Origin of the sequence: Listeria valentina, assembly GCF_011800755.1 — a bacterium.
GTDB classification, from domain to species: Bacteria; Bacillota; Bacilli; order Lactobacillales; family Listeriaceae; genus Listeria; species Listeria valentina.
The window spans coordinates 1-55,780 of the sequence record NZ_JAATJW010000011.1 but is presented as its reverse complement, the minus strand read 5'-3'; the positions used below and the strand labels follow the sequence as shown (position 1 = coordinate 55,780).

The following is a 55,780-nucleotide window of genomic DNA, read 5'->3' as shown; positions in this document are numbered from 1 at the left end:
ACCGCAAGAAAATTTACGCGTCTGGTGGATACGCTACTACGTAATCACCAACTCTACACGCCCCCAAGGAGCGTGATAGATTCATAACAGACCGTTATGAACGCAATCCTTGAGTTTAACCCGAAAAAATTCGATTTTGGTCGGGTTTAGTTCAGTGCGCTCAAAAATTAGTTTTTCCTTGAAAATAATTTAAAAGTTCAGCTTGACTTATTACCACTAGACTTTTTTTGATAGATTATAAGTAGAAATTAATTTTTTGATGCTCTTTCTCGAGGCGGCTACCTCTGTAGAAGGAGCTTTTTTCATATTCAATAGTGCGAGAAGAGCTAAATAAACCCCGAAAATTAATGTGATAATCATTGAACCATCCATCGTCATACTCCTTTGTATTTATTATTTGATTTCCAGATTAGAAAAGCCTGATAAATTTCTTCAATAATCCAAACCTCTGAATTTGTCGGAGAGACGTAACCTTTTTTAAATTCAGGATTAGATCGAAACTCTGAAATTCTACGTTGATAAGTAGATTCAGAATAATCATACTTTTCCATAAACATTTCTTTACTCAGAAAACTATAAAGTGTCATCTACTTATCTCCTTTCATTGACATCAATAGATCAAAGAGTGCGCTTAACATTTCATCTGTGAGTTCGAATTTGATATCACCCTGTTGTAATATAATTTTTTCTGTGTGCTTTTCGATTTTCTGTTCTATTTTATGCTTTTTCATTCCTCCGCCTCCTTTCCTAAAATTTATTCAGAATTCGTATATGTTGTGCCGATGCTTCCAAACGATGTACAGCGTCAAGATCAGAGAACATGATCTCTTCTAAAAAGTCCAGTTGTCTTTCATAGCGTTCCCGCTTTTCGATGTCTACTTTCTGTTTTGGAATTTTTAAAACTTCAATTTTTCGATTGCTCCCTTGTCCCTCGACCCTAATGCGATTCGATGCTTTTAATTTTGAAATAATAGTTTTTACATAAGATTCTTTAATTTCAAATTCTTCTGCAAGTGCTTCATTTGTTGCTTTTGGATTTTCAAGTAAATAAAGAAGCATTTTATCTTTTAATGACAAATTTTACTCCTCCTTTCTTTTAGTCTATGGTATACTTTTCAGTGATTGGAGGTGAAACTACATATGAAACTCAATAGTGAATGCGTAAGAGATATACTTTTGGAAATTGAAATAAAACAGAGTGTTCTATTTGAGAAACTTTACTATGAAGACTTGAAAAAATTTGACTCTTATGCCAAACATGGACATGATCAATTTTTTTATTGTTTATATCGTTTGAAAGAAGCGGGTTATGTTGATTTCTCATATAAAATTATAGAAGAAAAAATTCATTTCTTTTGTTTCTCTAAAATCACTTGGGAAGGGCATCAATTTCTTGATAACATACGGGATAGCGCCGTGTGGAAAAATACCAAAAAATCAGTTTCCAAATTCTCAAGCGTATCAATTTCCTTCTTATCAAAGGTCGCAAGTAATGTTCTTTCACAAATGATTAAAAATAACCTTAGCGTCTAATCTGTAAATAATACCTTGATAGCTCATATATAAGTTATCTTTAGTTATCGGTACATTATGATTAATCTGCTTTAACTCTTCTTGAGAAAAAGGTAAATCAGAAATTCCTTCCCCGTACATAAAGGGGATATTATTACCCGCTTGATCTTTGTAAAAATAGAGGATAAGGTCGTTTCTCATTTCGTCAGTTCCTCCTTTCTTTATATGCTATAATCACCTTGAAAGTGAGGTGATATCATATGAAAAATCTAATTATCAATGTTATTAATGAGGGAAAATATATCTCTGTTCATTGGGAGCATAAAGTTTCGTCTACTTACAAAAAACTTTCTACTAGCCAAGTCGAAGATTCAAACATTATCGCTCTCGTTAATTCTCTTGGGCACGATGAATACATAAACCTAGACTTGGTACGGCGGATTGAAATTAAACTAGATCATAATTTCCATTAATTTCGTGACTGCTTCTACCATAGATCATGTTGGGTACTTGGAGCTTTTAAAATTTCAATTACAAAGTTAAGAGATTCTTCACGGGCTTCGAGTTCTAAATCGCGAAGCTCTTGAAGTTTTCTTTCGGTTTTCATAGTATCAACCCTCCTCTCTATCTATCTTATAAGCTAATTATTTAGCAGATCTTGACAAAAATTATCTTTTAAGATAAAATCAAATCATAGCTAAATAAGCCCATGAAAATGCCGATGTACGTTGGGGAACGTGAATATTTAGGCTCTTCTTTATTGTGCTTGTGTAGCTAAATAATTAGCTTATGAACATAGTATATTATCTCAAGAGATAATTGTCAACCTTTTTTTATCTTCTGAGATAAAAAGTTTATAGCTTTTAGGAGAATGATTGAAATGACCACCTTTGACAGAGTCAAAAAACTAGCAGATCAAAGAAAATTATCTCTAAAAGAGCTAGCTTTGAAGCTTAACATGGGATCAAACATAATTTACAAATGGAAGACCCAAATTCCTACAACTGAAAATTTACAAAAAGTGGCTGATTACTTTAACGTTTCAACCGATTATTTATTAGGTCGTACTGATGACCCTATCCCTGAAAAAAAAGATTCAAAATCACAGATGTATTTTAGAATGAACGGCGAAGGTCTGACAAAAGAAGAAATCCTCGAACTAGAGCAAGACCTAGAGGATTTTATGGAAATTCGTAGACAAAGATTTTTAGATAGGAAAAACAAGGGGTGACTATATGGAACCTAGAGAAGTCGCAAGAAGTGTATCAAGTAAATTTTTAATCAAAAATAAAATAGCACCCCACGGCTATTTAGTAGAAAATGTTTTTCGAGAAATTTTTTATACGTATAACATTGATTACATTTATAGAAAATTTAATAAAAAACGTCTTGGAGTCATTGTAAAAGATGAATTAGGGGTTTCAATAGGAATCAATAATTTATTTCCATTCAAAAAAGTATTCTCTACAGGTCACGAAGTAGGTCATTTTTTCATGGACTTACCAAATTGTCAAATAGGCACTTTTTCAGATGACAATAAAACAACAAATATAGATACAAAAAATCTACAGGTTGAAACTAGAGCGAATATTTTTGCTTCCCATCTTATTTGTCCTGAAGATGTTCTTGAGTATTACCTTAATGAGGGTACAAACTTTTTCGAAATAGCAAACTGCTTAAGGATGAGTTACGAGTCGCTAAAATGGCGTATAGTCGATTACATAAAAACGCATTATTCTCTTTATTATAATCAAATACTGAAACTTGTAGAAGACTTCATTGCATGTAGTAAAAAACAAAGACATAAAGATTCAATGCTCTATACTAAATTATTAGAGCTTGACTATAGTATTCATGGATACAATAAGAAACTATTAGAGCAATGGACATAATATAAACGCATCAGCGATTATATAGATAAATTTTACATAAAAAAGGAGATTTAAGAATGAAAAAAACATTAATTGTTTGCGCAAGTGCATTACTTGTTCTTTCCCTTTCAGCTTGCGGAGGTGTGGATAACACAGGAAAAGAAAATAAAGCTGATAATTCCGCAAAAGAATCGAAGCAAGAGAAAAAGAAAAAAGAAGATACTACAATAACTTCGTTAAACAAATTTGGTACAATAAAAGATCAAGATGGAAAAGCTAAATATCAAATTTCAATAAATTCAGTTAAAGATGTCACGAAAAAGAATAGTGTCCCTGAGTTTGATGGAGAAAACGGAGAAGAAAGTAATTTAGAACACTATACCAACAACTTAGGTGTACAGGCTGTTCAAATTACAGTGACGATGAAAAATAATAGCGGTGAAGAGCTCAGTGCTCCTTATTTGGAAAACGCTACTGTCCTTGACGAAAAAGATACAAATTTCGTAGGAGGGTGGAAATTAATAGGTTCGAGTTCTGTGGAATTTGGTTATTCAAACGGAACTGATCCAATTGTAAAAGATGAATCGTCTGGTGTTGCGGCAAGTGTTGTAGGGTTACAAAATAAAAGTAAAGAAATTACTATAATTTTCAATTCAGAAAAATTCCATGACAATATTAAATTCAAATTACCAGTTACTGAATAAACTATTGTAATAGCCTAAAGTAAACTACATTACCTTAGTTCACTATATATCTTGAAAGTAAGCATAAAATTTATTAATAATATAAACGCATCAGCGATTATATAAATAAAACAAAAAAGGAGAATGCAACATGGAAAGAACAAAACTAAAAATTAACACGGGAGCTGCTATATTCGATATTATTAATGCAATTGTATTCACATCTTCTTGGTTTGTGATACTGTTCTCTGCCATCGGAGAGACAGCAGCGGGTGGAGATGGATCAACAACTTCTGGTGTAGGAATGTTTTTCTATATAATGGCAGGTATAGGACTGATCTTACATATTATTGGTCTCGTACAATCTAAGAAAGCCGGAATATCTATAGTAGGGCATATTTTAGGAATTATCGGTTGTGCCTGTTTCGTTATTACTGCTGTTTTAGCTTTTCCAGCTATTGTATTAGTAATCATTGCAAGTGTCTTTTGTTTTATGCAAAAACCCGCCCGATAAAATTATTGACTGTGTATAGCAAACTAAATTTCCTTAGTTTGCTATACCCTAAAAAAGAACATACGTTCCGTAAAGGAGGAATGAAAATGTGGATCGAAGAACTCTCGAACGGAAAATATAAATTCATAGAACGCTATAGAGACCCTCTGACAGAAAAATTAAAGCGTGTATCAATAAGCCTCAACTCGAATTCAAATCGCGCTAAAAAAGAAGCACAGAGAATGTTAAATGATAAGATAGACAAAGCTCTAAATAAGCGCGAACTCGTTCAAAAGAATTTGACTTTTTTTGAGGTATACGAACAATTAAAACCAATTTATGAAAAACAAGTCAAATGGAGTACTTACTTTTCCACAATGCAAGTTTTAGACAGTTTTATCAAACTCGTAGGAAAAGACGTTTTAATTCAAAAAATGACTTCTCACTACTTAACGGAGAAGTTAGAAAATTTAATTTACGGAGAACGTCAACTTTCTAATCGCTCTGTTTCATTGATAAAGTCGAAATTAAACGTTGTATTTCAATTTGCGAAACGGAGAGGTTATATAATAGATAACCCTATTGAAAAAGTTGAGATTAGATATAGCAGAAATCAAGATAGTAAAACTAAGACTAAATTTCTTGAAGATGATGAATACAAGAAGCTCATTGACTACACGAAACAAATAAATATCCGCTATGCACTACTTTTCGAATTTCTTTATTACACAGGTCTTCGAGCTGGAGAAGCGATTTCATTGACTGAAAATGACGTATTAGTAGATGAAAACGGGGTTTATATAGTTGTCTCTGGTACGCTTGAATATAAGGGAAAGAAAATAACAGAACAAGTAAAATCAAGTAGTACAAAAACATCTGCGGGAATGAGAGAAGTAGATCTCCCTCAAAACGCAATAAAGTTGTTAGAAAAAATGGCGCATTTGAACGCTGAGACGAGTCCTGAGTACATCTTTTCAACGAATAAAGGTACTCCTATTCAGATAACCGCTATTAACACCTTCTTGAGAAAAGCAAAAGAGGCGCTTAAGATTGACAAACAAGTAAGTAGTCATATTTTTAGACACACTCATGTTTCAAAATTAGCGGAGTTAGGCACTCCTCTTTTTGCTATTCAAGATAGGGTCGGACATGAGAATAGTAAAATCACTGAACAAATCTATCTACATGTCACAAAAGGCGTGAGAGAAAAAATGAGAAGAGATATTGAACGTTTGTAAAAGTTTTGCCCCTTTTCTGCCCCTTTTCGCTTTCTGTAGAAACTTAACCAAAATCCAAGGTAAGCAAAAACCCTTGATTTCTCAAGGGTTCAGGCTTAACGAATTTCTTTAATACGAGCCGCTTTACCGCGTAGGTTACGCAAGTAGTAAAGTTTCGCACGACGAACTTTACCGCGACGAATAACTTCTAGTTTAGCGATACGAGGAGTGTGTACAGGGTATGTACGTTCCACGCCTACACCGTAAGAAATTTTGCGAACTGTGAATGTTTCGCTGATTCCAGATCCGCGGCGTTTGATTACAACACCTTCGAAAATTTGGATACGTTCACGCGTACCTTCGACAACTTTCGCATGGACACGAACTGTGTCACCAGGACGGAATGCCGGAATATCAGTTTTTAGCTGATCTTTAGTGATTTCTTCGATAAGTTTATTCATCTTATTCTCTCCTCCAACCAAATATTCTTACGTTTATCATCAACGAAGCGGAATATCGTTTTCATTCTGGATTACTCCAGACACTCATATAGGTTACCACAATCTCGTTTGTCTGTAAAGGCTTTTTTCTTGCAAGAAACTAGGATTCTTCCTTTTCTGTTTCGTTTTTCAGTTCTTCGAGCCACGCTCCCTCTTCTTTGCTAAGCGGGTAAGCTTCAAGTAAATCCGGACGTCGCATCCAAGTGCGTCTTAGTGATTCTTTTTGGCGCCACTTCTCAATTTCTGCATGATTGCCGCTAAGAAGCACATCCGGCACTTTCATGCCGCGAAATTCAGCTGGCCGCGTATAATGAGGATGCTCAAGTAGGCCACTTGAAAACGAATCATGAACTGCCGAACTAGCATTGCCAAGCGTTCCCGGAAGTAACCGAATGATGCTATCAGTCATCGCCATCGCTCCAATTTCACCGCCAGTTAAAATATAATCGCCAAGGGAAACTTCATCCGTTACGAGATGCTCACGAATTCGTTCATCATAACCTTCATAGTGCCCGCAAATAAAAATCAATTGTTCTTCTTCCGCGAATTCTTCCGCAAGCTTTTGATTAAAAGGCTTTCCAGCCGGATCCATCAAAATCACACGCGGTGATTTTTCCGGCAATTTAACAGCTTCGACCGCATCAAAAAGTGGCTGAGCTTTTAAAAGCATCCCTGCCCCGCCACCATACGGATAGTCGTCCACCACTTGGTGCTTTCCTTCCGCGAATTGCCTGAAATCTGTGACCTCAATATCGACAATTTGTTTTTCGATCGCTTTTTTTAAAATTGATTCTGATAAAATCCCTCTGAACATCTCCGGAAAGATCGATAAAATATCAATTTTCATCAGTCAAGTAGCCCCTCCATCGGTTCAATCACAATTTCTTTTTTTTGAATATCAATCTTTTTCACAACATCTGCAATATACGGAATGAGTTGGTCTTTTCCTTTCGCTGGTTTCACAACCCAAACATCATTTGCACCTGGCGTCAATATTTCAGTGATTTTTCCAAGCTCCGTGCCATCTGTTTGATAAACCGTACAGCCGATGATTTCATGAAAATAAAACGCATTCTCTTCAAGCGCATCTAAATCTTTCTCCGCTACTTTCAAGACGCCTTCTTTCATGTTTTCCACTTGATTGATGCCGGTATAACCTTCAAACGTCAACAAATCAAAGTTTTTATGCGTCCGGTGCGATTTAACGACAAGCGCAACCGGTTCTTTTTCATCTTTACGAAATAAAAATAATTGGCTTCCCGGTTTATAACGAGATTCCTTAAAATCCGTCCGTGAGATAACTCGTACCTCTCCCATCAAGCCATGTGTGTTCACAATTTTCCCTACATTGTACATCTTTTCCATAGTTCACCTCTACCGTATCTCTGTCACGATGCCGTCTGTCACAACAATCGTTTTATCGAAAAGGGACTCATCCCATTTATCACCAACTGAAATTTCAATGAGCGCTTCCATTTCACGTTCGCGAATCTCGCTACCAAGTGGAAGAATACCAAGTTGTTCCATTTGAAAATCAACCAACTTCATTTTTTCTTTGCGCACCTGCATTTCTTGCTCAAAGTAATCGCTCACTTGCTCTTTTTGATATCTGTTTTTGTGTTCAACTTTCTTTTGCTCAAACAAAAGCTGTTCGCGTTCCTTTTCAAGCAGTTTGCGCTGTTCACTATAATAAGTGAGTAACTCAGCACGACTCTTTTCAGTTAACACTTGCTTCACCGTAATTTTCTGAACGATTTGCATAGCCTTCCTCCCACGAACACGAGTTTATATCTTTATTCTATCAGTTCCAAGCGGGATTATAAACCTTTTTTATCGGTCACAGAAAAAGCAGTAGCTGATCGCGAACATTTCTTTTACATAATTCTTATAGCGTTTCCGCGATTTCGATTTGGCAGCACTCCCAGAAGCGCGGATATTCAGCCGTTTGGCAAGTAGCAAAGCCCGAAACATATGGTAATCACTCGTAATAATCACAAGATCACGAGAAGGAAAACTTTTTTGTGAAAACAGCAGATTTTCCCTTGTTCGACTTGACTTAGGCTCGACGCGGATGCGTGCCTCTGGAATGCCTTGCGAAATGAGATAGCGCTTCATGACGACCGCTTCCGGTTCGCTTTCATTTGCCCCTTGGCCGCCGCTTACGACGACTTTGCTTTCTGGAGGGGCATTGTAAACGCGAACGGCTTGATCCAGACGCTCCTTGAGCATGGCACTCGGATAAGCAGGGCTTCCTTCCACTTTGGCTCCGAGGACAAGAAGGGTATCCGGATGGCGACTTGGCCGCACCCGCGAACCATGATACATCAGCACTACAAGGAAAAATAAATAGACAGCAGGCATCAGGAGAAGTGCTAATAAAAATTTTTTCATTTTTAAGTCTTCCTCCCCGTTTTCACAGAAAAAGACAAGCTCTTAGTGCGCTTATCTTTTCGCTTGATTCTTCTTCGTTTCTTCGACAAAAAGGGCAAATAGGGCTTCGCTTTCCGGGTCTTTGCCATACATCAATTCCGGGTGCCACTGCACGCCAAGAAGCCAGTTCCCTGTATTTTTTCCTTCGACGGATTCAATCATACCATCTTTGCTTCGACTTGTAACTTCCAGTTTTTTAGCCACTTGTTTTATATATTGGTGGTGCAAGCTATTAACACGTTTTTCAACCGAATGCACGGTCGCAAGCAAGCTCCCTGAGTCAATATCGATCGTATGCGAACCGAGTTGTTCATCTACGTTTTGTAAATGTTGCAATAAGCCTGGTTCTTTGACTTGCGAACCATCTTGATAAAGCGAGCCACCAAGCGCAACATTAACGAGCTGCATGCCGCGGCAAATGGCTAAAATGGGTTTCCCAAGGTGCATGGCTTCGTCAACGAGTGCGATTTCCGATTGATCTCGCGGCGGGAAATAGTTGCCAATTTCTGGAAGCGGCTCTTCTCCGTAAAGTTGTGGTGTAATGTCTTGTCCGCCTGTCATCAAAAGTCCGTCAACCATGCCCATCGCTTGCTTTGCACTTTCGGGATCGCTAATTGGGATAACAAGTGGTAAGCCGCCTACTTTTTGGATGGCTTCCACATATCTTTGCTGTGTATAGGTTACGCGATGTCCATAAAAAATATCGGCTCCTTTGAAAAGTGCATTTCCAGTGATTCCTATAACAGGTTTCATTTCATTACCCCCTATTCATTCACTTATTGTAACTTATTTCCCTTAAAAAGGCTCTCAAATTGCCTGCTAGAACGAAGCGGTGCCTTTTAACTCCTTTTTCTTTCAATTTCTGTCACTAATTCATTCATATTGTGTAACTTAGTTTCATGCGCATTCAAAATGGAAGTTCTATACTAAACTTGTAAATTAACAACAATGGAGGGGATAACTTTGACAGCAAAGAATTGGCTAAAATTGCTTCCAATCTTGTTGATCTTTGGCATAGGACTATTTTTTATTCCGCATTTATTTGCAGAAAATGGGCAGATAGATGACTTGAGCTTGAACCCAACTGAAATACATACAACGCTAGATGATCTTTTCGTCCTCACTGTGAATGACAAAAATCAAAATGACGAAAAAGTTTTCATCCCGCTGCCTGAATCGATCGACTATGTATCAAATAAAGGAGCAGATGCAGCTGTGACCTATGACGAGCAAAAGCGACAACTGGTCATTGACAGAGCACGTTCCAATCAAAAAGCGATCCAACTTTACTTTAAACCGGTAAAAAAAGGAAAATCACTTTTAAAAGCTTATGCTATTCGCAGCATGAAACGAATCGAGTCTAAGCCCGTTCAAGTTTCTATTACGAATGAAAAAAAGAATAGTCAAAAAGCAGATGATGCCTTTTCTAAGCGTAGCACCCCTTTTATCGACTTTACAAAACCTTACCTTTATTCAATTCGAACAGGTGTATTACAAGCTTTCAGCGAACCCGACTTGCTAAAAGGAAAAATCACACTCTCGAGTCAAGTTCCTATCCTGTCGATAAGTAACCAAATCGGTTTCTACAACAATAAGCTTTACGCGTTTCAAATATTAAATGTCGCTTTTTATCTTTATGAAATTAATGGTGATGGTTCTTGGAAAAGAACGCCTTATCCCGTTATGGCATCCGTTGGCGGAGACATTTCCCAGCGCGGAATTTACACTGCTATTTCCAGAGGCACACAACCCAATACGTACAAATTGCTTCTTATCGATGTTAATGCTCAAAAAATCGTGGGGACAAAAGATATTATTTTTCCAACAAAAGAAGACGCCGACACGTTTAAAATGAATGGTGATCTAGCTTATGACGGTGAAGGTGCATTGTGGAAAGTTTCTTACGAAGATAGCAATGGTATTATAGGAAAGCAATATTTACAAAAAATTGATCCTCAAACGGGCAAACTTATTAAAAATTTACAAATCAAAAATGCTCCGGGCTCTCCTGTTCCTCGTTCTGGCTATTCTGGCATGGCTTTTCTTTCTAATGGAGAACTTGTTCTCGGAAATAATCAAGCCTTCTACAAGGTAGATATGGGAACTGCTATTGTTTCTTTAATTGGCTCTGGCGTGAACACGTATGATTTAGCCTCGCCATTTCGACCATATTTAAAGACACACTTAAATATAAGTGCTAGCGCTAATCCAGCTTCCGGTGCATCTGTCTATCAACGCGGAGAAATCACGTATACGTATACGGTTGGAAATAATGGAAACCTAGCATCAAGCCGTTCGATTCTTACAACGGTCCTCCCCAAAGGAACAACGTATGTTCCAAATAGTACGACTTTGAATAATGAAAAAGTAGCAGACAAAGCAGGAACAAGTCCCGTATTTTCTGGCATGGAAGTGGCATCAAAAGGATCCCTACCAGGTATTATTAGTAAAGATCAGCCGGGAAAAGTCAGTTTTAAAGTCAAGGTAAAAGCAGATGCGCCTCCTAAATCGACTGTGACAAGTCAAGCAAAGTTATCTGCAGAGAACGCGGCGACTGTTCAATCTAATCCGTTAACACACACAGTGCTACTCAATCAAAGTAACTTGAAAGTGAAAAACTCGACTATCAAAATTGGACAAATTTGGAAGGCATCAGATAACTTTGTTTCTGCGAAGGACTTAGATGGTTCTGCAATTCCCTTTGGTCCTAAAAAAATCCAAGTCAGCGGCACTGTGAATACACATAAGCTTGGAAAATATACAGTGACGTACCAAAACCAAGATCTCAAGCAAAAAGCGATTATTACGGTAGTTCGACGCCCTGCTCCAACTGCGAAATTTTTGCTTTCTGTAAGCGATAAAATGGCGACAAAAGAAGATCAACGGATTCTGCTTGGAGATTCGCTAACGCTTAAGTATCAACTTCAAAATCCAACTGTCGATTCTGGTTTCCGTCCCGGCGAAGCCAAATGGACCATTCCCCTTCCGATTGGTGTTGAACCAATTAAATTGAGTGATCTGCTTACTTTGACTGGACCAAACGGTGCTATAAGACAAGTTCCTTGGAATTCTCTTTACGTGTCTAAATCTCGAACAATAACTATAGATAGCCAAAATTTCGATCCCAATTGGTTGAAGCTCGCTCCAAATAGTACTCTTACTTTAAGCCTCAATGTAAAAATTAATCCGACTGATGCAGCTCACATTGTAGGCACGAAATTAAGTAGTACACCTGTTGTTACAGGAACAGATTATAACGGTGACAAGGTCACTCTAAAAAGCCCAGCTCCGCTTGCTTTTGGCCCTATTTACTCGGGAGCTCTACAATTCCATGATGTGCCAAGTACGCTCGCTTTTCAAAATGGCTGGATCAAAAATTTCACAAGTGAAGTGTCTCGTGAAGATCCTAATTGGAAAATAATAGTTGAAGATACGAGACGTCGTAGCAAGAACTGGAATAACAATTGGCAAATTACAGCTAAACAAGTTTCGCCTTTTGAAACCAAACAAAAAGATATTTTAACCAATGTTCTTGTTTTTAAGAGAAACACTTCCTCTGAGCAAGTCATTAGTGATAAAAGCTCTACCATCGTGTTCAGCGGTAAAAGCAATGCGGCGAATTTTTACGATGTTCTCTGGGCTAAAAATCAAGGTCTCTTTCTCAAAATTCCACCGGGCAAAGCGAAAGCAAACCAAGCTTATCAAAATGTGATTGAATGGAATTTGAGCGATGCACCGCTTTAAAATAAAAAGCCGCTGTTCTTCTAAATGTTTAGAAGAACAGCGGCTTTTTGGTGAACTTAGTCGATGATTTCAAGACGAACTTTTTTATCAGCTTTTTGACCAGCTGCATAAACTAGCGTTCGAATAGCTTTGGCGATGCGCCCTTGCTTTCCGATCACTCGTCCCATATCTTCTTTGTTCACGGACAATTGATAGAAGTAAGTGGAATCCGATTCCTCAGCGTGGAGCGAAACGTCATCCGGATGGTCAACAAGTGGCTTAACGATGGCGAGAATTAAATCTTCCATTCGCAACTAGCCTCCTTATTTCCCAAGTTTTTGATTGTGGAATTTTTCCATGATTCCTTTGTCAGACAACAAGTGACGAACTGTGTCTGAAGGTTTTGCACCATTGTGCATCCATTTCAAAACGGATTCTTCATCAATTTTAACTTCTGCTGGATCTACAAGTGGATTGTAGGTTCCAACTGTTTCGATCGAACGACCGTCACGTGGGAAACGTGAATCAGCAACTACGATACGGTAAAAAGGTTTCTTATTTGAACCCATGCGTTTTAAACGAATTTTAACTGCCATTTTTAATTACACCTCCATAAAGTCTTACACAAGTATATATATTACCAGTAAAGGATTTGTTTGTAAAGTGTTTTTTCTTTACAGACCAAATTTTTTGTTCAGAAGAAAAACGAAGCTCGTTTGCTTCGCCTTTCTTCTGGCTAGAACGGAAGTTTGAAATTGCCGAATGGATTTTTCTTCTTCTTCCCTTTTCCGCCCGTACCGCCTGACATTTGTTTCATCATTTTCTTCATTTCATTGAATTGCTTAAGCAGCCGATTGACTTCTTGAATCGGTCGTCCACTTCCACGTGCAATACGCTTCCGGCGCGCTGCATTGATGATATCGGGATTATCTTTTTCCATTTTCGTCATGGATTTAATGATCGCCTCAATGTGTCCAAGCTGCTTATCGTCCATTTGAAGGTTATCCATCCCCTTCATTTTGTTTGCGCCTGGAATCATCTTGAGCAGCTCATCTAGCGGTCCCATTTGCTTCACTTGCTGCAATTGATCCAGGAAGTCATCAAATGTCATCGAATTTTCTCGAATTTTTTGTTCCATTTCGCGCATTTTTTCTTGGTCAACATCCGTTTGCGCTTTTTCAATCAGCGACAAAACGTCACCCATTCCAAGAATTCGTGAAGCCATCCGGTCTGGGTGGAAGCTTTCGAGGGCTTCCATTTTTTCACCTGTTCCGACAAATTTAATTGGTTTTCCTGTCACAGCGCGGATGGATAAAGCTGCCCCGCCACGAGTATCGCCATCAAGTTTCGTCAAGACAACGCCCGTTAAGCCAAGTTGTTCATTGAAGCTTTCAGCCACATTAACCGCATCTTGCCCCGTCATGGAATCCACGACAAGCAAAATTTCAGATGGAGAAGCCACTTCTTTTACCTTCTTGAGTTCATCCATTAGCTCTTCGTCGACGTGAAGTCGCCCAGCCGTATCAATTAAGACGTAGTCAAGGTGTTCTTCTTTTGCTTTTTCAATCGCTTGTTTAGCAATCTCAACGGGACTCACTTGATCGCCCAAAGAGAAAACAGGCATGTTTAACTGTTTACCAAGTGTTTCTAGTTGTTTAATCGCTGCAGGACGATAAACGTCAGCCGCAACAAGTAAAGGTTTACGATTGTATTTTTTCCGTAGCAAATTCGCAAGTTTACCAGTTGTCGTTGTTTTACCGGCCCCTTGTAACCCGACCATCATCACAACCGTTGGCGGTTTGTCAGCTACTTCAAGCTTGCTTTCTTCACCGCCCATTAAATTTGTGAGTTCTTCTTGGACGATTTTAATAACTTGTTGTCCGGGTGTTAGACTCTTCATGACATCGGAGCCTACAGCTCGTTCACTAACCGTTTTAATAAAGTTTTTAACGACTTTAAAGTTTACATCGGCTTCAAGAAGTGCAAGTCGGACTTCACGCATCATTTCTTTTACGTCAGCTTCCGTCACTTTCCCTTTGCCGCGAATTTTATTCATTGTTTCTTGAAGTCTTCCAGCTAATCCTTCAAATGCCATAAAATCGGCCTCCTAATCAATCAATTTTAACTCGTTGAACAAGGCTTCCACTTCATCACTTTGTAAACCTGCTTTTTGATAAGCTTCTTCAAGTTTACGGAGCACTTGCTCACGTTCAGTATATTTCTTCAACATTCCTAGCTTTTCTTCATAGTTTTCAAGGCTTTCTTCTGTCCGTTTGATGTTATCATACACGGCTTGCCTGCTAACTTCAAATTCTTCAGCGATTTCTCCAAGTGAAAAATCATCAAGATAATAAAGAGAAAGATAGGCTTTTTGCTTTTCCGTTAACAAACCTTCGTAAAAATCGAACAGCAAGTTCATTCGGGTAGTCTTATCAAACAAACGAAACACCTCTTCCTTGTTCTAGATTACGTGTTTAGTCAAAGAATGTCAACTAGAAAAAGACTAGAACAGCTTGAGAAATGAATGCTTCCCTTTTGTTCTAGTCTCTCTTTTATTTTTCTGCTTTTTGGTCAATTAAATCAGCGAATAAGCCATAGACATAATCTGTCGCATCAAAAGGCTCAAGGTCATCAATTTTTTCACCAAGACCAACGAATTTCACTGGAATTTCTAATTCGTTTCGAATCGCGATCACGATTCCACCTTTTGCTGTCCCATCGAGTTTCGTGAGTACAATCCCCGAAACGTCAGTTGCTTCTTTAAATTGCTTCGCTTGAACAAAAGCATTTTGCCCTGTTGTAGCATCTAAAACAAGCAACACTTCGTGTGGTGCATCTGGAATTTCACGTGCAATCACGCGTTTTACTTTTTCCAGTTCATTCATTAAGTTGACTTTGTTTTGCAAGCGTCCAGCCGTATCACAAAGCAGAATATCGGCTCCCTTTGCTTTGGCTGATTGAACAGCATCAAACACAACTGCTGCGGGGTCGCCGCCTTCTGCGTGTTTAATGATGTCAACACCAGCGCGTTCGCTCCAAACTTCTAGTTGGTCGATTGCTCCCGCCCGGAAAGTATCTCCCGCCGCCAAAACGACTTTTTTACCTTCAGATTTAAATTGGTGAGCGAGCTTGCCGATCGTCGTTGTTTTCCCAACGCCGTTTACACCCACAAACAAAATCACGGTAAGACCATTTTCTTGGATATTTAAAGCTGGCTCCGCGTCTCCTGCGCCTTCATAGATGGCAACAAGCTTTTCAACGATGACGCCTTCTACTTCTTTTGGATCGCTGATGTTTCGTAGCTTCACTTCTTGTTTGAGTTCATCAATCAAGTCCATGACGGTTTCAAACCCAACATCGGCCCCGATAAGTGCTTCTTCTACATCTTCAAAGAAGTCTTCATCCACTTTGCGGTAACGCGCCATGATTTCATTGAGCTTGCCAGAAAAGCTACTTCTTGTTTTCGTTAAGCCTTCTTTATATTTCTCGGATTTTTCTTCGTTTTGTTGCCCTGTCATTTTTTCTTTTAGTTTTTTGAAAAAAGTCATCGCATTGTTCTCCTTTACTTGATCAGTTCGGCTGTTTCTTCTAGTCTAACAGAGACCAGTTTTGAAACGCCAGATTCTTGCATCGTTACTCCGTAAAGTACATCGGCTTCTTCCATCGTGCCTTTGCGGTGAGTAATCACGATGAATTGTGTTGACTGTTCAAATTGCTTTAAGTAGCGACTGAAACGAACCACGTTGGCTTCATCAAGTGCGGCTTCTACTTCGTCTAAAATACAAAACGGTACAGGTCGAACACGAATGATCGCAAACAAGAGGGCGATCGCTGTTAATGCACGCTCTCCGCCTGAACGAAGCGAGAGATTTTGTAGTTTTTTCCCTGGTGGTTGTGCGACAATATCAATTCCAGTGGTTAACAAGTCTTCTGGATTTAAAAGAACGAGTTCCGCCCTTCCGCCTCCAAACAGCTCAGGAAATACAGCAGAAAATTCGTGTTTAATCGCTTCAAAGCTTTCGCCAAAGCGTTTTTTCACTTCTTCGTCCATTTCACCCATCACTTGGAATAGTGTTTCTTTAGCATTCAACAAGTCTTCTTGCTGGCCTTTCAAGAAATCAAAGCGTTCGCTAATCCGGTCGAATTCTTCGATTGCTCCCAAATTGACGGTCCCCAGTTCTTCAATAGAACGCTTCAAGAGGCGCACCTTGCCTCGAAGTTCTTCTTCTGGCATATCTGGCACTTCGCGTTCTTGCGCTTCTTCTGGCGAGACTCCGTACGTTTCAAGCAAACGGTCCGCTCGGTTTTTCGCATCCACTTCTGCACGACCAATTTCAATTTCAGCTTGGTTTTTCTGCTCAAGATAGAAACTTGCTTTATTGTTTTCTTCCGTGAGTTTTTCCTCAAGTTGCTTCACTTCTTTTTGCAGTTCAGAACGTTCTTCACTTAGCGTTTGAATTTTAAGGGCCGTTTCTTCTTTTTGCGCCCGTAGTTTTTCAATTTCACGACTTGTTTCCTCCACTGAAGTGGAAACGTTCGTCAAATTATCTTGTAACGCTTGGATTTTCGATTCGGCTGTTTCTTTTTCTTGATATTGTTCAAAAAGAGCCGCTTCAATGCGTTCGATGTCATTTGTCGCCGTTTGTAGTTGTTCTTTTTGTGCCGCCATCTTCACTTGAAGCGCGGAAAGAACTTCTTCATCGGCTTTCTTTCGGCTACTTGCGGCTTTGCTTTCTTCTGTCGTTTGTTGAATCTTCTGGTCAAGACTTTCGATTTCTTCACCTAATTTCAACTGATTCGAAAGAAGCTCTTCCTTGCGTTTCTTGAGAGCCGTCATTTCTTCTTCGCCAGATTTCTTTTCTGCATCGTACAGCGAAAGTTGTTTGTTGATCCGCTCAAACGCTTCTAACTCACGTTCATGCTTGCTTTTCACTTCGTGTTCACGCATCCGCAAGTTTTCACCGATTTGCCTTGTTTCTTCGAGCTCACTTCGTTTATTGGCTAGAACTTCTTTGGCTTTTTTCACGGTTTCCTCGTATTGCGCCGTTTCTCTTTCAAGCGCCGCAAGCACTTTCGCCAGTTCATCCAGTTCATTTTTTCGGCTGATGATCGAGGACTTGCCTTGTTTCGTTGCTCCCCCCGTCATCGAACCCCCAGCGTTAACTACGTCGCCGTCAAGCGTCACCACGCGGAAACGGTAATTCACGAGTTTCGCAAGTCTTGAAGCCCCGCGCAAATCTTTGGCAAGAATCGTTGTTCCAAGGGTATTTAAAATGACCGGAGCAAACTTTTCATCATAAGAGACTACTTCACTTGCGAGATTAATAAAAGCAGGTTCGTTTCGAAGCGCACCACGAGTTGCTTCTGGAATATGACGTGGCTGAATCGTCGAAAGCGGTAAAAATGTTGCTCGGCCAGCATGCGTTTTCTTCAAATATTGAATCGCTTCACGCGCCGCTTGATCGCTTTCAACGACCACATGTTGCGCACTTGCTGAAAGCGCGATTTCCATTGCCTTCCTGTAATCGGCTGGGATTTGAATGAGTTCGACTAATGCCCCGTGAATGCCGCCAAGTGTTTCTTTGGCTTTTAATACTTCACGAACACCTTGGAAAAAGCCTGCATAATCTTCTGCCAGTTCGCCAAGCGTTTCTTTACGCGATTTGGTTTGCTGGACTTTTTCATAATGTCGATAAAGTTCGCGTTCCGCACGTTCAAATTCGTTCGTCTTTTGTTCCACAACTTGTTTCACATCTTGATAAATTCCAAGTTGCTCTTCAATTTCCATGTGAATCTCATCAAGTTCTTCGCGCATCTTTTCGGTTCGTTTCGATTGCTCTTCACGCGTTTTCAAATGTTCCCGGTTTTCATGATCCAGTCGTGCCGTTTTAGCTTCCTGTTGCGCAATTTCACGCTCCACATAGCCAATATCATTGCGAATCGTCGTTTCTTGATATTTTAACTCAAATAAATCACTTTTCTGGTTTTCAATTGCTTCTTCTGAAAGCGCATCATAATGTTTCAGTTTTTCAAGCAATTCTTTTTGCTCGCGTACTGAAACTTCATAAGCCGCTTCTTTTTCACGTTTTCCAGTCAGCAATTTCTCTTTTTCGGTTTCTAGTGATGCAATTTTTTCAAGTGCCTGCGAAAGCGTATCTTGCTGAATGCTCGCATTTTCACTACCATGCTTTTTCCTTTCAAGCACAAGGTTGCGTTCGCCTTCAAGTTGTTCCAGTCGCTCCGTTTCATGCAACAAGTCATTTCGCATTTTTTCAAGCATTTCATCGGTTTCGGCGATTTTTTCTTTTCCCGAGAAAGCGTCCCCTTCAAGGTTCGCTATTTCTTTTCTAAGTTCAACGAGAGCCGCTTGATTCTCCATAAATTGGGTGCGGCTCTCCTCTAATTTTCTTGCAATTGCCTCTAACTCAAAAGCAATCAAGCCCACTTCATACTTTTCAAGCTCTTCTTGCTGGTAGAGGTAATCTTTCGCAATCGAAGCCTGGATCTCAAGCGGTTCAAGCTGTCCATCCAGTTCATGCAAAATATCTTCTACTCGGTTTAAGTTTTCTTCTGTTTCAACAAGTTTATTCTCCGCTTGTTTCTTGCGATTTTTGTATTTTAAAACGCCGGCTGCCTCTTCAAAAATGGAGCGCCGTTCTTCAGGTTTACTATTCAAAATTTCATCAATTTTCCCTTGTGAAATGATCGACATCGATTCTCTTCCAAGACCGGAATCCATGAATAAATCCACGATATCTTTCAAGCGGCAAGTTTGTTTATTGATTAAAAATTCACTATCCCCGTTCCGGTAAATTCGCCTTGTGACAACTACTTCACTGTAATCAAGCGGTAAGTAATGATCATCGTTTGCAAGTACAAGTGACACTTCAGCAAAATTAATCGGCTTTCGCGTATCGCTTCCGGCAAAAATAACATCGCCCATTCGTCCGCCACGAAGGCTTTTTGCAGATTGCTCGCCCAAAACCCAGCGGATCGCTTCTGTAATGTTACTTTTCCCGCTTCCGTTCGGTCCGACAACCGCTGTCATGCCAGGAACAAAATCGATTGCCACTTTGTCCGCAAAAGATTTAAATCCGTTCATTTCCAGTCGTTTTAACAGCAAACTGCTTCTCTCCTTCCGTTCCTAGTTACGCATCATTTGCCGAACTGCAAACTCGGCTGCATTTTGCTCAGCTTGTTTTTTGGTTCGTCCTGTTCCTTTTCCAAGAACTTGTCCATTCACAACTACTTGTGCTTCAAATGCTCGACTGTGTGCTGGACCACTTTCGCCTAAAATATCATATTGGATCAGCACATCACGATCGCGTTGCACGATTTCTTGAAGTTGTGTTTTATAGTCAACTGTCTCCATAAAGACGCCTGTATCAATTTTTGGGAAAACGACGCGCTCCAAGAATTGAATCACTTTTGCAAGCCCGTTATCAAGATAGAGCGCGCCAATGAAGGCTTCAAACACATCCGCAAGAAGAGCTGGCCGGTTTCTGCCGCCCGCTTTTTCTTCTCCTTTTCCAAGTTGAACATATTTGGAAAAATGGACGCTATCTGCAAATTCAACAAGCGATGGTTCACAAACGATCGCTGCACGCATTTTGGTCATTTGGCCTTCTGCCATATCTGGATACTTTTTAAATAAATAATCGGATACGGTCAATTCAAGGACCGCATCTCCTAAAAATTCCAATCGTTCATTGTCTTTTAAATGTTCTTTGCGGTGTTCGTTGACATAGGAAGAATGGGTAAACGCCGTTTGAAGCAACGTTACATCCTTAAAGGTAAAACCCACACTTTCTTGCAATTCATCCCAGTTATTCATGAACTTGTTCCTCTCCTTTTCTTAATCAAGTTCATTTTCTAAACAGCTCGCTCTAAAAGCTGCTTAGAAAATAAACCTCTTCTCTCTAGAAAAAGAGGCTGTCAAACTGCTTCTCCTTCGCTTAAGTGCTGGGGGGAGCAATCTGACACCCTCATTTATCTTTTCGCTGAAATTATTGGTGTGCCTCTATGTACTTCACTGCGTCACCAACTGTTGAAAGTTTTTCAGCGTCGTCATCAGAGATTTCCATATCAAATTGGTCTTCAAGTTCCATTACAAGTTCAACAACGTCTAGAGAATCAGCTCCTAGATCGTCTTTGAAGGAAGCTTCCAAAGTTACTTTAGACCCTTCAACTCCTAAACGGTCGACAACGATCTCTGTAACTTTTTCCAATACTTCTTGTTCTGTCATGGTTAACTTCACCTCCCTTCAAGTATTATATAAGAAAACATTCCGCGCGTAAACAGTTAATTTACATGTTCATGCCGCCATCTACGGAAAGCACTTGTCCCGTAATATAACTTGCTTCATCACTTACAAGGAACAGCACGGCATTTGCAATGTCTTCTGTTTTCCCGTAAGCATGGAGCGGAATCTGGTCTAGCATCATTTCTTTTGTTTTTTCATCCAGTTCATCTGTCATCTCCGTTTGGATAAAGCCAGGTGCCACTGCATTGACGTTGATCCCACGTGGCGCCATTTCGCGTGCCGTTGTTTTAGTTAGCCCGATCACACCAGACTTACTTGCCACATAATTGGCTTGGCCAGCATTCCCGACAATTCCTACAACAGATGCCATATTCAAGATTTTTCCAGCGCGTTGTTTCATCATCGTACGGCTCACTGCTTTCGTACAAAGGAAGGTTCCTTTTAAATTGATGTTGATCACATCATCCCATTCTTCTTCTTTCATACGCATCAACAGATTATCCCGTGTAATTCCTGCATTATTTACCAAGATGTCGATCCGACCAAAACGGCTCACCACTTCTTTAAAGAAAGCTTCCACATCTTCTGGGCTCGAAACATCTGCTTTCATTGCTTCAGCTTCGATGCCCAATTCGCTAATCAGATCCAGTGTTTCTTTCGCTGCATCAGCTCGGCCACCGTAGTTAAAAAAGATATTCGCGCCTTCTTCGGCAAGCTTCAATACGATTTCACGTCCGATTCCACGTGAGCCACCTGTAACAACTGCCACTTTCCCGCTAAGTTTGCCCATTTAGTTTCCTCCTTTAAGTTCCGCAATCACTTCTTCAAGGCTTGCTATATCGGATGCGTTCAAGACTTTCACATCGCGATCAATTTTTTTGATGAGACCAGATGCTACTTTCCCAGCTCCGATTTCAACAAACGTATCCACACCTTGCGTGATCAGTTCACGAATGGATTGTTCAAATCGAACTGGCGAATAAATTTGTCGAACGAGTTTATCTTCCAGTTCTGCTTTGTCTGTCAAAAGCGCTGCATCCACATTGTTGATAACGGGGATCGACCCATCTTGGATCGTAACGGTTTTGAGGACATCTGCAAATTTTTCAGCTGCCGACTTCATTAATTCCGAATGGAACGGTCCGCTGACAGCAAGCGGCATCACGCGTTTAGCTCCTTTTTCTTTAAGAGCTTCCGTCGCTTTCTCGATGCCTTCTTTTGATCCAGAAATCACAATTTGACCGGGACAATTATAGTTGGCAATTTGGACGGGAAGTGAAATTGCCTCTGTCACACTTTCAATTGTTTCCGCATCCAGTCCAAGAACAGCTGCCATTGCGCCAGCCCCGTCTGGAACAGCCGCTTCCATCAATTTCCCACGTTGATGGACAAGATAAACTGCATCAGCCGCTGTTAAAAAATTAGCCGCAACAAGTGCGCTATATTCGCCAAGACTGTGTCCGATTGCATAATCCGCTTTAATTCCTGCTTCTTCTAACACACGCAAAATCGCAGCGCTTGTCGCAACGAGTGCAGGCTGCGCATTTTCAGATTTTGTCAGCAATTCTTGCGGACCAGCCGAAATTAATTCCGTAAGTGAAAACCCGAGTTTCTCGTCTGCTTGGTCAAAAACAGCTTTTGCTTCTGGGTATTTTTCGCTAACATCCTGCCCCATTCCCACTTTTTGAGAACCTTGGCCAGGAAACACGAAGGCTAGCTTGTTCATATTGTTTCTCCTCCTAATTTTCCTTGGTCAATTTCTGATTTGATGGTTTCGACCATTTGTTTTTGAATCATATCACGTGCTTGACGGATAGTTGTAAAAATCCCGTGTGCGTTTGAAGAGCCATGTGCTTTAATGACAGGAGCTTGTACGCCGAAAAGACAAGCGCCCCCATATTCGCTGTAATCCATCTTAGCTCGGAGTGCGAGTAAATCTTTTTTCAGTACACCCGCCGCAAGCTTATTCTTAAAGCTATTCATCAAGCTCATTTTAAGCATCGAGAAAAAGGCAGCTCCCGTTCCTTCTAAGCTTTTTAGCACCATGTTACCAGTAAAGCCGTCTGTTACAACCACATCTGCTACGTCCATGAGCAAATCTCTCGATTCGATATTGCCAACAAAATGATAAGCCGTTTGTTCTTTCATCAGTTCAAACGCTTTTTTAGTCAATTCGTTTCCTTTGGTTTCTTCCGTCCCAATGTTTAATAGCCCAATGCGGGGACGATCAATTTTTCGTACTTTTTCCGCATAGATCGAGCCCATCAAGCCAAATTGGAGTAAATGTTCCGCTTTTGCATCCGAGTTTGCCCCGAGATCAAGCATGACAAAGCCCTTACCGCTAATCGTAGGTAGCGTTGGTGCAAGCGCAGGGCGTTCGATTCCTTTAATTCTTCCGATAACAAATAAACCGGTCGACATAAGCGCCCCTGTGTTCCCAGCAGAAATGCAGGCATCCGCTTCTCCGTCTTTAACCGCCGTTGCCGCAAGAACCATCGATGCGTTTTTCTTGCGTTTTACAGCACGAACCGGTTCATCATCACTTTCGATTTTTTCATCTGTATGTACAATTGTGACACGCGTTTTGTCTGTCAAATGTTCCAAAATTGCTTCTTCTTTCCCAAATAGAATAAACTCAACGTCTTTAAATTGTTTAGCGGCTTCCATGACTCCTAGAACAATTTCTTTTGGTGCATTGTCACCGCCCATGGCATCAATTGCTATTTTCATTTTCGTCAGTCCTTTTTACTTTTTCTGTGGCATGATACATTTCAAACTTGCCTTTTAACACGATTTCATCGCCAACATAACTGCGCACATCAACCATAGTGATTGTCCGTTCACCCGTTTGCTTCCTGACGAGTGCTTTTGAAACCACTCGTTCATGAAGCTTGACTTGACGAACAAATCGGACTGTAGCTTGTGTAGTCAGTGCAAGTTCGTTTGGGATGACCGCTGTCGCAAGTGAATTTGCCTGTGCAAACAAATGGTGTCCCCGCGCGATGTGATTTCGCTTGAAAACATGTTCTTCTTTCACATCAAAAATCGAAATGGCACTTTCACCGGGCTTGATGTCAATAATCTCACCGATTACTTCTTCAAGCGGTAAACTTTTAACAGAGTCGGTAAAATTTTCACTCGCAACATGTTTAATTCGTTCTCGTAGTTCGGGAATCGAAAGAGCCACACGATCAAGCCGAACCGTTTGTACGCTTACGTTAAATGTCTTTGCCAGTTCATCATCGGTAATAAACGGATTTGCTTCGATGACTTCCTGTAATTTGGCTTGTCGCTCCTTTTTCGGATACTTTTTCATTCGAATTCCTCATCTCTTTTGATTGATGCTCCTAATACCTACTACTAAATTCAAGTTAAAAAAACGGGATAGGAAAAATCAAATGATTCTCCCATCCAATCTTGTTGCGTTTTAAGTTTACGCTAATATGTTATATAAAAAGTGAGCAGCTTGCAAGTTTTTTCTGTTTTTAGTCCAATTTTTCCTCACTAAAAACGCCCAACGATTCCAGTAAATTTCGCAGCTGCGTAAATCTGGGTTCATTCATAAAATCTTCTTCAAAAATCAACTTGGCTGCATCTTGACGGGCTAGCTCGAGTACCCGGTAATCGTGCACCATATCCGCCACTTTAAATTCAGGAATACCGCTTTGCTTTTTCCCGAAAAAGTCCCCAGGCCCGCGAAGCTCCAAATCGCGCTCACTTAATGCAAAACCATCGTTAGTTTCCGTCATGATCGTCATTCGTTCTTTCCCAACTTCTGTTTTGGGATCGGCAATTAAAATGCAGTAAGATTGATGACTACCACGCCCGACTCGCCCGCGCAACTGATGCAACTGCGACAAGCCAAACCTATCCGCGTCGTAAATCACCATCATCGTCGCATTCGGTACGTTCACGCCAACCTCAACAACAGTCGTCGATACCAAACAGTCAATCGCTCCGTCGTTAAACTCGCGCATCAATTCCTCTTTTTCTACTGGAAGTAATCTGCCGTGCATGAGTCCAGGTGTGTACTTCCCTTTCCATTTCCCAAGCAAAATGTTGTAAAAATCAACCGCATTTTGAACATCTAACTTCTCAGATTCCTCGATCAGCGGACAAATCACATAAACTTGTCGACCTTGTTCAATTTCCTTTTCCATAAACGAAATCACTCGGTCAAGCATCTCGTGTTTCACCCAAAAAGTCTCAATTTCTTTTCGACCTGCCGGAAGCTCATCAATGATCGACACGTCCATTTCCCCGAAAGCCGTAATCGCGAGCGTCCGTGGGATTGGCGTTGCCGTCATGAAAAGCACATCGGGATATTCTCCTTTTTCACGCAAGAAACGACGTTGATTTACACCAAAGCGGTGCTGCTCATCTGTGATGACAAGTCCAAGTCTCTTAAAAATAACATCATCTTGAATGAGCGCATGCGTTCCAATCAGCACATCGAGTTCGCCCGCTTCAAGCATAGCCAAAAGTTCGCGTCTCTTTTTACCTTTCACACTACTTGTCAAAAGCCCAACCGTAATATTAAAAGGCTCAAGGAGTTCAAAAAGCGAATCCGCATGTTGCTCTGCCAAAATCTCAGTCGGCACCATTAAAGCGCTCTGGAAGCCACTTGAGGCGGCTGCAAACATCGCGATGCTTGCGACAACCGTTTTTCCAGAACCCACGTCGCCTTGGAGCAAGCGATTCATGTGAAAATGTGACTTCATATCGCCACTGATTTCATTGACCACTCGTTTTTGCGCATTCGTAAGAGGAAACGGAAGCGAATCAATGTAGCGGCGCAGCTCATGGACATCATAATCAATCGAAATGCCGCCAGAGCGCTCTCGCTCGATTTTACGGAAAAACTGCATCTTCATTTGAAACAGTAAAAATTCCTCATAAACCATGCGTCTGCGTGCTTGTTTTAATTCCGCTTCACTTTTTGGGAAATGCAAAATCCGAACAGCCTCCGCCCGAGAAATTAATTGATAGGTCTGCAAGAACTCCTGAGGAATGACTTCCTCAATTTGATTCCCATAAAATTCAAAAGCTTGCTTTGTATATTTCAAAATTGTCTTGTTACGCAAGTTCCCTTTTAAACGATAAACGCCTTCAAAATTTTCTTCTTGCGCTTTTAAGCCAGCATGAAATTTACTGGCAGTGATTTGTGCCCGGTTCCGATCCCATTTTCCGGAAATCGTCACTTCACTATTTAATTCAATTTTATTTTTTAAATAAGGTTGATTAAAAAAATCAATTTTTAAGACTTGGCCACTTGCCGACAGACGAAAGGACAGTTTTGATTTTTTTCGGCCGTAGTAAGAAACAGTCGGTTCCGTTAAAACTTCTCCAAATACCGTAATCCGTTCCCCGTTGTCCACTTCCGTTAAATCACGCATCCGGTAATCTTCATACCGGTAAGGAAAGTTCCAAAGCAAGTCATAAATTGTTTCAATGCCGAGCTCTTTAAATGCTTTAGCTGTTTCCGCGCCAATTCCTTTAAGTGCCGTTAGTGGGATTTCATTTAAATTATTCGCCAATGCCGTCTGGCGACAAACCAAAGATTTTCGCTTGGATCATGCGCCCTGTTGGCGTTGCCGCAAGTCCTCCTTCAGCTGTTTCTCTTAGACTGCTCGGCATTTGAAGTCCAACGCGATGCATCGCTTCGATTACTTCATCGCATGGGATTCGACTTTTAATTCCAGCAAGCGCCATATCCGCCGAGATGATCGCTTGTGAAGATCCTAAGGCATTTCGTTTCACGCAAGGAACTTCTACAAGCCCCGCAACAGGATCGCACACCAGCCCCAGCATATTTTTCATCGTCATTGCCATTGCATGCGCAGACTGTAGAGGCGTTCCATGAGCCGCCTCTACAACGGCAGCAGAAGCCATGGCACTCGCTGAACCCACTTCTGCCTGGCAACCGCCTGCAGCGCCGCTGATGAAGGCATTGTTAGCCACCACGTAGCCAAAAGCTCCGGCGGTAAACAGAAAGTTAACCATTTCTTCCCGCGAAAGTCCAAGTTTATCCTTAACGGCAAATAAAACGCCGGGAACCACACCCGCGCTTCCTGCAGTAGGGGTTGCACAAATCACGCCCATTGCGGCATTCACTTCATTTGTCGCAATCGCTTTTTGAACAGAGCGGAGTAAAACTTCCCCCGACAAAAATTGCCCTTTGTTAATATAATCATTCATTAAAACAGCGTCTCCACCTGTTAACCCAGTTGTAGATTCAACGCCTGCTTCGCCTTCTTTAATCGCCTCTTCCATGACATCAAGATTCCGTTCCATCGCCTCAAAAACTTCTTCACGGGATTTTCCGGAAACACTCATTTCACGTTCAATCATGATTTCCGAAACAGCTTTATTTTCGCGTTCAGCGATATCGACCAGTTCTGCCACTGTACGAAACATAACTTTCATCCTCCTAAATTAAATAATAATGCTCGCTACCTGGAAAACGCCGTCTAATTTTGCAATTTCATCGAGTAAATCCTGTTCAACAAGTTGGTCGACTTCGATGACCATGAGCGCATCGTCACCTTTCACTTTCCGAGAAACCTTCATCGCGCCAATGTTGATTTCATGATTCGCAATGATTTTAGTCGTACTCGCAATCAAGCCGAATTTATCTTCATGCAAGACAAGCAGCGCCGGAGCCGTCCCTGTAAATTCTAGTTCGAATTCATTCAAGCGGATAATTTCCACTTTTCCTCCGCCGATGGAAGCCCCGACAAGTGTCATTTGTTTCATACCATTTTTAAGGACCAGTTTAACCGTATTCGGATGAGGGGCTTCTTCCGTTTCTTCGATGAATTGAATGTGCATTCCCGCTTCATTTGCTAATTCCGCAGCGTTTTTAATTCGTGGATCATCTGGCTCAAAGCCAAGTAAACCGCCGATTAATGCCACATCTGTGCCATGCCCTTTGTACGTTTTCGCAAAGGAACCATATAAATGAATATCCACTTGCGCAGGTGACTCGCCAAACACACTTCTTGCGATGGAACCAATTCGACTGGCCCCCGCCGTATGCGAACTGGATGGTCCAATCATAACTGGACCGATAACATCGAAAACGCTATTAAATTTCATCTTTCTAACCACCCTTTCCTGATCCTTATTTTCTCCTTTTATTCCACTGAAAAGATGTACGGATAAACAGGCTGCCCTCCGTCGTGAATTTCAAATTCAGCATCAGGAAACACCTCTAAAAGTGCATCTTGAAGTTGCTCTGCATCCTCTTTAGAAGCGCCTTCTCCATAAAGCACCGTCACAATTTCGCTATCTTCATCAAGCATGGCCTCCAGTGTTTTCTTCGCTGCTTCTTGAAGAGCCTTTTCGCTGAACTTGATTTTGCCCGCTACCATGCCGATAAATTCATCTTTATGAATCTCAACACCATCAACGGTCGTATCCCGAACCGCTGTTGTCACCGATCCGCTCATCACATCTTGAATCGCCCCAGTCATCGCGCCTGTATTTTCAGCGAATCCTGTTTGCGGCTTATAACTAAGCATTGCCGCAAGCCCTTCTGGAATCGTCTTCGTAGGAATGACTTGAACTTTTTCTTCGCCGAGCAGTGTCGCCGCTTGTTCAGCAGCCATCAAAATGTTTTTATTGTTTGGCAAAACAAAAACTTGCTCTGCATTAACTTCTTCAATGGCCTTCACAATATCTTCCGTGCTCGGATTCATCGTTTGTCCGCCAGAAAGAACATTCGCGCCCATGCTTTCAAAAAGTTGCTTTGTTCCTTCACCAGCAGCTACGGCAACAACTCCGACAGGAACCCGTTCGGTTTTCACTTCTTCCGGTTTTGCAACAATCGCATCATGCTGTTCACGCATATTTTCAACTTTCATTTTAATTAAGCTACCAAATTCTTGTCCATAATTGAAAACATCACCTGGATGTTCTGTATGCACATGGACTTTCGCCACTTCATCATCCGCTACAACCAGAAGAGAATCTCCCATCGTGCTTAAATGATTGCGAAATTCTGTTTCATTAAACGGCTTTTGCCCTGGTTTATTTTCATTAATACGCACCATGATTTCCGTGCAGTACCCGTATTTAATGTCATCCGTTGACATGAAATCTTGGACATGACGATGATGTTCAGCAGTTACAAGTTCATTCATTGAAAGCATATAATCTGGAATTTCCATGTTGCCTGTGAGTGCTCCGTAAAAACCTTCATAAATGATAATCAAGCCTTGACCGCCACTATCTACAACTCCAACTTCTTTTAAAACAGGGAGCTGATCGGGCGTTTTTTGTAAGGCTTCTTTTCCTTTTTCTAAAATGCCTTGCATGACCATTTCAATCGTTGCATCGTCTTTTTTTGCTGCTTCAATGCCTGCCTTAGCTGCTTCACGTGCGACGGTAAGAATCGTCCCTTCAACAGGCTTCATTACCGCTTTATAAGCCGTCTCAACGCCTTTCACAAAGCCACCAGCAAAGTCTACCGCAGAAAGTGTTTCCTTGCCTTCTACAGCCTTTGAAAAGCCACGGAATAATTGAGACAAAATAACCCCAGAATTTCCACGCGCACCCATCAAAAGACCTTTTGCAAGATTCGCACTGACAACTCCTGCATGCGTTCTTTCATTCGCTTTGACTTCTTCTGCGCCACTTGTCATGGACAAATTCATATTCGTTCCCGTATCACCATCTGGAACCGGAAACACGTTTAGTGAATCTACGAAATCTGCATTTTTCGTTAAATTTTCAGCACCAAGCGCAATCATTGTCGCCCATTTTTCACCGTTTAACTGATAAGTAGTATCCAACTTCAATAAGCCTCCCTTAATCCTCGTCCAAAACTTTAACGCCTTGAACAAAGATATTTACAGAGTCAACTGTAAGTCCAAGTGTTTTTTCAAGCGTATATTTCACGCGTTCCTGAACATTATGTGCTACCTCAGAGATTTTTGTTCCAAATCGAACGATAATATACATGTCAATATGAAGTCCATTTTCTTCTTTGCGAACAATAACGCCTTTTGTATAATTTTCACGTCGTAAAATTTCTGTTAATCCATCACGAATTTGATGACGGCTTGCCATGCCGACAATCCCAAAGTTTTCTTCCGCTGCCCCGCCAGCAATTGTCGCAATTACATCATCCGTAATCGCCACTTTGCCGTGCTTCGTTTCTATTTCAAGTGACATTAAATTTCCTCCTTGAAACCAGTTCCGTGAACTGATTTAGTCTGTTTCGAAAGCGTTTAGTTTCCTCGTCAGCCTCTATTTTACTATAATCCCTAAGCGATTGAAAGCCTCTCTTCCCGAGCTAAGCTCATGACTTTACTGTCAAGTAAAAAATCTTTGCAGCAATTTCGCATAAGCCCTTGCAAGAAATGAATTTCTATGATAAATTATTCTAGTGTATGAAAATAACCGTAAAGATGCTCTTTAGATTTTCTTTCTGAAACATCTTGAGAAGTTTGGTATAAGGAGGGGTTATAATGGCTAAAGAATGTGTGATTACAGGTCGTAAATCTCGTTCTGGTAACCGTCGTTCCCACGCGATGAATTCAAGCAAACGTACATGGAAAGCGAACTTGCAAAAAGTGCGTATCCTCGTAAACGGAAAACCTAAAAAAGTTTGGGTTTCAACTCGTGCGCTTAAATCTGGAAAAGTAGAACGTGTTTAAAAGATAGGAATGCAGCGAAATTTCGTTGCATTTTTTCTTTTACCCAAAATAAAAAATCGGGTAGCTTGCCGAAACTTCGCTAGTGAAAATTCACTAGGAAGCGGTTTAGCTTAACCCGACTTTTTATTGTTCAAATTCTGTTTCCGATGCTTTTCCAAGAAGTCCACAAATCACCATAAACATCCCCGCAAAAATATGGACAAAAATAAAGGATGGGATGCCGCTCACGAAAATAATCGGAATCGCGATTTTAAATTTCTTTTGAACAAGAAACGAATAACCCACGACAAAACCAATGATAAAAACGAGGCTTGCGATCGTCATGATCATGATAGGCACCTTCAAATCCCCCGAATAGTTTGCAGAAAAAGCATTGCGGACAGTAAAAATTTGGACAATCAAACTAAAAATAATTCCCAGTCCGCCAAAAATAAGCGACCAGTTATACTTACTTTTCAAAATAAGCCTCGCCCCTTCTTGTTAGTCTTTACTTTGAATCATCAAAATAAGCCCCGAATCAAATGAAAACGATCCTGAATCCCGTGTGAATTCATTGCTTGAAAGCGCCTTTGCAAACGGAAAACTAGCATCATCAAGTGGATACTTAAAGCCAGAAAGGGTAAGTCCCGACACATTCCCCATCGTAATGAACGCTGCGTAACGCATCCCCTTAAGCTTTTGAATTTCATAGCGACCTGGCACATACATCTTCATCCAATTGTAACAATCGATTATTTCGACAAGCGGAACCGCTTGCTCAAACTCTGGCTTCGTAAGCATCATCAAATTGGCAAGCAAGTGATCCATCCGACCACCTGTAGCGCCAAAAATCCGAATCACATCCGGCAGCTCTTCCATGGCAGCAATCAAGCCAATTTCCGTATCCGTCAAGTCCTTTTCAGCCGGAAACTCCGTTACATCCGCAACTTGCTGTTTCAGCACCTCAAGCTCCTCAGATGATAATGAATCAAAGTCTCCGAGCGCTTTTTTCATTGGAATCCCAAGCTCCAGAAGGCGCTTCGCTCCGCCATCAATACCAATCCAGTCCGCATCCGTAAGATAAGGATCGAGCGGCGGAACAAGTTCCGCCGGTCCCCCTACCATAATGTGCATTGCTTTCAAAATCTCAACCCCTTTTCCGACAGAGAATCCTCATTCAGGCCTTCATTCTTGCCTTAATCACCAACAACTTGGCGCAGTTTTTCTACCGGAATTGAGCGGTCGGTGTTTCCATAAATGTAGCTTCCCGCAACGAAAATATTCGCACCAGCATCTAGGCATAGCTTAGCTGTTTCTTCATTCACGCCGCCGTCTACTTCAATATCAATGTCATAGCCGCGTTCTGTGATATACGCTTTAAAAGCAGCAATTTTATTCAAAACTTCTGGAATAAAACTTTGACCACCAAATCCAGGATTGACTGTCATAAAGAGTACCATATCAAGCTCATCTAACACGTGAAAAAGCGTATCAATTGGTGTGGCCGGGTTAAGCACCGCTGAGGCTTTCACATCGAAAGAGCGAATGTGCTGCAAAGTGCGGTGAAGGTGCGTACAAGCTTCAACATGAACGGAAATCACATCAGCACCCGCTTTGGCAAATTGTGGAATATACGCATCTGGATTTTCAATCATCAAATGCACATCAAGCGGCAGTTTCGTCCGCGGGCGTATCGCTTTCACTACATCTGGACCAAATGTCAGATTTGGAACAAAGTGACCATCCATTACGTCCACATGTAAATAATCAGCTCCAAGATTTTCTACTTCTTTAATGTCGCGTTCCAAGTTGGCAAAGTCAGCGCTCAAAATTGAAGGTGCAATTTTTCCCATTTTCAATACCTCGGCTTTCTGTTTTTTAATTCCGTCAAAATTTGCAAATAATCGTCGTAGCGAAAGCGTGCAATTTCCTTTTCCGCAACTGCCGTTTTCACGGCGCAGGCAGGCTCGTTTTCATGCAGACAACCTCGAAACTTACAGCCGCTTCGCCTATCTTCAATCTCTGGAAAGCAAAACTGCAGGTTCTCGGGTAACAAATCGTCGTAATCAATCGAACTAAACCCCGGCGTATCTGCAATGAATCCCTCGCCAATCGGCAAAAGTTCCACGTGTCGTGTCGTATGTCTACCGCGTCCAAGCGCATTCGAAATTTCGGCCGTTGAAAGTGTCAATTCAGGATTCAGTTGATTGAGCAAAGTCGATTTCCCAACACCAGACTGGCCAGCAATAACCGCAACTCGTCCATTTACAAGCTCAAGCAAAGCTTCTTGATCCACTTCTTGATTCGTCAAAAAGACTTCATAACCGATAGCTTCATAAATTTCTTTTGCTTGCTGAGCTGCTGTTTGCTCGCTTTCTGAGGCGATATCCATCTTGCTAATACAAATAACAGGCGTGATATCCTCTTTTTCAATCGCAACTAGAAACCGGTCCGCCAAGTTTGTCGAAAAAGTCGGTTCCGTAGCTGAAAAAACCAAAATGGCAATATCGATATTCGCTATTTGTGGCCGGACGAGTTCGTTTTCACGCGGCAAGATTTCCAAAATATAGCCATCCGTCGTGTTATCCGCTTGAAATACCACATCATCCCCGACAAGCGGCGTCAACTTTCGCTTTCGAAAATTCCCTCGCGCTCTCGTTTGATAAGTCTTGCCATCGCTATATACATAATAAAATCCACTCAGCGCCTTAATAATTTGACCTTCCAGTACGAAAACCTCCTTTTTGAGCCAATCAGCCCGGATAAGCAACCGTTTCTTCACTAACGACAGAACCATTGTTTAACACTTTATAGGTCGCATTTGAACCTTCTTCGATTTCAAAAGAAATAGTGACCGTCTCATTTTTCGTAATGTCCATTTCCCGGTAAGGAGAAGACATACTGTGATTTTTGTCTTCGATGTAAATCACGATATGTTCCGGTTCTTGTGAATCAGATTCCTCGTCTGAATCGCTATCTGAATCACTCGCGCTCCCACGATAAGGAATCTGCAAGGTTTTGGTCACTTTCTTGACTTGCTTTTCCTTCGGTCCTTTCGAAAGCACCACATTGACAGTTGCTCCACTGCTTACGCTAGAACCCGCAGTAGGACTTTGAGAAATGACTTGTCCCTTTTCTACAGAGTCCGAATATTCCTCTGTCGATTTGATTGTGATTCCATTCGATGAAGCATAATCATCCAGTGCTCGTTGATTATAGCCACGCAAATCTTTTAGCGTAATTGGCGGAGCTCCCTTGCTGACCGTGAAATTCACATTTGTTTCCTTCGCGATCACTTCTGTCCCTGCAGAGGGGTCTTGTGAAATGATCTTACCGGCTTCTACAGAACTACTGTACTCCTCATTCTTGCTAATTGATTTAAAACCTTGTTCTTCAAGCGTTTTCTTCGTTTCCTCATAACTTTCGTCGTGATAATCTTCCATCGAGATTTTTTTCGATCCAATGCTAATGTAAAGCGTAACTTTAGTTCCCTTCGCTTTTTCTTCGCCTGCTTTTGGATCAGAACTAATCACGCGACCTTCCTTCACAGAATCGCTATTTCGTTCCACCGTTCGCCCGATTGAAAAACCATCTTTCTGTAAAATCGACAAGGCTTCCGCTTCCGTTTTCCCGACCACATTTGGCATCGTTAAATCATCCGGTTCGCGTCCAAGCGCCCAAAGTGTCGTAATCAGCCCCGCAAATAGCAAAATAATCACCAAAATGATCCAAAAAGCTTTTTTCTTCTTACTTTTTTTCTTTTTACTTTTCTTGGGATCTTCTTTTTCTGCCGAAGCTTTCTCATCAGACACAATTTGTTCTGCTTGTTTTTCCGTGTTTTCTGGGATAACCGTTTCATCCAAATTTCCTGCCATCATCTTCGAAGGAATAATCGGAACAGCCTTCGTATCTCCGTCATCTGCCTTTAAAATGTATTTAGGCTCATTCAGCCGGCTAGGATCCAAACAAGTCCGCAAATCCGCTTCCATTTCCTCAGCCGATTGATAGCGAGCAAACGGATCTTTCGCTGTCGCTCTAATAATAATATTTTCAAGACTTTGCGGGATATCTGGATTTGTCGCTCGGACAGAAGGAATCTGTGCTTGCAAGTGCTTAATCGCAATCGAAACAGCTGATTCCCCGTCATACGGAACCTCACCGCTCAAAAGCTCATACATCACAATTCCCAGAGAGTAGACATCTGATTTTTGCGTTGCCATCCCACCTCGCGCTTGCTCCGGCGATAAATAATGTACCGATCCAAGCAACGAATTAGTTTGTGTAATCGACGTTTCTGAAAGGGCCATCGCGATACCAAAATCGGTAATTTTCACAACGCCTTTTTGGTCGATCAAAATGTTCTGAGGTTTAATATCTCGATGAATAATGTGATGTTCATGTGCGGCAGAAACTGCCGATACAATTTGCCGCATAATATCAACCGCTTTCTCAAACGAAATCGGATGATTTTCTTGAATATAGCGTTTTAAATCCATGCCATCCACATATTCCATGACGATATAATGTAAATCATTTTCATCGCCCACATCATAGATACTGACAATATTGGGATGGTCTAAACTCGTCGCTGATTGTGCTTCGCGTTGGAACCTTCGAATCAAGTTGCTTTCATCAGTTAAATCAATTCGTAAAATTTTAACTGCAACATCTCGATTCAAAATCATGTCATGCGCCAGAAAAACATTCGCCATTCCGCCGCCGCCAATCGGACTTAAAATCTTATAGCGTCCATTCAAACGTTTACCGATCATCATCTCTTCGTTTCTCCCCCCTCTTTAAGATTTCTAGTGAGGAGAAGAACCGTAATGTTATCTTTGCCCCCATTGGCATTTGCCTTTGCAATAAACGCATCTGCCTTTTCACTAAGCGTGCGTTCACTCAAAAGCACTTGCTCCATTTCTGCTTCTGCAATCATATTGCTAAGCCCATCCGAGCAAAGTAAAAGAATATCACTCGCTTCAAATGGAATCGCAAACGTATCTGTTTCAACAGTCCCTTCTACGCCAAGCGCACGCAGCAAAATATTTTTACGCGGATGATTTTCCGCGTCTTCTTTTGAAATCTCACCTTTTCTTAAAAGCTCATTAACAAGTGAATGATCTTCTGTGATTTGCTGCAACGCTTCGCGATTCAAAAGATAAGCACGACTGTCGCCAACATTCGCAATCACAACTTGACTGCGTGTAAAAACAGCGGCAACAAGCGTCGTTCCCATTCCCTTTAAGCCAGATTCTTCATGAGCATAAGCTACAATTTCCTGATTAACTTGTTGAATGGTTTCCCGAAACCAATCCTCCACATCAGGCGCATATAGAAATTCCTCCGTTTTTTTCCAAGCCTCACTAAGTAGGCGCACAGCCATTTCAGAAGCTACATCGCCTGCCCTGTGTCCGCCCATCCCATCAGCTACAATCACGATCGGATCGCCCGTCTGGTTATGGAAAACTCCGCCATTGTCCTCGTTATGATGTCTGATTTTTCCTTTGTCGGTTCTAAATTCTACGTGCATAATCTGCTTTTCTCTCCATTCTTAAGGACGCCTTTTGAAACTAGAAACGTAAAAACCATCGCTTCCAAAATCAGTTGGTAAAATTTGCAAGTCATCGCCCGTTTTCAAGTGCCTTAGTGTTTCTGGTACAGCAACAGAAAGCTGCTCAAACTCTGGATGCTTCTCCAAAAAGGCTGTAACTACCCCACGATTTTCTTCATGGTCAATCGTACAAGTACTATAAACTAATATACCATTTTCTTTAACCAGTTGGCTAACTTCATCTAAAATAGCCAGTTGAATTTTAGAAAGCCTAACGATGTCTTCTTCTTGCTTGCTATATTTAATATCTGGTTTCCGGCGCAACACGCCAAACCCAGAACACGGCGCATCCACGAGCACACGATCAAAACTAGCCGTTTCGAACTCTTCACCCGCTTTTCTAGCATCTAACTCATGCGCGCGAATATTTAAAAGACTAAGCCTGTCCGCTGCTTGTTCAATTAATTTCGTTTTGTGGCGATGAATATCAAGCGCCGTCACCGTTCCAGTACCGTGCATTTTCTCAGCAATATGGGTCGTTTTCCCACCAGGTGCCGCACAAGCATCGAGCACATTCAAATCATCCGAAAGTTCAAGCGCATAAGCCACAAGCATTGAACTTTCGTCTTGAATCGTGCACTTACCCGTACGAAAAGCCGCCGTATCTGCAACGCTGCCATGTTTAATTCGAATCGCTTCCGCAATTTCAGGAGAAGCTTCCGCCTCAATTCCTTCTTTTTGAAGCTCCGCAAGAAGAGCCTTACGAGTCGTCTCCGTTTCATTCACCCGTACCGTTTGGTGGGGCGGAACAAGAAAAGCGGCCGCAAGCTCCTCCGCTTGCGCGGCACCAAATTGTTCGATCCAGCGTCTTGCTAAAAAGTCAGGCAAACTTCCTTTCACCGCAAGCTTTTTCGCAGGATCTTGAATCGCATCAGGATTTCGCACGCCACTTCGAAGTAGGTTCCGCAAAACGCCATTCACGAAATTCGTAACCCCAGCATGCCCTTTTCGTTTCGCAATTTCACCAGCTTCATGCAAAACAGCGTGTTCTGGAATCTTATCAAGGAATTCAAGTTGATAAACTGAAAGCCTTAAAAGCATCTGCACCCAATCTTCCGGTTTTTTCTTGAGTAAAGGTTCTAAAAAATAATCCAACGTAATCTGCCGTTGTAGCGTTCCGTACACAAGCTCCGTCAGTAGTGCTTTGTCTTCCCGCTTGAGCGAATATTTTTTTAGCGTTTCGTTAATCAACAAATGGCTATAAGAACCTTGTTTTTCAATTTTCAAAAGCAAGTCAAGCGCTAGTTCACGCGTTGTTTTTTTCATCTATTCACCAAACCTCGTTTCTTCGGCAATCTGCCTTCCAGCTCCTTGCATAAATGCTGCCGTTTCCATCTTAGGTTTCCCTGCCGGCTGAATCACGTCTGGCGCAAGCACTCCTCCGTCACCACAAACAATCCCAAATGAGGCTTTTGAAAGAAGAACAAAACTGCCCGGTTCAAGGGTTTCCGTTTGCTCTGAAAGATGTGCCTTCAAAATTTTGAAAGGCTTTCCTTCGAGTGTAGTATACGCTGTTGGAAAAGGAGAAAGTCCGCGGATTTGATTGAAAACATCGCGTGCGGATTTGTTCCAATCAATTTTTTCTTGGTCACGCGTAATATTGCGTGCATAACTCACCTCGGATTCTTGTTGCGGGATAGCCGTGAATTCGCCAGCAAAAAAAGCTGGTAAAGTTTCCATTAGAAGTGTTGCACCCACTTCAGAAAGCTTTTGAAACATCGAGCCGGTATCATCTTGATCCGTGATCGGAACTTTCCGCTGTGCAATCATATCTCCAGCATCGAGCTGTTCGACCATATACATAATCGTAACGCCCGTTTCTTTCTCCCCGTTCATCACCGCATAGTGAATCGGCGCACCACCTCTGTAAGCTGGAAGAAGAGAAGCATGAACATTAATTGCGCCGTATTTTTCTGCTTCAAGTAAGCGCTTAGGTAAAATTTGACCGTAAGCCGCAGTAACAAGCAAGTCCGCTTCTAAGCCAATAAGTGTTTCCAGCTCTTCAGATTGACGTAACTTTTCAGGTTGGAAAACAGGAAGTCCTAATTCTTCTGCTTTTTTCTTCACAGGTGGCGGGGTTAAAACGCGTTTTCGCCCAACTGGTCGATCGGGCTGTGAGACAACTGCTACCACCTCATATTTATTTGCCAACTGTTCAAGAACGGGGACTGCAAAGTCTGGCGTTCCCATAAAAATGATTCGTTTCATTTTGACCTCCTACATTAAAACATACGGCTGAACATCAATTGAAATCGTGAGTCCTTTAGCCTGTTCTTTTTGATAATGATCGAGCAGTGTTTTTAATTCTTTTTTTAGTTCAGGTTCTACTTTATATTTAATCATACATTGATAGCGATATTTATTATTGATACGGCTGATCGTGCTCGGAACTGGTCCAAGTATCAATGATCCCCCACTTAGTTTCGTTTGTAGATAACGACTCATTTCTTGGATCGTTTGAATCGCTTTTCGCTCATTTTGATCGCTCACACTGATCAACGTGAGATAATAAAAAGGCGGATAAGCCCCGCGTTTTCGCATCCGCATCTCGTGTTGATAAAACCCTAAGTAATCATGTTCTTTTGCAAACTGAATGCTATAGTGTTCAGGTGCATAACTTTGAACCACAACTTCTCCGGGAAGCTCATGCCTGCCAGCTCGTCCACTTACTTGTGTTAACAATTGAAAAGTTCGTTCTGCAGCCCTAAAATCTGGCAAAAACAGCATTGTATCCGCATTTAAGACACCCACTAGTGTAATATTCGGGAAATCAAGCCCCTTTGCAATCATCTGCGTTCCTAGTAAAATATCCGCTTCTTGATTTTTAAAGCGTGTTAACAGTTTTTCATGGGCTCCCTTCGTGCGTGTGGTGTCAACATCCATGCGAATAATTCTCGCTTCTGGAATAAGTTTGGTTAGACTCTCTTCAATTTTTTGTGTCCCTGTTCCGAAATAGCGAATATGTTCACTTCCGCAAGAGGGACAATTTGAAGGAACTTGTTCTTCATGACCACAATAGTGACACTTCATTCGGTTTCCGGCTTGGTGATACGTAAGGGAAATATCACAGTTCGGGCATTCCATCACAAAACCGCAATCCCGGCACATCACAAACGATGCGTATCCACGCTTATTGAGCAAAAGCACAACCTGTTCTTTTTTCTCGATACGCGCTTTTATTTTCTCAAGCAGATCTACTGAAAACTCTGTCCGATTTTCACTTCGCAATTCTTCTCGCATGTCGACCACTTCTACTTGAGGTAAAACTTGTTGGTTGATGCGTTCTGGCAGTTCAAGTAGCGTATAAACATTTTTCTTCGCACGGGCGAAAGATTCAAGCGATGGTGTTGCACTGCCAAGTACAACGGGACAACCATAACGCTCCGCCCGCCAAATCGCCACATCACGAGCATGATAGCGCGGATTTTCTTCTTGCTTATAACTTGATTCATGTTCTTCATCAATAATGATGATCCCAATATTTTCAAATGGCGCAAAAATCGCCGAACGCGCACCAACTGCAACTTTCGCTTCTCCTCGTTCGATTTTACGCCACTCATCGTACTTTTCACCGTGGGAAAGCGCACTATGCAAAACAGCGACTTCTTCGCCAAAACGACTCTTAAACCGCTCGACCATTTGCGGTGTAAGTGAAATTTCTGGGACAAGCACAATCGCTTCTTTTCCACGTTCAAGCACCTGAGCGATGGATTGCAAATAAATTTCAGTCTTTCCACTTCCAGTTACCCCATGTAGCAAAAAGGTTTCAGCACTTTCAGCTTCCAAAATCGCATCCAGTGCTTGTTGCTGAGCTGGCATCAGTGAAAGCGGCTCACTTTGTTCAAACGTTCTCCCTTTATAAGGATCACGAGCCACAATTTGTTCTGTAATTTGAATAAAACCATCTTTTTCAAGGCCTGTAATCGTACTCGCTGAAGCATTTGTTTTTTCTCGAAGCTCAGCAAGCGGTAAACGCGGATTTTTTTGCTCGGCAAGGAAAAGAAGAACACGCGCTTTGGCTTTGGCATTTTTAGGAAGATCCGCGATCACTTCATCAATCTTTGCGACACTTGCAAGCCGCTCCACTACTTTTGCTTTTTTCTTTACTGCTTTATTTTTTACTTGATAAGCGATTTCGATTTCACCGTCATGTAAGTAACGTTTTAGCGCAGGAAGCAATTCGCTTTGTTCGGCCTTTTTGAAATCGAGTGTTTCTGCCCCTTCAAATAACGCTTCAAGCTCTTCGTCGCTTTCATCAAGCCGAATAAAATATTTCTCATATTTGGCGCGTAGTGCCGCAGGAAGCATGGCTTGGTAAACCGATACTCGGAAAGACAGCGTTTCAGTAGCGATCCAGTCACCAAGCTCAAGCAGTTCCTGATTGAGCACAGGCAAAATATCCATCGCGGCATCAATTGCTTTTAATTTATCTGTATCAGCTTCCGATTGGATCGCAACAACAAAGCCCTGTACCTTTCGGCAACCGAAAGGTACAGAAACGCGCGTCCCCACTTGAATAATTTCTGAAAGCTCAGCTGGGATCAAGTAGTCAAACGGACGATCAACTTGTCTAGCCGGAACGTCGACGATGACTTTTGCTACTTGGCTCATCTAAGCACGCCCCAATTTTCTTGCCAATTTTTCCGTGATTTTTTCAGCAACCTCACGTTTTTCTAGTAGGGGCAAAGCTTCCTCGCTTCCGTCTGCTCCGTAAATCGTCACGATATTCGTATCTCCTTCAAAGCCAGCTCCTTCACGTGAGACATCATTCGCCACAATGTAATCCGCTTTTTTCGCTTCTAACTTGCGAAGCGCATTTTCTGCTACGTTTTCCGTTTCAGCAGCAAAACCGATCACCACTTGATCTGCTCGCTTCGTTTGCCCTACTTCAGCCAAAATATCTTTTGTTCGCTTCATTTCGAAGGTTTGATCGCCAGGTGTTTTTTTCATTTTTTGATCGAATACGTGAGCTGGCGTATAATCCGCAACGGCCGCTGCCATCACAAAAGCATCTTGTTTATCTGCTCGCTCCATCACCGCTTGATACATGTCTTCTGCGGAATGAACGGCAACTACTTCAACTTGACTTGGTAGCAGTGGGTCCTTTACAGCCGTCACAACCGTTACATGAGCCCCGCGCAGTGCAGCTTGCTCAGCTACTTGAAAGCCCATTTTCCCACTCGAACGATTCGTTAAATAACGCACGGGATCGATTTTTTCGCGAGTTGCGCCAGCGGTCACTAAAATTCGCTTGCCAAATAAACTTTTCTCTTCTTCTTGAAAAAAGTGGTTGATGTGTTGAACGATTTTTTCCGGTTCCTCAAGTCGACCTCTTCCGACGTAGCCACATGCGAGGTAGCCTTCTTCTGGCTCAATAAAGCGCACCCCGTCTCGGTATAGACGCTCAATATTACGAACGACAGCCGGATGTTTGATCATGTGTACGTTCATGGCAGGTGCTACCCAAACAGGAGCTTCCGTTGCAAGAAGCGTTGTTGTGACCATATCATCGGCGATTCCATTTGCCATTTTCCCAATGAGATTCGCGGTTGCTGGGGCAACGATCATAAGGTCCGCCCAGTCCGCTAAATCAATATGCGCCACAACGGAAGAATCCTTTTCATCAAAGGTATCCGTATAGACATTATTTTTGGATAGGACTTGAAAAGAAAGTGGCGGAACAAATTCCTGTGCGTGACGGGTCATCATCACTTTGACATTTGCCCCCGCTTGCGTAAGTTTACTCGTTAATGCAACTGCTTTATAAACGGCAATGCCACCAGACACTGCTAGTAAAATATTTTTTCCGTTCATGATTTTCACCTCTACAGCTCAAAAGTTTACTGTTATTATAACATGATTCAGCCAAAGAAAAACGAAACAAAATTCCTTAAAAATAAAGGAAAACTCCACATGCAACATTTACATGCGGAGTTTTGTTTTTATACTTCGTGGTCATCTAAAACCAGTTTGCCAGCATAAATTTCTTCGAGCGCTTTGCCCACATATTTATGTGACTCATAACTTGGTAGTACACCCGGATCATTTGTCGCTTGCATTTCGCGAGCACGGCTTGCAGAAACCGTTACAAGCGAGTATTTGGAATCAATCTTTAAAAGCAAATTATCAATTGATGGATATAACATCATTTTAAAACCCCTCCAGCATATTTTGGTAACGGTGAAGTACCCGTTCCGTTTTTAAATGTTCCGTTTCAACGATACCTTTAATTTTGCGTACCGCTTCACTCACAACATCATTAACAACAGCATAATCATACGAAGCCATCATTTCAATCTCAGCACGAGCCGTTTCCATACGCTCGTTAATGACTTCAAGTGGTTCCGTTCCTCGACCAATCAAACGGTTCTTAAGTTCCGCAAGGTCAGGTGGCGTAAGAAAGATGAAGATTCCTTCGGGCATACGTTTTTTCACTTGCATGGCGCCTTTAATTTCAATTTCAAGAAAAATATCAACACCACTTGCAAGTTTTTCTTCGACGTAATCAAGCGGCGTGCCGTAATAATTACCGACATATTCCGCATATTCAAGCATGCGACCTTCTTCGATCGCCGCCTCAAACTGTTCGCGGTTTCTAAAGTAATAATCGACGCCTTCTTTTTCCCCTTCACGTGGCGTTCTTGTTGTCATCGAAATCGAATATTCAAATTTTGTCTCCGGATCTTTAAAAATCGCTTCGCGAACCGTGCCTTTTCCGACACCACTCGGACCCGAAAGAACGATCAACAGACCTCTTTCTGCCATGCTTTGTTTCCCTCATTTCTTCATCTATTCCACATTTTGAACTTGTTCGCGGATTTTTTCAAGTGTTGTTTTCATTTCCACAACACATTGCGTGATTGAAAGCGACATCGCCTTTGAACCCATCGTATTGACTTCTCGGTTCATTTCTTGAATCAAAAAATCAAGTTTTCTCCCAATCGCGCCTTCCTGCGTAAGTATACTATAAAATTGCTTCAAATGGCTAGCAAATCTTTCAATTTCTTCATTGATATCCGCTTTTTCTAGCAAAAGGGCAAGCTCACTCAGCACAAGTTTCTCATCAAAATCTGCGCCAACTAATTTAGTTAGCCGATCTTCTAGTTTTTCACGATACGCTTTTTCCGTCTCAGGAATCGCCTCTTTCACCGATTCAAGCAAACGCTCAAGCTTCACCAAATGCTCCTTAAAGTAAAGCGCGAGTTCCGCCCCCTCCTCAGCTCGCATATCATCTAGCCGAGTCACTGCTTTCTCTAGAACTGACGTGATGAGGGCAGGAAGCTCGGGATCAGCTTCGCTCGATTCACTGACCGTTAAAAACGCTGGATCAGCGAGGAGCGCTTCCAAATCCACTTCTTCTTGGATCGCATAGCGCTCCTTAGCTTGTCTCAAAAAGCGAACATAGTGGTCAAGTAATTCCCAGTCTACAGCAAGGTGCTTTTCAGCCACTTTTGCTCCTTCAAAAGAAAAAAAGCATTCTAGCCTGCCTCGCTTCACTTTTTGCGTAATCACTTTTTTTAGTGAAGCCTCTAAATGATGAAATTGCCTTGGAAGTCTGAAGACCGTTTCTAAATAGCGATGGTTCACTGCTTTTAACTCAATCGTTACTTTGAAATCTTCTGTTTCTTTTGAAGCACGTCCGAATCCTGTCATACTTTTGACCATTTATTTCGCCACCTCAATCCTTTTTCACTCCATTATTATAGCAAAACTACCGCTGAAATCCTAGTTAAACGTGAAGTGAACGATTTTATGCTACAATAGAATAAGACTACTTTGGTAAAGGAAGAAAAAACAATGGCTTTTGATGCAATGTTCTTAAAATCAATCACTCAAGAAATCAGCGAAAATGCCGAAAGTGGCCGAATCATGAAAATTCACCAACCATTTCCGCATGAACTGATTCTTTATATTCGGAAAAACCGCGAAAATAAGCGGCTTCTTATTTCTGCCCACCCAAGCTACGCAAGGCTTCAGTGGACAAGCGATATCCCGCAAAATCCGGCAGAACCGCCCATGTTTTGCATGTTGCTCCGCAAACATTTAGAAGGAGCTATTATTCAGAACATCAAGCAAATTCCAAACGAACGAATTCTCATCTTTGAAATTTTAAGTAAAGATGATATCGGTGAAAAGCGTTATCTAGATCTCTATATCGAAATTATGGGACGGCACAGTAATATTACACTTGTTGACCGCGAGAAAAAAACCATCATTGATTGCATTAAGCACCTTTCGCCAGCTCAAAATAGCTACCGGACCTTGCTTCCTGGTGTTCCGTACAAGCTCCCTCCGACAGGCGACAAGAAAGATCCGTTCGAAGTGACACGTGAAGATTTTGAGTCGGAAAGTTTTGATTTAGATGCGAATCTTTCCAAGCAGCTGGTTGGAAAGTTCGCTGGATTTAGTCCACTTCTCGCGGGGGAAATCGAGCTTCGCTACCGGGAAATGGGCGATTTATTTCAAGTCTTTTCAAGTGTTCTAGCCGAAACCAACCGATTCTTGGGGGAAAAAGCTTCTCCAATTCAATTTACTCGAGCTGGAAAAAGCGATTACTATTTTATGCCGCTCACTTCTGTTTCAGACAGCCAAGCTTTCCCTTCGTTAAGCGCGCTACTCGACCATTTTTATAGTGGCAAAGCACGACGTGACCGCGTTCATCAAATGGGGCACGATCTTGAGCGGATGCTTTCAACGGAAAAAGCAAAAAACGATTTAAAGCTGAAAAAGTTGGAACAAACGCTTGAAGACTCGGAAAAAGCAGATCGTTACCGGATCATGGGCGAACTGCTTACAAGCAATCTGCATCTCGTCAAAAAAGGGATGAAAGATGTGACGGTTCAAAACTTTTACGAAGAAGAGCTGCCGGACATCGTGATTCCGCTTGATATTCAGCTTTCACCATCACAAAATGCGCAACGCTACTTCACGCGTTACCAAAAACTTCGAAATTCGGTTTCTCATGTGAACGAGCAAATCAAGCAAACCAATGAAGAAAATGCTTATCTCGACGAAATTTTGTCACAGTTAGAGACAGCCGAGCCTGAAGATGTTGAAGAAATTCGGCAAGAACTGGCGGAGGAAGGCTACTTGCGACTGAAAAAGGTCAAACAGTCGAAAAAGAAAAATGCTGCGCCAAAACTCGACAAATACCGTTCTTCAACGGGACTTTCGATCTTGGTGGGGAAAAACAACAAGCAAAATGAGTATTTAACGAATAAACTAGCGCGGAACCATGAGCTCTGGTTCCACGTGAAAGACTTGCCCGGCTCACATGTTGTCATCCAGTCGACTGATCCGGATGAAACTTCGATCGAGGAAGCGGCGATGATCGCGGCTTTCTACTCGAAAGCACGGCTTTCAGGAAGCGTTCCGGTCGATGCCACACTGATTAAAAATGTTAAGAAGCCGAATGGTTCTAAACCTGGATATGTCATTTATGATAATCAAACGACTTACTTTACAACGCCCGATGAGGATACGGTGCTGAAACTTCGTGAAGTCTGAAAAATCCCCTGCCGCAAATGTTGCGGCAGGGGATTTTTATTTCCCGATGAAAAACCGATTTTTGGTTTTTGTTTCGGCAAGTTGCTTCAAGAAAGTAAGCCGGTCTTGTGGGGTTTTGCGTGCATCAAGTTCGGCATCTAGCTTGGCAAACGAAAAGGTATCCGCAGCCCGTTTGAAGCTAAAATCATCCGTTTCTTGAAAAAGAGCATTTCGGGTTTCTTGTTCTTTAAAAGCATGAACGGCTGGCCTCGTCCAAAACAAATTGCGCTTCAGCACTTTCGCAGGATTTCCGCCCACGCTCGCATTGGAGGGAAACTTCTTCGTCAAAACCGCAAACCCTGCCGCGATCGCACCTGATCCAATTTTCGTTCCTTTTAAAAACTTCACTTCTTGTCCAATCCAAACGTGATCGCCGATAAAAATGCTTTGGCTGGGGTTCAGTCGTTTCTTCGTTTCCATATCATAAATCAAATGTGGATCGGCATTCCGGAACAGCACATCGTAGGAAAACATATTATCATCGCCTACGAATAAATGTTTTTGCTCCGAAAGAATAATCCGCGTTTGTCCGCTAAAAGAATTATCTCGACCAAAATGAAGCACATTGTCATGGTGAAGATCGGCTTCCAGTTGATAAGGCCAAGCTGATCGCCCGAGGTAAATCACAGAATTATTTCCTGCAAAAAGCAGTTTGGTATCCTTGATTTTGGCTCCGTCTTCTACAAAAAGTAGATTGCCCGTCCCTTTAAAGCGAATGCTGCTATTTAAGAAACAACTGTCCTTTGTTTGATTCAAGTGAATCGTATTCGATTGAACACTTGTGGCATCTTGATAACTTTCCACTACTTCCAAGATTATCCCTACCTTTATCGCTTCTGATTTATGCTTTTATCATATCATTTTTTAAAGCGCATCGAAACGATAATTCCTTCGGTCAAATGAAGGATTTAATTTCACTATTTCGCGTGTAGCGATAAGCAGCTAAGCTTAGGAAGAAAAGCGTGTATCCTAGTAATACCAGTATGTTAAGACTAAGTCCAAAGAATTCTACTTCTTGTTGCAATTTGCTCACCGCGTCCATGACCCAAAATTGCGGCATGAATTCCGCAATTCTTTGCATGAAGTTTGGCATGATCTGGATGGGGATAAGCGCTCCTGAAAGCAATGTTGAAATCGTAAAAATTGTAGTTTGAACGGCTGACAAGCTCCGTCTGCTTTTAAAAATAAAGCCAAAGGCAAGCGAAATGGAGATCGCAAAAACAGCAAAAAGAGCTAAGACAGCAAAGAGCGATACTAGCGAAGTGCCTGAATTGATTTGAAACACAAAGCGCATCGCCAGTAAACAAATCAAAATTTCAGCGAGTAAAGTCACCAGTGAAAATAATGCTGTGCCCAAAATGTATTGCTTGCTGCTTACAGGCGTTGACATCAAACGATAAAACGTCCCTTCTTCTCTTTCTTTTAAAAGCAGTTCCCCGAGGCTTCCTGCTGCGTAAAGAAGCATCATACAAAAGAAGCCGATGATTTGCGCAGACATGCTTTTATCTATTTCACTTTTACTCGAGAGATTCACATTTTTTACGGTTAATTGTTCCGCTTCGTAAGCCGCGAAACTTTTGTTAAAGTCTTTCCCATCACTGATTCGTTCAATTTTAACCAGCTTTTCTAGTTGAGTTGCAAGCATTCGCTCAATGGATTTGGCAGTGTCCTCACTTTGTAGCGCCTTCACCTTAAAGTGAGATGGTTTTTCTTGCTGAATCGAGGTGTTTGCGCCTTTTTCCATCACTATGAGCGCATTTTTTTGACCGCCTAGTAGTTCTTTTTCGCCTTGCGCTTTTGAAACTTCTGTCACGGAGATGTTCTTTTCAGCTTTTAAAAGCTTCACAAGTGCTGTTGTGTAGGGGCCTTCATCTTGATTCGCAACGCCTATTTTAATCGTCTCACTTCCAAGGCTCGAACCATAAGCAAAAAAATAAATAAGAATGCTTATGATGGGAAGACCGACTAATAATAAAAGTCTTACTTTGGATTTTTTTAATATCTCCAAGTTATGCTTAAAAATCCACCCGGTTTGTCTCATCTTCTCAGGCCCTCCTTCTTTTTTGAACAAACAACACAAGCAACAAGAGAATTAGCGTCATGCCGAGGTTCATCGTAATTGGAATAGTCATGGCGCTTAAATCATGATTATAAAGAATTTCTCGACTGCTGATATTCGCCCAGCCGATGGGAGAAAGCTTCTGGATCGTTGGCGAAATCATCGGAAAATAAGCGCCGCCAATAAAGGCAAAAATGTTCACAACGATCATTGAAGCTCCGGCAATGGCCGGATTCCCATTGCTAAAGATATCAAGCGCCATCCCAAGAAAGACTGAAAAAATGCCTAAGCTTAGAAAGACAGCAAAAATAAAGATGCCGTATTCACCCCACTGGACGCCAAACACAAATTGAGAAACGAGCATCAAAATGATTAAAGCGAGTACTTGCACTGCTAATTCTCCAAAAAAGTTACCAAACAAAATTTGTGTTTTTCTAACAGGTGCCGTTTCTAAACGAACTATCGTATTTCGCAATTTTTCAGCGCGATAACTATTGATTCCGTAAACGAGTCCCATCATCATCGTCATACTGATCATGGCAATTGCATAATACTCAAATGATGAAACATTATCGCTTGTCGAAGCTTTTTCCGTTGTAATTGCCCCTTTTGGAAGTTTGACACGCTCTGCCGCTTTTTCAATTTGAGTCGGGTCAATGTTTACCGTTCCTTTTATAAAACTATACTCGGATGAAAAAGCTCCGATATAGCTGTCTAGCATGCCTTTTTCGATGGTATCTGGATAGTTTGTTGCAACCGTTAACTCTTCATTTTTCATACTGACAAAAGCTGTGGCTTTTCCTTTTTGTACTTTCTCTTTTCCAGTTGCTTCATTTTTCACTGCTGTAAAAGTAACGTTTTTGGATCCCGCAGCTTTCGCAAACTGTTCAAATGCTTGTCCGAGCTGACTTGAACCATCTTGCATGTAAGCAACTCGCAAATGAGCCGAAGTATCTTGATTAAAGGAACCCGAAAGCAAATTTCCAAGAACAAAGATCAAAGCGACCGGAAAAATAAGTGTAAAAATAAAATAATTTTTATCACGTAAAGTTAACTTGATTTGTTTTTTCAAATTGTGAAAAATCATTTGATTTCCTCCTCTTATTCATCCCGCAAATTTCGACCTGTTAAATTCAAGAAAACTGTTTCTAAGTTAATTTTTTCTTGATTCACTTCCAAAATCTCAAGTTTTCTTTCAAGCAGTAAGGACAAAACGCTATTTAACACATTCGTTTCATTTTTAGCGATAATATTCAAAGTGCTCGTACCTGTCCAGTTCACTTGCTCCACGCCTTTAATTCCTTTGATCGTTTCTTTTATCCCATCCATTTGTTCAGAAACCACGATATTCACTTCTTTGATATCTGTAACAAGGCTAACAAGTTCCTGCTCTGTGCCCTCTGCAATCACTTTGCCGTGGTCCATGATCGCAATGTAATCACAAATTTCTTCCACTTCTTCCATATAATGGCTCGTATAAATAATCGTCGTGCCTTTTTTATTTAACTCGCGGATAGACTCTAAAATATAGTTGCGCGACTGGGGATCGATCCCCACTGTTGGTTCATCCATCACCACTAATTCAGGCGTATGAGCGATCGCACAAGCAATATTAAGGCGCCGCTTCATTCCCCCTGAAAATTTATCGGGGCGGATATTTTCTTTATCAAGCAATCCGACAAACCGGAGCGCTTCCTTGCTTTTTTCGATTAATTCAGCACCACGAAAACCGTATAATCCCGCGAAAAACTTCACATTTTCAAGTGCCGTTAGCTCCTGATAGATAGCCAAGTCTTGCGGAACCAGCCCAATTTTCTTTTTGATGTCAAGCGCTTCGCTTTTAAGCGGCTCGCCAAACAAATCAATTTCACCTGTCGTTTTTTTGATTAAGCCACATAACATGTTAATGGCGGTACTTTTTCCTGCCCCGTTTGGTCCAAGCAATCCAAAAATCTGCCCTCTCTCAATCGAAAGTGAAAGTTGATCGGTTGCTACGACTTGGTCAAATTTTTTAGTCACATCTTTCATTTCCACAATTTTCATTCGTTTTTCTCTCCTCGCGTTCATTTCTTTTATTATAAAAAAAAGTGAGAGTTGCCAACAGTGCAATTTCTCACTTCTTTACCGTGAATTTCTCACGATTTATTGTATGGGAATGACAGTAGTCACTAAAAAACCATTTTTAGCGCGAAAAGTAACCGAGCCCCCAAGTTTTGCAGCTCGCTCTTCCATTCCCACTAATCCAAGACTTTTAGTAAATTGTTCAGGCGTTTTTCCATCATTTTGGATTTCGAAACGAATAAACTTATTTAAAACGACTAACTGGACGGAAACTTTCGAGGGTTTTGCATGTTTCAAGATATTCGTTAATCCTTCCGTCAAGTTTTGCTGTAAACAATACCAAATGGCTGGGCTAATTTTCTCAAGTACTCCACGCGCCCCGAAAAACGAACGAATTTGATACTCCATTTCAAATTGCTTAAGTTCCTGTTTGAGCCTTGTTATCCCCAAACTTTCTTGCGGTGGCTTCATTTCCTTCAGTGTTTGCTTGATTGATTCAATCCCCGCTTGATTAATTTGAATGGCATTGGTTAATAGTTCTTCTGCCTTTTGAACGTCTTTTTGAAGCACCAATTTGGCAGCTTCTAGTTGAATCAATCCCCCTGAAAGCGAATGCCCTAATTCATCATGAATCCGGTGTGAAAGTGCATTTCGTTCTTCTAGTTGAATCAAATATTTGTCTTCCATCTTTTGCGCTTCTAGTTGATCGAGCCGCTCTCGCAGTTTCCCTGTTTGGATCCGCAAGCGTTCGGCCTCTTGCTCTTTCTTTGCAAGTAAAACTGTCATTTTAATTAGTAAAAACTGGATAAATACTGTTCCTATAAGAAAAAAGGTATACATTAGTTGAAACCAATCATTGCGTTCTAAAATCAGTGGCAAAATCCCTAAAGCACACGGAAAAACAAGCGAGTTCCAAGAAAAACTTGTTTGGTCTGGCTTTAAAAGCGTGACTAACATGGACGGAAAAAGCAAGCAATAATAAGTCAAATCAAGTGGAAAACTCAAGATCAGCATGATTAGTAGCCCTAATTTAAATAAAAGCTCGTAGCGACTAAAGGTTTCAATACAAATTAAAAGTGTCAAATAAAGCAAGACAAAAAACAAATACAAAGCCATTTTTTCGCTTGAAACTCGTAAATAAAAAGAAAGCAGTAAAACAGCGAGCCCAGAAAAACCGTCAAAAATCAATTTATAGGTTCTCATAACATTCCGCCTTTTTCTCCTGTAAAATAAAGAATGGCTAGTTGCGTCCTGTGTTCAAGCTCGAGCTTGCTCAGTAAAGCAGAGATATTGTTTGCAACAGTTCCTTCTGAAATATAAAGGTGCTCCGCAATTTTCCGGTTCGAATAGCCACTTGCGACCGCTACTAAAATATCTTTTTCACGCGGCGTCAAATCAAATTGATCCAAATCTGTATGTTGCGGCTTACTTTGAAAACCGGTTTCGCGAATTTTATTCCAGATTTCATCTTGAATAATACTTTTCCCCTTAAAAACACTTCGAATCGCTTGAATGATTTCTTTTGGATCATTATTTTTAAGCAAATATCCTTTAGCCCCATCTTGAATCGCTTCAAAAATATAAGCATCATCATCAAACGTTGTGAGCATAATCACTTTAGTCTTCGTTTGCTCCGTTACAAGCTTCGTTGCAAGAACGCCATCCATTTCAGGCATTCGAATATCGAATAAAGCCACATCAATGGGATGTTCCAAGCAAAAATCCACCGCTTCTTGCCCGTTTTTAACTGTCGCAACAACTTCTATATCGGCTTCCATATTTAAAATAATTTCCATTCCACCAGTGATAAAAGAATTATCATCTGCAAGTAGCACTGTAATCATCTACTGTACCTCCCCGGTCAGCTTGTTGTCTAAGACTTCGCTAAAAATTCCGTCAAAACAGAAATCGCAAACGGAATCGCTTCTTCTTTCGGATTTAGTTTCGCATGATGCAAACCGTACGGCGAATCAACGCCAAGCCAAAACATCATCCCCGGAATTTCATCCAGAAAATAACCAAAATCTTCCCCCGTCATCGCAGCTTTCGCTTCCACGTAAGCATCCGGAAATTCCTGTTCTACAAATTCCACAAACCGCTTCGTTTCAGCCGCGTGATTATAAACTTCCAAATAAGCTGAACCTGGCAAAAATTCCACTTCACATTGAAAAGCTTCCTCCATGCCACGCGCGAGCGCTTTAAGTCGCGTCCAAATCAGCTCCATCGTTTCTTTCTTCGCCGTGCGGATCGTCCCTTCTAATAGCGCCGTTCCTGCGATTACATTTTGCACATCGCCGCCTGTGATTTTCCCGACCGTGATCACTGCCGCGTCCATCGGATCAACATTCCGGCTGATAATCGTTTGAATTTGCCCAACAAACTGGCTAGCCGCAACCACCATATCATTCGCTAGATGCGGATAAGCCGCGTGCCCAGATAGTCCCTTAAACGAAATGAAAAGTTCAGCTGTGTTGGCAAACAAGAGCCCTTCCCTTGTTGCAATTTGTCCAACTTTATACTCTGGCGCGATGTGAAGTGCATAAATTTCGTCTGGGCGAAAGTCTTCAAATTCAGCGCTTTCAAGAAGCGGCTTCGCCCCACCAGGACCTTCCTCTGCTGGCTGGAAAATAAAAACCAAATGATTCTTCGGTTGATTTTCAGCAAAAAAAGCGAGCACACCGAGCGCAATGCTCATATGAAAATCATGTCCACAAGCATGCATCTTACCATCGTGCTTAGAAGCAAACGGCAAACCCGTTTCTTCTTTAATCGGAAGAGCATCCATGTCCGTTCGGTAGCCAATCGTCTTCTCGCCTATCGTACCGCGAAGTCGAACCAAAATCCCCGTCCGCCAAGTCCTCAGTTCCAGAAAATCGTCATTTAAGTTTTCAATAAAATCGAGCAAGAAGCGCTGTGTTTCCACTTCCTCAAAGCCCGTTTCTGGAATTGTATGCAGTTTTCTTCTAATCTCAATAAATGGATCCATCGCTTATCAGCTCCTTTTCATAAAAAAAGCCGGATTTGACCTTAGTACGCCAAATCCAGCCACTTTTCTCTTATAATTGACGCAAACCTTGCATGATTTCTGTTTTCGATGCCGTTTTTGCATCCAGTTCCTTAAGTACGCGTGCCGGGATACCTGCAACAACCGTTCCTGGCTCAACATCTTTTGTAACAATTGCGCCAGCAGCAACGACAGCTCCTTTCCCAACGCGAACGCCTTCCAATACTACAACGTTTGCACCAATCACAACATCGTCTTCAATCACAACAGGATTAGCCGATGGTGGCTCAATCACGCCCGCAAGTACAGAACCTGCTCCAATGTGACAATTTTTGCCAACCGTTGCCCGGCCACCAAGTACAACGTTCATATCAATCATTGTGCCTTCACCGATCACAGATCCAATATTGATCGAAGCGCCCATCATCACGACTGCATTGTCATGAATCGTTACTTGGTCACGAATGATGGCCCCCGGTTCGATCCGCGCATTCACTTTTTTAAGATCAAGCATCGGAATCGCTGAATTTCTGCGATCATTTTCAATCACTGAATCCCTAATCTCAGCTTGATATTTTTCTAGAAGTGGTTCAATAACAGCCCATTCCCCAAAAATAGTCCCCACTTCATTATTGATAAAAGTTTGAACGCCTTCCGGAAAATCAATCTTTGAAAGATTCCCTTTCAAGTAAACCTTAACAGGCGTGCTTTTTTCACTATGTTGAATAAACGAAATAATTTGATGCGCATCCATTTGTTCCATTAACTAATCCTCCTAAAAATTCATCTTCCTTTAAGTTTGCCATAGCTACAGATGAGTTGCAAGGTATTCATTCATCACTTTCATAAAAGCATCCACTTGCGGAAGAGCGAGCGACTGTTCATAAGCAAGCAATGTCGTTTCCCGCCCGAGCACAGACCCATCTTTTTCAACAAGCGGAATCTCATGAATGCCTTCCGTATCCCCTAAAAGCGTAATTTCCGGTAAAATCGCAAAGCCAATTCCATTTAACGCCATTTGTCGTGACGTTTCCATTTGATCGACAAACATCGCTTGTTTCGGCATTTTCCCAAAATTCCGTTGCCAATAATCTTGAATGACCTGATAATAGTTTGAATCACTTCTAAACTGAATAAATGGCCGCTCTGACTCAAAAACCTCTTCAATCCGCTCAATTTCTTGATCTACCAAAACAAGTTTGTCCTTAAATAAAGGCTTGCGGACACTCTTCCAGTTCGTAGCCCCGCGGACAATTCCAAAATGAACCACACCTTGGGCAAGAAGTTGGTGAACTTCGCTACTCCAACCTGTTTGCAGTGAAATCCGCACTTTCGGGTAACGCGCCGAGAATTCCTTCAAGACACGCGGTAAAAAAGACTGGGCCACAACGCTCGCGCAAGCAATTCGAAGCGTTCCGCGAACCACACCTTCCATCGCTTCTAAATTTTCTTGGATTTCCCGTTCTCTTTCAATGACACTTGCTGCATGCTTCACGATTGCTTCTCCTTCTGGCGTCAGCAAAAGTCCCTTCTGCGTACGAACAAAAATCTTGGTATTCCAGCGACTTTCAATCGTTTGCAAGCGCTGCGAGAGAGCGGGCTGGCTAAGGAAAAGCTTTTCGGCACTTTTTCGCATATTAAGCTCATCAGCCAAGCAAACGAGCAATTCATATTCTGTTACAATCATGTTTTGTCCTCCACCTTAGAATGAATAAACCTGTTCACTTGCTTTAAAATCACACGACGCGTGAGTATCCCTTGAAATTCTTGCTCCTCATTCACGACACTAATAAAGGGTGCATCCACAAGCATGCTAACCACACGTTCCGCATCAAAGTTTTCTTTTACGACTGGAATATCAGTTTGCATAACGTCTTCCACTTTTAATGTTTCTAGCCGTTCAAATTCAATTTTTTCAAGTCCTAAAATGGCTTCCGTAATCATCGCTGCACTAATTAAGCCATAAAGTTTAAAATTATAATCCAAAACAGGGATCACAGAGTAACCACATTTTGTTAAAACTAAAAGCGCATGTTCTAAATTATTTCCAAGCTGTACGTGAGCAACCTTTTCGGCAGAGATCATATTTTCTTCAAGTTGATTTTTTATAAAAAATCCAAATTGATTTGAAATCATTTTATCTTTCCTCTTCTCAAGTATTGTCTTGAATCTTTTTTCTTTTCCTTCAAACGCTTCCACTTAAACATTCGCTTTCATTTTACCATAGTCACGCCATGATTGCCTCCCAAATAAACCATTTTTTGGGCAAAAAAATACTAGAACAGAAGAATCTGTTCTAGTTGTTTCTGCTTAATTTTCTTGTAAAGCTTCGAAAATTTCAATTGCTGTCATATCAATATCATCAAAATTATACTTACTGTTTGAATCGTGAATTTCGACTTCAAAAGACTGGGAAGGCTCGAAATATTTAACCTCACAAATAACCTTTCCTTCTTTTTCAAATCGTCTCGATTGTGTTTCAGCAGCGTCGTCGTTCTGCATAGCCTCCAACCGTTGAATAATTCCTTTTAACTGAGACATAACGCATTCTCCTCTCAAAATCCACCCGATGAGTTTTCCTCATCCACTTCATAATAATACTATCAAATTTTAGCGCAAATCACACCCAATAAGCAAGTATTCTTTTAAAATTTAACGCAATATTTTTTTTTAACTACTTAAAACAAAGGAAAACCACCCTGAAAATCAAGGCGGTTTTTATATGATTAATCTGTTTTTTCATTTTCAACAGATTGGAGTCTTAATTTAACAGCTCGCATGATGGTCTTTTTGCGATTAAAACCTTTCACACAAATTGTTTCAGATCCGAGAGTCACAAATACCTCTCCCCATGAACCACACGGATTAAAACCATAAGCATGTACTTTTAGCAATCCTTCTCGTGTTGGGAAAAACATCATTTCATAGTTTTCAGCCTTTGACATACGCCAAACTCCTTCCCCTTACATTTTGAGCGACCAGTGATTGAAAACGATTCTCAATTATTATAGTCCTCATTTTACGGGAAACAAACGAAATATGCAACTTTTTTTCAAAACAAAAAGAGGGACTTTTTCAATTTAAGTCCCTCAGACTGTCGAAAAACGCCCATCCCTCCATGAGAAAGAAGAGGGATGGGCGTTTTTTTCTATAAAAATGGAAAAA

The 55,780-nt window shown here is 41.4% G+C and carries 61 protein-coding genes; 9 read left to right on the top strand and 52 right to left on the bottom strand.

Annotation, left to right across the window (positions count from 1 at the left end; genetic code table 11):
• Positions 1 to 374 precede the first annotated feature (374 nt).
• Genes HCK02_RS04835 through HCK02_RS04825 form a run of 3 tightly spaced genes read right to left on the bottom strand, consistent with a single transcriptional unit; the run spans position 375 to position 1,077 of the window.
• The gene (locus HCK02_RS04835) at positions 375 to 587 is read right to left on the bottom strand and encodes a hypothetical protein (RefSeq protein ID WP_167628976.1); all 213 of its coding nucleotides are present in this window, start codon (positions 585 to 587) and stop codon (positions 375 to 377) included.
• On the bottom strand, positions 588 to 731 hold the full coding sequence (locus tag HCK02_RS04830; protein WP_167628975.1) for a hypothetical protein: 144 nt from the start codon (positions 729 to 731) through the stop codon (positions 588 to 590).
• 16 nt (positions 732 to 747) lie between these two features.
• Positions 748 to 1,077 (bottom strand): winged helix-turn-helix transcriptional regulator, encoded by a 330-nt coding sequence (locus HCK02_RS04825; RefSeq protein WP_167628974.1) that lies wholly within the window; start codon positions 1,075 to 1,077, stop codon positions 748 to 750.
• Between the two features lie 63 nt (positions 1,078 to 1,140).
• On the opposite strand from HCK02_RS04825, the gene HCK02_RS04820 reads away from it, so the two are divergent.
• The gene (locus tag HCK02_RS04820) at positions 1,141 to 1,533 is read left to right on the top strand and encodes a DUF2513 domain-containing protein (RefSeq protein WP_167628973.1); all 393 of its coding nucleotides are present in this window, start codon (positions 1,141 to 1,143) and stop codon (positions 1,531 to 1,533) included.
• Here the strand turns inward: HCK02_RS04820 and HCK02_RS04815 are convergent.
• Positions 1,501 to 1,713: a hypothetical protein gene (locus HCK02_RS04815; protein WP_167628972.1), complete on the bottom strand. Its 213-nt coding sequence runs from the start codon at positions 1,711 to 1,713 to the stop codon at positions 1,501 to 1,503. The genes HCK02_RS04820 and HCK02_RS04815 overlap by 33 nt on opposite strands.
• A 679-nt stretch (positions 1,714 to 2,392) precedes the next feature.
• On the opposite strand from HCK02_RS04815, the gene HCK02_RS04810 reads away from it, so the two are divergent.
• The 5 genes from HCK02_RS04810 (at position 2,393) to HCK02_RS04790 (ending at position 5,797) form a co-directional block, all read left to right on the top strand.
• Positions 2,393 to 2,743 carry a helix-turn-helix domain-containing protein gene (locus HCK02_RS04810; RefSeq protein ID WP_167628971.1) on the top strand — a complete coding sequence of 117 codons (351 nt, stop codon included), beginning with the start codon at positions 2,393 to 2,395 and terminating at the stop codon, positions 2,741 to 2,743.
• A gap of 4 nt (positions 2,744 to 2,747) precedes the next feature.
• A complete protein-coding gene (locus tag HCK02_RS04805; protein ID WP_167628970.1) occupies positions 2,748 to 3,404 on the top strand; it encodes an ImmA/IrrE family metallo-endopeptidase in 657 nt (218 codons plus the stop codon).
• A gap of 56 nt (positions 3,405 to 3,460) precedes the next feature.
• A complete protein-coding gene (locus HCK02_RS14040; protein WP_208970440.1) occupies positions 3,461 to 4,087 on the top strand; it encodes a hypothetical protein in 627 nt (208 codons plus the stop codon).
• A 130-nt stretch (positions 4,088 to 4,217) separates the two neighbouring features.
• Positions 4,218 to 4,580, top strand: a complete 363-nt coding sequence (locus HCK02_RS04795) for a hypothetical protein (protein WP_167628969.1) — start codon at positions 4,218 to 4,220, stop codon at positions 4,578 to 4,580.
• An 86-nt stretch (positions 4,581 to 4,666) separates the two neighbouring features.
• Positions 4,667 to 5,797, top strand: coding sequence for a tyrosine-type recombinase/integrase (locus HCK02_RS04790; RefSeq protein ID WP_167628968.1), 1,131 nt, complete (start codon positions 4,667 to 4,669; stop codon positions 5,795 to 5,797).
• A gap of 95 nt (positions 5,798 to 5,892) precedes the next feature.
• On the opposite strand, the gene rplS is transcribed toward HCK02_RS04790, so the two are convergent.
• From rplS to HCK02_RS04760, 6 genes are all read right to left on the bottom strand, one after another.
• Positions 5,893 to 6,237: a 50S ribosomal protein L19 gene (rplS, locus tag HCK02_RS04785; protein WP_115752750.1), complete on the bottom strand. Its 345-nt coding sequence runs from the start codon at positions 6,235 to 6,237 to the stop codon at positions 5,893 to 5,895.
• A gap of 139 nt (positions 6,238 to 6,376) precedes the next feature.
• Positions 6,377 to 7,123, bottom strand: a complete 747-nt coding sequence (gene trmD, locus HCK02_RS04780) for a tRNA (guanosine(37)-N1)-methyltransferase TrmD (protein WP_167628967.1) — start codon at positions 7,121 to 7,123, stop codon at positions 6,377 to 6,379.
• On the bottom strand, positions 7,123 to 7,641 hold the full coding sequence (rimM, locus tag HCK02_RS04775; protein WP_167628966.1) for a ribosome maturation factor RimM: 519 nt from the start codon (positions 7,639 to 7,641) through the stop codon (positions 7,123 to 7,125). Before rimM ends, trmD begins: the two co-directional genes overlap by 1 nt.
• 9 nt (positions 7,642 to 7,650) lie before the next feature.
• A complete protein-coding gene (locus tag HCK02_RS04770; protein WP_115752753.1) occupies positions 7,651 to 8,037 on the bottom strand; it encodes a YlqD family protein in 387 nt (128 codons plus the stop codon).
• A 69-nt stretch (positions 8,038 to 8,106) separates the two neighbouring features.
• Positions 8,107 to 8,667 (bottom strand): YdcF family protein, encoded by a 561-nt coding sequence (locus HCK02_RS04765; protein ID WP_167628965.1) that lies wholly within the window; start codon positions 8,665 to 8,667, stop codon positions 8,107 to 8,109.
• 51 nt (positions 8,668 to 8,718) lie between these two features.
• A complete protein-coding gene (locus HCK02_RS04760; RefSeq protein WP_167628964.1) occupies positions 8,719 to 9,459 on the bottom strand; it encodes a gamma-glutamyl-gamma-aminobutyrate hydrolase family protein in 741 nt (246 codons plus the stop codon).
• Between the two features lie 210 nt (positions 9,460 to 9,669).
• On the opposite strand from HCK02_RS04760, the gene HCK02_RS04755 reads away from it, so the two are divergent.
• Entirely contained in the window at positions 9,670 to 12,450 is a 2,781-nt protein-coding gene (locus HCK02_RS04755; RefSeq protein WP_167628963.1) for a bacterial Ig-like domain-containing protein, read from the top strand.
• Positions 12,451 to 12,506: 56 nt separating this feature from the next.
• Here HCK02_RS04755 and HCK02_RS04750 read toward each other — a convergent pair whose 3' ends face one another.
• The 17 genes from HCK02_RS04750 to HCK02_RS04670 form a co-directional block, all read right to left on the bottom strand.
• Entirely contained in the window at positions 12,507 to 12,737 is a 231-nt protein-coding gene (locus HCK02_RS04750) for a KH domain-containing protein (RefSeq protein WP_115752757.1), read from the bottom strand.
• Positions 12,738 to 12,752: 15 nt separating this feature from the next.
• Entirely contained in the window at positions 12,753 to 13,025 is a 273-nt protein-coding gene (rpsP, locus tag HCK02_RS04745; protein ID WP_115752758.1) for a 30S ribosomal protein S16, read from the bottom strand.
• Between the two features lie 140 nt (positions 13,026 to 13,165).
• Entirely contained in the window at positions 13,166 to 14,524 is a 1,359-nt protein-coding gene (gene ffh, locus HCK02_RS04740) for a signal recognition particle protein (RefSeq protein WP_167628962.1), read from the bottom strand.
• 12 nt (positions 14,525 to 14,536) lie between these two features.
• Positions 14,537 to 14,869: a putative DNA-binding protein gene (locus HCK02_RS04735; RefSeq protein ID WP_167628961.1), complete on the bottom strand. Its 333-nt coding sequence runs from the start codon at positions 14,867 to 14,869 to the stop codon at positions 14,537 to 14,539.
• Positions 14,870 to 14,981: 112 nt separating this feature from the next.
• Positions 14,982 to 15,977 carry a signal recognition particle-docking protein FtsY gene (ftsY, locus tag HCK02_RS04730; protein WP_115752761.1) on the bottom strand — a complete coding sequence of 332 codons (996 nt, stop codon included), beginning with the start codon at positions 15,975 to 15,977 and terminating at the stop codon, positions 14,982 to 14,984.
• A 14-nt stretch (positions 15,978 to 15,991) separates the two neighbouring features.
• Positions 15,992 to 19,552, bottom strand: coding sequence for a chromosome segregation protein SMC (gene smc / locus HCK02_RS04725; RefSeq protein WP_167628960.1), 3,561 nt, complete (start codon positions 19,550 to 19,552; stop codon positions 15,992 to 15,994).
• Between the two features lie 21 nt (positions 19,553 to 19,573).
• Complete coding sequence (gene rnc, locus HCK02_RS04720) at positions 19,574 to 20,263, bottom strand: ribonuclease III (RefSeq protein WP_167628959.1); 690 nt, start codon at positions 20,261 to 20,263, stop codon at positions 19,574 to 19,576.
• A gap of 172 nt (positions 20,264 to 20,435) precedes the next feature.
• Complete coding sequence (gene acpP / locus HCK02_RS04715; protein WP_167628958.1) at positions 20,436 to 20,675, bottom strand: acyl carrier protein; 240 nt, start codon at positions 20,673 to 20,675, stop codon at positions 20,436 to 20,438.
• Between the two features lie 61 nt (positions 20,676 to 20,736).
• Positions 20,737 to 21,483 carry a 3-oxoacyl-[acyl-carrier-protein] reductase gene (gene fabG / locus HCK02_RS04710; protein ID WP_167628957.1) on the bottom strand — a complete coding sequence of 249 codons (747 nt, stop codon included), beginning with the start codon at positions 21,481 to 21,483 and terminating at the stop codon, positions 20,737 to 20,739.
• Entirely contained in the window at positions 21,484 to 22,419 is a 936-nt protein-coding gene (fabD, locus tag HCK02_RS04705) for an ACP S-malonyltransferase (RefSeq protein ID WP_167628956.1), read from the bottom strand.
• Positions 22,416 to 23,423 carry a phosphate acyltransferase PlsX gene (gene plsX / locus HCK02_RS04700; RefSeq protein ID WP_115752767.1) on the bottom strand — a complete coding sequence of 336 codons (1,008 nt, stop codon included), beginning with the start codon at positions 23,421 to 23,423 and terminating at the stop codon, positions 22,416 to 22,418. The genes fabD and plsX overlap by 4 nt, the downstream gene beginning before the upstream one ends.
• Positions 23,407 to 24,009, bottom strand: a complete 603-nt coding sequence (gene fapR, locus HCK02_RS04695) for a transcription factor FapR (RefSeq protein WP_167628955.1) — start codon at positions 24,007 to 24,009, stop codon at positions 23,407 to 23,409. Before fapR ends, plsX begins: the two co-directional genes overlap by 17 nt.
• Before the next feature lie 169 nt (positions 24,010 to 24,178).
• A complete protein-coding gene (recG, locus tag HCK02_RS04690) occupies positions 24,179 to 26,230 on the bottom strand; it encodes an ATP-dependent DNA helicase RecG (RefSeq protein WP_167628954.1) in 2,052 nt (683 codons plus the stop codon).
• On the bottom strand, positions 26,220 to 27,110 hold the full coding sequence (gene sdaAA, locus HCK02_RS04685; RefSeq protein WP_167628953.1) for an L-serine ammonia-lyase, iron-sulfur-dependent, subunit alpha: 891 nt from the start codon (positions 27,108 to 27,110) through the stop codon (positions 26,220 to 26,222). Before sdaAA ends, recG begins: the two co-directional genes overlap by 11 nt.
• Before the next feature lie 18 nt (positions 27,111 to 27,128).
• The gene (gene sdaAB, locus HCK02_RS04680) at positions 27,129 to 27,791 is read right to left on the bottom strand and encodes an L-serine ammonia-lyase, iron-sulfur-dependent subunit beta (protein WP_115752771.1); all 663 of its coding nucleotides are present in this window, start codon (positions 27,789 to 27,791) and stop codon (positions 27,129 to 27,131) included.
• Between the two features lie 38 nt (positions 27,792 to 27,829).
• Entirely contained in the window at positions 27,830 to 29,446 is a 1,617-nt protein-coding gene (locus HCK02_RS04675) for a DAK2 domain-containing protein (RefSeq protein WP_167628977.1), read from the bottom strand.
• Between the two features lie 58 nt (positions 29,447 to 29,504).
• A complete protein-coding gene (locus HCK02_RS04670) occupies positions 29,505 to 29,870 on the bottom strand; it encodes an Asp23/Gls24 family envelope stress response protein (protein ID WP_036070467.1) in 366 nt (121 codons plus the stop codon).
• 296 nt (positions 29,871 to 30,166) lie between these two features.
• On the opposite strand from HCK02_RS04670, the gene rpmB reads away from it, so the two are divergent.
• Positions 30,167 to 30,355 (top strand): 50S ribosomal protein L28, encoded by a 189-nt coding sequence (rpmB, locus tag HCK02_RS04665; protein ID WP_036096174.1) that lies wholly within the window; start codon positions 30,167 to 30,169, stop codon positions 30,353 to 30,355.
• A 123-nt stretch (positions 30,356 to 30,478) separates the two neighbouring features.
• On the opposite strand, the gene HCK02_RS04660 is transcribed toward rpmB, so the two are convergent.
• From HCK02_RS04660 to HCK02_RS04600, 13 genes are all read right to left on the bottom strand, one after another.
• A complete protein-coding gene (locus HCK02_RS04660) occupies positions 30,479 to 30,814 on the bottom strand; it encodes a hypothetical protein (RefSeq protein WP_167628952.1) in 336 nt (111 codons plus the stop codon).
• 21 nt (positions 30,815 to 30,835) lie between these two features.
• Positions 30,836 to 31,477 (bottom strand): thiamine diphosphokinase, encoded by a 642-nt coding sequence (locus tag HCK02_RS04655; RefSeq protein ID WP_167628951.1) that lies wholly within the window; start codon positions 31,475 to 31,477, stop codon positions 30,836 to 30,838.
• Between the two features lie 53 nt (positions 31,478 to 31,530).
• On the bottom strand, positions 31,531 to 32,187 hold the full coding sequence (rpe, locus tag HCK02_RS04650; RefSeq protein WP_167628950.1) for a ribulose-phosphate 3-epimerase: 657 nt from the start codon (positions 32,185 to 32,187) through the stop codon (positions 31,531 to 31,533).
• Positions 32,188 to 32,189: 2 nt separating this feature from the next.
• Positions 32,190 to 33,131 (bottom strand): ribosome small subunit-dependent GTPase A, encoded by a 942-nt coding sequence (gene rsgA / locus HCK02_RS04645; RefSeq protein WP_167628949.1) that lies wholly within the window; start codon positions 33,129 to 33,131, stop codon positions 32,190 to 32,192.
• On the bottom strand, positions 33,088 to 35,109 hold the full coding sequence (gene pknB, locus HCK02_RS04640) for a Stk1 family PASTA domain-containing Ser/Thr kinase (RefSeq protein WP_167628948.1): 2,022 nt from the start codon (positions 35,107 to 35,109) through the stop codon (positions 33,088 to 33,090). The genes rsgA and pknB overlap by 44 nt, the downstream gene beginning before the upstream one ends.
• Positions 35,106 to 35,864, bottom strand: coding sequence for a Stp1/IreP family PP2C-type Ser/Thr phosphatase (locus tag HCK02_RS04635; protein WP_167628947.1), 759 nt, complete (start codon positions 35,862 to 35,864; stop codon positions 35,106 to 35,108). The genes pknB and HCK02_RS04635 overlap by 4 nt, the downstream gene beginning before the upstream one ends.
• Before the next feature lie 21 nt (positions 35,865 to 35,885).
• Positions 35,886 to 37,211, bottom strand: coding sequence for a 16S rRNA (cytosine(967)-C(5))-methyltransferase RsmB (gene rsmB / locus HCK02_RS04630; protein ID WP_167628946.1), 1,326 nt, complete (start codon positions 37,209 to 37,211; stop codon positions 35,886 to 35,888).
• Positions 37,212 to 38,153 carry a methionyl-tRNA formyltransferase gene (gene fmt / locus HCK02_RS04625; RefSeq protein ID WP_167628945.1) on the bottom strand — a complete coding sequence of 314 codons (942 nt, stop codon included), beginning with the start codon at positions 38,151 to 38,153 and terminating at the stop codon, positions 37,212 to 37,214.
• Between the two features lie 9 nt (positions 38,154 to 38,162).
• Entirely contained in the window at positions 38,163 to 40,556 is a 2,394-nt protein-coding gene (priA, locus tag HCK02_RS04620) for a primosomal protein N' (protein WP_167628944.1), read from the bottom strand.
• Entirely contained in the window at positions 40,557 to 41,759 is a 1,203-nt protein-coding gene (gene coaBC / locus HCK02_RS04615; protein ID WP_167628943.1) for a bifunctional phosphopantothenoylcysteine decarboxylase/phosphopantothenate--cysteine ligase CoaBC, read from the bottom strand.
• 128 nt (positions 41,760 to 41,887) lie between these two features.
• Positions 41,888 to 42,091 (bottom strand): DNA-directed RNA polymerase subunit omega, encoded by a 204-nt coding sequence (rpoZ, locus tag HCK02_RS04610; protein ID WP_115753733.1) that lies wholly within the window; start codon positions 42,089 to 42,091, stop codon positions 41,888 to 41,890.
• Between the two features lie 4 nt (positions 42,092 to 42,095).
• On the bottom strand, positions 42,096 to 42,710 hold the full coding sequence (gene gmk, locus HCK02_RS04605) for a guanylate kinase (RefSeq protein ID WP_167628942.1): 615 nt from the start codon (positions 42,708 to 42,710) through the stop codon (positions 42,096 to 42,098).
• A 24-nt stretch (positions 42,711 to 42,734) separates the two neighbouring features.
• The gene (locus HCK02_RS04600) at positions 42,735 to 43,610 is read right to left on the bottom strand and encodes a YicC/YloC family endoribonuclease (RefSeq protein ID WP_167628941.1); all 876 of its coding nucleotides are present in this window, start codon (positions 43,608 to 43,610) and stop codon (positions 42,735 to 42,737) included.
• 132 nt (positions 43,611 to 43,742) lie between these two features.
• Here HCK02_RS04600 and HCK02_RS04595 point away from each other — a divergent pair, with 132 nt between their 5' ends.
• Positions 43,743 to 45,452 carry an Rqc2 family fibronectin-binding protein gene (locus HCK02_RS04595; RefSeq protein WP_167628940.1) on the top strand — a complete coding sequence of 570 codons (1,710 nt, stop codon included), beginning with the start codon at positions 43,743 to 43,745 and terminating at the stop codon, positions 45,450 to 45,452.
• A gap of 36 nt (positions 45,453 to 45,488) precedes the next feature.
• On the opposite strand, the gene HCK02_RS04590 is transcribed toward HCK02_RS04595, so the two are convergent.
• The 12 genes from HCK02_RS04590 to HCK02_RS04535 all read right to left on the bottom strand — a co-directional run bounded on the left by HCK02_RS04590 (position 45,489) and on the right by HCK02_RS04535 (position 55,560).
• Positions 45,489 to 46,304 carry an acyltransferase gene (locus tag HCK02_RS04590; RefSeq protein WP_167628939.1) on the bottom strand — a complete coding sequence of 272 codons (816 nt, stop codon included), beginning with the start codon at positions 46,302 to 46,304 and terminating at the stop codon, positions 45,489 to 45,491.
• 82 nt (positions 46,305 to 46,386) lie between these two features.
• On the bottom strand, positions 46,387 to 47,532 hold the full coding sequence (locus HCK02_RS04585; RefSeq protein ID WP_167628938.1) for an ABC transporter permease: 1,146 nt from the start codon (positions 47,530 to 47,532) through the stop codon (positions 46,387 to 46,389).
• Between the two features lie 4 nt (positions 47,533 to 47,536).
• Positions 47,537 to 48,637 (bottom strand): ABC transporter permease, encoded by a 1,101-nt coding sequence (locus HCK02_RS04580; RefSeq protein ID WP_167628937.1) that lies wholly within the window; start codon positions 48,635 to 48,637, stop codon positions 47,537 to 47,539.
• Between the two features lie 14 nt (positions 48,638 to 48,651).
• The gene (locus HCK02_RS04575; protein ID WP_167628936.1) at positions 48,652 to 49,593 is read right to left on the bottom strand and encodes an ABC transporter ATP-binding protein; all 942 of its coding nucleotides are present in this window, start codon (positions 49,591 to 49,593) and stop codon (positions 48,652 to 48,654) included.
• Between the two features lie 99 nt (positions 49,594 to 49,692).
• On the bottom strand, positions 49,693 to 50,814 hold the full coding sequence (locus tag HCK02_RS04570; RefSeq protein ID WP_167628935.1) for a sensor histidine kinase: 1,122 nt from the start codon (positions 50,812 to 50,814) through the stop codon (positions 49,693 to 49,695).
• Entirely contained in the window at positions 50,811 to 51,455 is a 645-nt protein-coding gene (locus HCK02_RS04565; RefSeq protein ID WP_167628934.1) for a response regulator, read from the bottom strand. The genes HCK02_RS04570 and HCK02_RS04565 overlap by 4 nt, the downstream gene beginning before the upstream one ends.
• A 29-nt stretch (positions 51,456 to 51,484) precedes the next feature.
• Positions 51,485 to 52,597 carry an N-acetyldiaminopimelate deacetylase gene (locus tag HCK02_RS04560; protein WP_167628933.1) on the bottom strand — a complete coding sequence of 371 codons (1,113 nt, stop codon included), beginning with the start codon at positions 52,595 to 52,597 and terminating at the stop codon, positions 51,485 to 51,487.
• A 70-nt stretch (positions 52,598 to 52,667) separates the two neighbouring features.
• Entirely contained in the window at positions 52,668 to 53,378 is a 711-nt protein-coding gene (gene dapD / locus HCK02_RS04555; RefSeq protein WP_167628932.1) for a 2,3,4,5-tetrahydropyridine-2,6-dicarboxylate N-acetyltransferase, read from the bottom strand.
• Between the two features lie 45 nt (positions 53,379 to 53,423).
• Positions 53,424 to 54,302 (bottom strand): transcriptional regulator CcpC, encoded by an 879-nt coding sequence (ccpC, locus tag HCK02_RS04550; protein WP_115752792.1) that lies wholly within the window; start codon positions 54,300 to 54,302, stop codon positions 53,424 to 53,426.
• A complete protein-coding gene (gene cbpB / locus HCK02_RS04545) occupies positions 54,299 to 54,751 on the bottom strand; it encodes a cyclic-di-AMP-binding protein CbpB (RefSeq protein ID WP_167628931.1) in 453 nt (150 codons plus the stop codon). The genes ccpC and cbpB overlap by 4 nt, the downstream gene beginning before the upstream one ends.
• 174 nt (positions 54,752 to 54,925) lie before the next feature.
• Positions 54,926 to 55,156, bottom strand: coding sequence for a YkuJ family protein (locus HCK02_RS04540; RefSeq protein WP_115752794.1), 231 nt, complete (start codon positions 55,154 to 55,156; stop codon positions 54,926 to 54,928).
• A 185-nt stretch (positions 55,157 to 55,341) separates the two neighbouring features.
• Complete coding sequence (locus HCK02_RS04535; RefSeq protein ID WP_167628930.1) at positions 55,342 to 55,560, bottom strand: hypothetical protein; 219 nt, start codon at positions 55,558 to 55,560, stop codon at positions 55,342 to 55,344.
• Between the last annotated feature and the right edge of the window lie 220 nt (positions 55,561 to 55,780).

What these genes read in the sequence shown, in the direction of transcription:
- plsX (WP_115752767.1), bottom strand. Translation starts at nt 23,423, where the DNA reads ATGAAAATAGCAATTGATGCCATGGGCGGTGACAATGCACCAAAAGAA.
- HCK02_RS04675 (WP_167628977.1), bottom strand. Translation starts at nt 29,446, where the DNA reads ATGATTGCGCTTGGTGCTGAAAATTTAACGAAAAATGCAGATTTCGTA.
- rpe (WP_167628950.1), bottom strand. Translation starts at nt 32,187, where the DNA reads ATGGGAAAAATTGCACCTTCAATTTTGAGCGCTGACTTTGCCAACTTG.
- fapR (WP_167628955.1), bottom strand. Translation starts at nt 24,009, where the DNA reads ATGAAAAAGTATCCGAAAAAGGAGCGACAAGCCAAATTACAGGAAGTC.
- HCK02_RS04560 (WP_167628933.1), bottom strand. Translation starts at nt 52,597, where the DNA reads ATGGATCCATTTATTGAGATTAGAAGAAAACTGCATACAATTCCAGAA.
- HCK02_RS04600 (WP_167628941.1), bottom strand. Translation starts at nt 43,610, where the DNA reads ATGGTCAAAAGTATGACAGGATTCGGACGTGCTTCAAAAGAAACAGAA.
- coaBC (WP_167628943.1), bottom strand. Translation starts at nt 41,759, where the DNA reads ATGAACGGAAAAAATATTTTACTAGCAGTGTCTGGTGGCATTGCCGTT.
- HCK02_RS04565 (WP_167628934.1), bottom strand. Translation starts at nt 51,455, where the DNA reads ATGATTACAGTGCTACTTGCAGATGATAATTCTTTTATCACTGGTGGA.
- HCK02_RS04810 (WP_167628971.1), top strand. Translation starts at nt 2,393, where the DNA reads ATGACCACCTTTGACAGAGTCAAAAAACTAGCAGATCAAAGAAAATTA.
- HCK02_RS04750 (WP_115752757.1), bottom strand. Translation starts at nt 12,737, where the DNA reads ATGGAAGATTTAATTCTCGCCATCGTTAAGCCACTTGTTGACCATCCG.
- HCK02_RS04670 (WP_036070467.1), bottom strand. Translation starts at nt 29,870, where the DNA reads ATGTCACTTGAAATAGAAACGAAGCACGGCAAAGTGGCGATTACGGAT.
- rnc (WP_167628959.1), bottom strand. Translation starts at nt 20,263, where the DNA reads ATGAATAACTGGGATGAATTGCAAGAAAGTGTGGGTTTTACCTTTAAG.
- trmD (WP_167628967.1), bottom strand. Translation starts at nt 7,123, where the DNA reads ATGAAAATTGATATTTTATCGATCTTTCCGGAGATGTTCAGAGGGATT.
- cbpB (WP_167628931.1), bottom strand. Translation starts at nt 54,751, where the DNA reads ATGATTTCAAATCAATTTGGATTTTTTATAAAAAATCAACTTGAAGAA.
- HCK02_RS04540 (WP_115752794.1), bottom strand. Translation starts at nt 55,156, where the DNA reads ATGTCTCAGTTAAAAGGAATTATTCAACGGTTGGAGGCTATGCAGAAC.
- rpoZ (WP_115753733.1), bottom strand. Translation starts at nt 42,091, where the DNA reads ATGTTATATCCATCAATTGATAATTTGCTTTTAAAGATTGATTCCAAA.
- sdaAB (WP_115752771.1), bottom strand. Translation starts at nt 27,791, where the DNA reads ATGAAATTTAATAGCGTTTTCGATGTTATCGGTCCAGTTATGATTGGA.
- HCK02_RS04585 (WP_167628938.1), bottom strand. Translation starts at nt 47,532, where the DNA reads ATGAGACAAACCGGGTGGATTTTTAAGCATAACTTGGAGATATTAAAA.
- rplS (WP_115752750.1), bottom strand. Translation starts at nt 6,237, where the DNA reads ATGAATAAACTTATCGAAGAAATCACTAAAGATCAGCTAAAAACTGAT.
- HCK02_RS04795 (WP_167628969.1), top strand. Translation starts at nt 4,218, where the DNA reads ATGGAAAGAACAAAACTAAAAATTAACACGGGAGCTGCTATATTCGAT.
- HCK02_RS04635 (WP_167628947.1), bottom strand. Translation starts at nt 35,864, where the DNA reads ATGCACGTAGAATTTAGAACCGACAAAGGAAAAATCAGACATCATAAC.
- priA (WP_167628944.1), bottom strand. Translation starts at nt 40,556, where the DNA reads ATGAGCCAAGTAGCAAAAGTCATCGTCGACGTTCCGGCTAGACAAGTT.
- HCK02_RS04765 (WP_167628965.1), bottom strand. Translation starts at nt 8,667, where the DNA reads ATGAAAAAATTTTTATTAGCACTTCTCCTGATGCCTGCTGTCTATTTA.
- fmt (WP_167628945.1), bottom strand. Translation starts at nt 38,153, where the DNA reads ATGAAACGAATCATTTTTATGGGAACGCCAGACTTTGCAGTCCCCGTT.
- rpmB (WP_036096174.1), top strand. Translation starts at nt 30,167, where the DNA reads ATGGCTAAAGAATGTGTGATTACAGGTCGTAAATCTCGTTCTGGTAAC.
- sdaAA (WP_167628953.1), bottom strand. Translation starts at nt 27,110, where the DNA reads ATGTTTCGTACAGTGGCAGAACTGGTCGATATCGCTGAACGCGAAAAT.
- HCK02_RS04570 (WP_167628935.1), bottom strand. Translation starts at nt 50,814, where the DNA reads ATGAGAACCTATAAATTGATTTTTGACGGTTTTTCTGGGCTCGCTGTT.
- HCK02_RS04805 (WP_167628970.1), top strand. Translation starts at nt 2,748, where the DNA reads ATGGAACCTAGAGAAGTCGCAAGAAGTGTATCAAGTAAATTTTTAATC.
- rpsP (WP_115752758.1), bottom strand. Translation starts at nt 13,025, where the DNA reads ATGGCAGTTAAAATTCGTTTAAAACGCATGGGTTCAAATAAGAAACCT.
- HCK02_RS14040 (WP_208970440.1), top strand. Translation starts at nt 3,461, where the DNA reads ATGAAAAAAACATTAATTGTTTGCGCAAGTGCATTACTTGTTCTTTCC.
- HCK02_RS04595 (WP_167628940.1), top strand. Translation starts at nt 43,743, where the DNA reads ATGGCTTTTGATGCAATGTTCTTAAAATCAATCACTCAAGAAATCAGC.
- dapD (WP_167628932.1), bottom strand. Translation starts at nt 53,378, where the DNA reads ATGGAACAAATGGATGCGCATCAAATTATTTCGTTTATTCAACATAGT.
- pknB (WP_167628948.1), bottom strand. Translation starts at nt 35,109, where the DNA reads ATGATGATCGGTAAACGTTTGAATGGACGCTATAAGATTTTAAGTCCG.
- HCK02_RS04830 (WP_167628975.1), bottom strand. Translation starts at nt 731, where the DNA reads ATGAAAAAGCATAAAATAGAACAGAAAATCGAAAAGCACACAGAAAAA.
- rsmB (WP_167628946.1), bottom strand. Translation starts at nt 37,211, where the DNA reads ATGAAAAAAACAACGCGTGAACTAGCGCTTGACTTGCTTTTGAAAATT.
- HCK02_RS04815 (WP_167628972.1), bottom strand. Translation starts at nt 1,713, where the DNA reads ATGAGAAACGACCTTATCCTCTATTTTTACAAAGATCAAGCGGGTAAT.
- ccpC (WP_115752792.1), bottom strand. Translation starts at nt 54,302, where the DNA reads ATGATTGTAACAGAATATGAATTGCTCGTTTGCTTGGCTGATGAGCTT.
- HCK02_RS04580 (WP_167628937.1), bottom strand. Translation starts at nt 48,637, where the DNA reads ATGATTTTTCACAATTTGAAAAAACAAATCAAGTTAACTTTACGTGAT.
- HCK02_RS04790 (WP_167628968.1), top strand. Translation starts at nt 4,667, where the DNA reads ATGTGGATCGAAGAACTCTCGAACGGAAAATATAAATTCATAGAACGC.
- acpP (WP_167628958.1), bottom strand. Translation starts at nt 20,675, where the DNA reads ATGACAGAACAAGAAGTATTGGAAAAAGTTACAGAGATCGTTGTCGAC.
- rimM (WP_167628966.1), bottom strand. Translation starts at nt 7,641, where the DNA reads ATGGAAAAGATGTACAATGTAGGGAAAATTGTGAACACACATGGCTTG.
- HCK02_RS04575 (WP_167628936.1), bottom strand. Translation starts at nt 49,593, where the DNA reads ATGAAAATTGTGGAAATGAAAGATGTGACTAAAAAATTTGACCAAGTC.
- ffh (WP_167628962.1), bottom strand. Translation starts at nt 14,524, where the DNA reads ATGGCATTTGAAGGATTAGCTGGAAGACTTCAAGAAACAATGAATAAA.
- HCK02_RS04535 (WP_167628930.1), bottom strand. Translation starts at nt 55,560, where the DNA reads ATGTCAAAGGCTGAAAACTATGAAATGATGTTTTTCCCAACACGAGAA.
- HCK02_RS04770 (WP_115752753.1), bottom strand. Translation starts at nt 8,037, where the DNA reads ATGCAAATCGTTCAGAAAATTACGGTGAAGCAAGTGTTAACTGAAAAG.
- HCK02_RS04835 (WP_167628976.1), bottom strand. Translation starts at nt 587, where the DNA reads ATGACACTTTATAGTTTTCTGAGTAAAGAAATGTTTATGGAAAAGTAT.
- HCK02_RS04820 (WP_167628973.1), top strand. Translation starts at nt 1,141, where the DNA reads ATGAAACTCAATAGTGAATGCGTAAGAGATATACTTTTGGAAATTGAA.
- rsgA (WP_167628949.1), bottom strand. Translation starts at nt 33,131, where the DNA reads ATGGTTCTGTCGTTAGTGAAGAAACGGTTGCTTATCCGGGCTGATTGG.
- ftsY (WP_115752761.1), bottom strand. Translation starts at nt 15,977, where the DNA reads ATGACTTTTTTCAAAAAACTAAAAGAAAAAATGACAGGGCAACAAAAC.
- fabD (WP_167628956.1), bottom strand. Translation starts at nt 22,419, where the DNA reads ATGAACAAGCTAGCCTTCGTGTTTCCTGGCCAAGGTTCTCAAAAAGTG.
- gmk (WP_167628942.1), bottom strand. Translation starts at nt 42,710, where the DNA reads ATGGCAGAAAGAGGTCTGTTGATCGTTCTTTCGGGTCCGAGTGGTGTC.
- HCK02_RS04760 (WP_167628964.1), bottom strand. Translation starts at nt 9,459, where the DNA reads ATGAAACCTGTTATAGGAATCACTGGAAATGCACTTTTCAAAGGAGCC.
- fabG (WP_167628957.1), bottom strand. Translation starts at nt 21,483, where the DNA reads ATGGGCAAACTTAGCGGGAAAGTGGCAGTTGTTACAGGTGGCTCACGT.